Below are 55,092 nucleotides of genomic sequence, written 5' to 3'. Positions count from 1 at the left end.
CGGATCCTGGCGCAGCCAGACCACATCCATCTCAGAGAGATCCACCTCAACCTCAGGGCCGTAGCTGACGTGATCGCCTTTGACCCGACGCAGTTCAATCCAATGGCCGCGTGCGGTTACACGGCCCTCCTGATAGGCCAGTTTGTCGGGCGTGTAGTAAAACAGGCTATGCCCGCGCACCTGAGCTTCGAAGCCGATACGGAACGTGCTGTCCCCGTCAATGTTCACTGACCCGATCGGGTCCATCTGCAAGGCTACTTTCATCACCGACCTCCGCGCGATTTTTGCACGTTGATGCATCAGGCCGGGACAACTTGCAAGAAAACCTCAGGGCCCCTGCCTCAGGCGGCGAGGATATTGGGCATAACCTCGATCCGGCCATAGCGGTCGACCAGGGCCAGATCGAAGCGAATCTCTGTCATCAGCCCCCGGGGTTCACCGGCCAGGAATTCGTCAATGGTTTCGCGAATGCGCTGCAGCTGTGCCGGGCGTAAACGATGCAGCGCCGCTTCATGAGTCGGCGCGGCCTTCACCTCAACAAAGACAACAAGTTCCCCTTCCCGGGCGACCAGGTCCAGCTCTCCGCGCCGGCCCCGCCAGCGGCGGGCTGCGATCCTGGTGCCACCCGCCTCATAGAGACGGGCGACAGAAAATTCGGCAGCTTCTCCGTATAGAGTTCTGACCTGACCCTGCATCACGCCTCCGAAGGTGGCTCATCCTCCTGCAGTGTAAGGGCCAATTGGTAAACATCCCGTTTCGCCAGACCAAATTTCAACGCGATTTCGGCGGCCGCCTCTTTCACGCGCGCCCCGCCCCCCAAAGCGGCCCGCAGCGCAGCTTCCACATCGGCCGCCTCGACCACCACCTCATCGCTGCGATCGATCACCAGCACCACCTCGCCCCGCGGATCGCCCTGTGCGTAATGCGCGGCGAGTTCTGCCAGCGTGCCGCGGCGGGTTTCTTCAAAGCGCTTGGTCAGCTCGCGGCAGACGGCAGCCTGTCGGCTGGCACCGAAAATCTCCGCCAGATCACTCAGCGTCCGCGCCGTCCGTTTGGGGCTTTCATAAATCACCACCGTTGCACGCACCGCGCTCAGCTCACTCAGCCAGCTGCGCCGTGCAGTGGCCGTCGAGGGCGCAAAGCCTGCGAAGAAAAACCGGTCCGTCGGAAGCCCCGCCACCGTGAGAGCCGTCAGAACCGCCGAAGCTCCGGGTGCGGCGATAACTTTGTAGCCCGCATCCATGGCGACACGCGCCAGCTTCAGGCCCGGGTCCGCGATCAGCGGCGTCCCCGCCTCAGAGGCATAGGCCACCGATTTTCCTTCGGCCAGCACCCCGAGGATACGCGGCCGGGCGGCTTCGCCATTGTGGTCGTGATAGGGGATCATCAGGCGTCCGTTGACCGGTATCCCATGGATCTCCATCAGATGGCGCAGGGTGCGGGTGTCTTCGGCGGCCAGCACATCCGCGCCCGCAAGCGTATCGAGTGCGCGCAGCGTTATGTCGCGGGCAGAGCCGATCGGCGTGGCCACGAGATGCAGCCCCGGTTCGGGCCGCCGGCCCGCTGAATGGGGCATCGGCAGGATTGGGTCATTCATGGCAGATTCAGGCTCTGGAAAGTTTACACATGCAGGATAAAGGCATAGGGTCCGATGACCGACCGCCATCTCCGGGGAGTGATGATGATTGCCCTTTTGCACCGCGCCCGCAAGTCTGTGGCCGCATTTGGTCTTGCCGCAGCTGCCGGCATTCTCGCGGCCTGCCAGCCGGTTTCCATGGGCGGGACCGGCCCTGCGATCAATCCGAATGCTCCGGTTCCGGTAGCGCTGCTGGTTCCGGGAGCCTCGGGCCAGGCCAGCGATCAGCTGCTGGCGCGTTCGCTTGAAAATGCCGCCCGTCTGGCCATCGCCGATCTGGGCGGGGTGCAGATTGATCTGCGCGTTTATCAGACCAATGGTCAGGCCGGTGCCGCAGGCCCCATCGCCCAGCGGGCTGTGGCAGAGGGCGCACGCGTGATTCTCGGGCCGCTCTTTGCCCAAGAGGCCAATGCCGCAGGCGTGGCCGTCTCCGCGACCGGCGTCAATGTGATGAGCTTCTCAAACAATACCGATATCGCAGGCGGCAACGTCTTCGTGCTTGGCCCGACTTTTGAGAACACCGCCAACCGCCTGGTTCGCTATGCCGCAAGTCAGGGCCAGCGCCGCGTGATGATCATTCACGACAAAACCCCGGGTGGCGAAGCCGGGCGCAACGCGATTGCGCGGGCCGCGGCCGGCACCGGTTCGACCGTTGTGGCTCAGGCCGGATATGAGTTCTCGCAAAACGGCGTGACCCAGGCCGCGCCTTCGATTGCGGCCACTGCCCGCAGTGCGGGCGCTGATGCGCTGTTCTTCACCGCCGATACCGCCGGCTCGCTGCCGATGATGACGCAGATGCTGCGCGATCAGGGGCTGACGCCCGCACAGGCGCGCTATCTGGGCCTGACCCGTTGGGACATCCCCTCGGCCACGCTCTCGCACCCGGGCCTTCAGGGCGGCTGGTTTGCGCTGCCCGATCCGGCACTTTATAACGCATTCCAGGGTCGTTATCAGGCGGCCTATGGCGCGGCGCCGCATCCGGTGGCAAGCCTTGCGTATGATGGTATCGCCGCGGTTGGCGCCCTGATCAAATCCGGCCGCGCTGATGCGCTGTCGCGCAATTCGCTCACCCAGTCCTCGGGTTTCGCGGGCGTGGGCGGCGTGTTCCGGCTGCGTCCCGACGGCACCAATGAGCGGGCTCTCGCTGTGGCAGAGATCCGCAACAGACAGGTGGTGGTGATTGACCCTGCTCCGAGAAACTTCTCCGGCTCTCTCTTCTGAGGCTGAGGCACAACTGACCCTCCGGGATGACTTTCGTCACTCGGAGGAGACGGCAAAGCTCTTTGATCAGGCGGAACTGCGCCAGCGTATCTTCGCAGATCTGGACGGGGCTCCGGCGGATCTCGATCCGGCGGCCCGCCGCGCGCTGATCACGAAGCATCTGGCAGAGGCCAAAAAAGTTGCCACCGCCAGACTTTCGGCCGCCTATCTGGCAAGCCCCCGCGCCGTGCGGGGGCTTTTGTCGGCACAGACCTGGCTGACCGATGCCCTGGTCACCACGGCCTACGATGTGGCGCGCAGCCGCTTTCTGCCGCCCGGAACGCCCGAACCCACCCTCGCGGTCCTGGCCGTCGGCGGCTACGGCCGCGCCGAGATGGCCCCGCAGTCGGATGTGGATCTGCTGTTTCTTACCGATGACGACCCCTCTGCCGCCGCCAATCAGGTGGTGGAGACCATGCTTTATCTGCTGTGGGATCTGCGGCTGAAGGTCGGTCATGCCACCCGCTCGGTAAAAGAATGCCTGCGGCTGGGGCGGGAAGACATCACCATCCGCACCTCGCTGATCGAAAAGCGCCACATCACCGGCGATGCCAGCCTCAGCGAGACGCTGGGCAGCACCCTGCGTAAGCAGCTTTTTGCCTCGACCGTTCCGGAATTTATCGAAGCCAAACTGGCAGAGCGGGCCGAGCGGCACCGCAAACAGGGTGGCCAGCGCTATGTTCTTGAACCCAATGTCAAAGAGGGCAAAGGCGGGCTGCGCGATCTGCAGACGCTTTACTGGATCGGCAAATATATGACCGGCAAGCCGACCGCGGCCAGCATGGTCGAGGACGGGTTGTTCAGCCCCGATGAATATGCCCGTTTCCGCGCGGCCGAGACCTTCCTTTGGACCGCGCGGGCGCATCTGCATTACCTGACAGGCCGCGCCATGGACCAGCTGACCTTCGATCTGCAGGTCGAAGTGGCAGATCGCATGGGCTATCACGACCGCGAAGGCCGCCGCGCGGTTGAGCATTTCATGCAGGATTACTTCCGCTTCGCCACCCATGTGGGCGAACTCACCCGGGTCTTCCTGACCGCGCTGGAAGACCGCCACGTCAAAAAAGCGCCGCTTCTTGAGGGGCTGTTTTCACGCCGCCGCAAGGTGAAGCCGGGCTATAAAGTGCTTCACAACCGGCTGGGCATCTCAGATCCGGCGACCTTTCTCGCCGATAAACTGAACCTCCTGCGCCTCTTCGATGAGGGGCTGCGCACCGGGCTTCTGATCCATCCCGATGCAATGCGGCTGGTCACGGCCAATCTGCATCTGATCGATGACGACATGCGCTGCACGCCTGAAGCGCAGCGGATCTTCCTCGACCTGATGCTCAAGCATGGCAATCCGGAGCGGGCGTTGCGGCGGATGAACGAACTGGGTGTGCTCTCGGCCTTCATCCCCGAATTTGAACCCATCGTCGCCATGATGCAGTTCAACGTCTATCATCACTACACGGTGGATGAGCATACGATCCAGTGCATCTCGGTTCTCGATCAGCTGGAACGCGGCGATCTGAAAGACGAAACGCCCATCTCAACCGGAATTCTGAAGGCCGGGCTCAATCGCAAAGTCCTCTATGTGGCGCTTCTGCTCCATGACATCGGCAAGGGGCGGCCCGAAGATCACTCGATCCTCGGCGCGCAGATTGCGCGGCGCGTGGCTCCGCGTCTGGGCCTCAGCCCCGAGGAATGCGAGACCGTCGAATGGCTGATCCGTTATCACCTGCTGATGTCGGATACCGCGCAGAAACGCGATATTTCCGATCCGCGCACCGTGAAAGGCTTTGCCCGCCTTGTCGGCACCCGCAAACGGCTGGACCTGCTGACGGTTCTGACCGTCTGCGACATCCGCGGCGTCGGACCGGGCACCTGGAACAACTGGAAGAGCCAGCTTCTGCGCACGCTTTACCATGAGACCGTCCAGGCCCTGGAAAACGGCCTTGAGGGTGTCAGCCGCTCCATGCGCGAAGATGAGGCGAAAAAAGCGCTGCGCGAGGCGCTGAAAGACTGGTCGCGCGCCGATCTGAAGGCGGAGACCGACCGCCACTACGGCCCCTACTGGCAGGGCCTGCCCTCTGAGACCCATGCGATCTTTGCGCAGATGCTCCGCGGCATCGCCTCAGATGAGGTGCGGATTGACCTGCACCCCGATGAAGCCCGCGATGCCACCCGCGCGGCCTTTGTGCTCGAAGATCACCCCGGCATTTTCTCGCGCCTGGCGGGGGCTTTGGCGCTGGTGGGTGCGAATGTGGTCGATGCGCGGACCTATACCTCGAAAGACGGTTACGCCACGGCGGTGTTCTGGATCCAGGACGCAGATGGCCATCCCTATGAGGTCAGCCGCCTGCCGCGCCTTCGCATGATGATCGACAAGACCCTGCGCGGCGAAGTGGTCGCCCGTGAGGCGCTGAAGGACCGCGACAAGATCAAAAAGCGCGACCGCGCCTTCCGCTTTCCGACCAATATCACCTTCGACAACGAAGGCTCGGATATCTACACCATCATTGAGGTCGAAAGCCGCGACCGCCCGGGTCTGCTTTATGATCTGACGCGGACGCTGGCGGCCAATAACATCTATATCGCCTCGGCGGTGATTGCGACTTACGGGGCTCAGGTGGTCGACAGCTTTTACGTTAAAGATGCCTTCGGGCTGAAACTGCACAGCAAACCCAAGCTCGAGGCGCTGGAGAAAAAGCTGCGTCAGGCCATCATCGACGGTGCCGAGCGGGCGCATCAGGCATGAAACCGGTCCGACTGATCCGCTCGGCCCTGGTGGTCGGGTCCTGGACGCTGTTGTCGCGCGGCGCAGGCTTTGCCCGCGACATGATGATGGCGGCCTATTTAGGCGCGGGCCCGGCGGCAGAGGCCTTTCTGGTGGCCTTTTCGCTGCCCAATATGTTCCGCCGCTTCTTTGCCGAGGGCGCGTTCAACATGGCCTTCGTGCCGATGTTCGCCAAAAAGCTGCAATCGGGCGAAGATGCGAAGGGCTTTGCCGAGGATGCTTTCGGCGGCATGCTGGCGATCCTGACGCTCTTTTCGCTGATCGGCACAGCGCTGATGCCCTGGCTCGTCTGGGCCATGGCCGCAGGTTTTGCGGGGGATGAGCGGTTTGTTCTCGCGGTCCTCTACGGGCGGATCGGCTTTTGCTATATCCTCTTCATCTCGCTGGTGGCGCTGATCTCAGGTGTGCTCAACACCATGGGCCGCTTCACGGAAGCCTCCTTCGTGCCGGTGCTGATGAACCTTCTCTTCATCGCTGCCATGTGGCTTGCGGCGCAGTTCGGCTGGGATATGGGGCTGACGCTCGCCTGGACGGTGCCGGTGGCGGGGATTGCGCAGTTTGCCCTGACCTGGGCCTCTGCCGCACGGGTGGGCTATGTCCTTAAACCCCGCCGCCCGAAACTGACGCCGGAGTTAAAGCGCCTCTTTGTCATCGCAGCCCCCGCCGTTCTGGCCGGAGGCGTGGTGCAGGTGAACCTGCTCGTCGGCCGTCAGGTCGCAAGTTTCACCGAAGGCGCGGTGGCCTGGCTTGCCTATGCCGACCGCCTTTATCAGCTGCCGCTCGGCGTGGTGGGCATTGCCATCGGCACGGTGCTGCTGCCCGATCTCTCCCGCCGCCTCAGCGCCAATGATCTTGAGGGCAGCCGCAATTCGCTCAACCGCGCCACGGAACTCTCGCTCGCGCTGACCCTGCCTGCGGCTGTGGCGCTGATGGTCATGGCGACACCGCTGATCGCGGTGCTCTACGGGCGCGGTGAGTTTGGCGCGACGGATATCACCAATACCGCGCTGGCGCTGGCGATCTATGGCGCGGGGCTTCCGGCCTTCGTGCTCCAAAAGACCCTGCAGCCGCTTTACTACGCGCGCGAGGACACCCGCCGCCCCTTCCGCTTTGCACTCATCTCGATGTTTGTGAACCTCGGGATCGCCATCGGGCTGCAACCGCTCATCGGCTTTGCGGCAGCGGCTCTCGCCACCACGCTTGCGGGCTGGTTCATGGTGCTGCAGCTCTGGGCCGGCACCCGCGCCATGGGTGAGGCGGCCCGCGCCGATGCGCGGCTGCTCTCGCGGCTCTGGCGCATTCTGCTGGCCTGCCTGGTGATGGGCGCGGTGCTTTACGGCCTGCAGATCGCCCTTCAGGATCTGCTCTCGGCCCGGGGTCTGCGCTGGCCCGCCCTCGGCCTTCTCGTCATCTGCGGCATGCTCAGCTATTTCGCCGCCGGTTTCGCTCTGCGCGCCTTCCGGCTGTCGGATTTCAAAAGCGCCCTGCGCCGCCGGGGCTGACGCCGGGGGTTTTCAGGGGGCCTTACGGCCCCCTGAAGCCGGGGGTGCGGGGGCGGGCACGCCCCCGCTTTCCCCGCCCGTCTGTCAGCACTCCGGGATATTCACCGCAAGACCGCCCAGAGAGGTCTCTTTATAGCGGCTGTCCATATCGCGCCCGGTCTGGCGCATGGTCTCAATACAGGCATCGAGCGAGACCAGATGCTGCCCGTCGCCCCGCAAGGCCAGCGAGGCCGCTGAGACCGCCTTGATCGCCCCCAGCCCGTTGCGCTCAATGCAGGGCACCTGCACAAGGCCCGCCACCGGATCGCAGGTCATGCCGAGGTGATGCTCCAGCGCGATCTCGGCTGCATTCTCCACCTGCTCCGGCGTGCCGCCCAGCACCGCGCAAAGCCCCGCCGCCGCCATGGCCGCGGCCGAACCGACCTCCGCCTGGCAGCCGCATTCCGCCCCGGAGATTGAGGCATTGTGCTTGCAAAGCCCGCCGATCGCCGCCGCTGTCAGCAGAAATTCCCCGACCCGCGCCTCAGACGCCCCCGGCACATGATCAAGCCAATAGCGGATCACCGCCGGAACCACCCCGGCCGCCCCATTGGTGGGGGCCGTCACAACCTGGCCTCCGGCGGCGTTTTCCTCATTCACCGCCATGCCATAAAGGCTGATCCAGTCGTTGATGATATGCGGCGCGGTGACATTTAATCCCCGCTCGGCCAGCAGCGCCTGATGGATGCCCTTTGCGCGGCGGCGCACCTTCAGCCCGCCCGGAAGGATGCCCTCCCCCTCAAGGCCGCGGTCCATACAGTCGCGCATCACCTGCCAGATCCGCAAAAGACCCGCATCAAGCTCCGCAGCGCTGCGCAAAGCCAGCTCATTGGCACGCTTCAACTGCGCGATGCTCAGGCGCGAGGCCTTCGCCATCTCCAGCATCTGCGCAGCTTTTTCAAACGGATAGGGCACCTTCGGGCCCTTTGGCCCCTGCCCCGACTGCCCTGCCGCCAGTTCCGCCGCCGTCAGCACAAAGCCGCCACCGACGGAATAATAGGTCTCCTCAAACAGAAGATCGCCCTGAGCGTCCAGCGCCTGCAGCACCATGCCGTTGGCATGGCCCGGCAGCGCGGGGCCGAAATCCATCACCAGATCGCGCTCCGGGTCAAACCGCAGCGGGCCGATCCCTTCGACCTCAATCTGCGCAAGGCGTCTGATCTCAGACAGCGCCGCCTCTGCCGCCGCGGCATCGAAGGTCTCGGGCAGAAAGCCCGCAAGCCCCAGGATCACCGCCCGATCCGAGGCATGGCCCACACCGGTCAGCGCCAGAGATCCATGCAATCGCGCCCGCAGCGCTTTAGGGTGAAAGGGTGTGACGCGCAGCCGGTCCAGAAAGCGCCCGGCGGCCACCATCGGCCCCATGGTATGGCTCGAAGAGGGGCCGATACCAATTTTAAAAAGATCAAAAACCGACAGAAACATCCTGCGCCGCCTTACCAGCGACCGCCGAGCAGATTGTCGAGCACGCCGTTGATCTGATCGCCAAGGCTGGGGCCGGGGCCGATCGGGGTTTTCTCGATATAGCCGCCCTGGGCATTGGGATCATTGGGGTTATAGCCCGGCGTATAGCCCGGATTGTAATTCGGATCGCCATAGCCTTCTGACTGCGCGGTCGAGGTGTTGGAGGTATCGGGCCGCGCGCGCGGCTCGGGCACTTTCACCGGCAGCGGGCGGGCGGGAAGGCCCTCATGGACGCGCTTCATCACCTCCTGCCAGATCTCTGCCGGAAGGCCGCCGCCGGTCACCCCGGTCAGGGGCCGGTTGTCGTCATAGCCCATCCAGACCCCGGCCACGTAATCCGCCGTAAAGCCCAGGAACCAGGCATCGCGCGCGCCCTGTGTGGTGCCGGTTTTGCCCGCAGCTTCGCGGCCGGGCAGTTTGGCACGGCCACCGGTACCGCCGTCGATGACCTGTTTCATCATCCAGGTCAGATAGCGGGCAGCATCCTCCTGGATCACCCGCTCACCGATGCCGCCGCTTTGCGTCAGCAGCGGATTTTTCTCACCGCGCAGCGTCAGGTCGATCATGCCATAGGGCTTCACCGCCGAGCCGCCGTTCAGAATGCCCGCATAGGCCCCGGTCATCTCCACCAGCGTGGCCTCTGACACCCCAAGGGCCAGCGCCGGGCCATTGGCCAGATCGGAAACGATCCCGAAATCTTCAGCCACTTTGCGCACCGCCTCACGGCCCGCCGCTTCGGAGACCCGAACGGCCGGAATGTTCAGCGACTGCTTCAGCGCCTCTGCCAGGGTCACGATCCCGGAAAAGCGCCGGGTGTAGTTCTGCGGCGTCCAGGGGCCTGAGCCGGGAATATTGATGGTCAACGGGCTGTCATCAACGAAATCCATCGGCGAATAGCCCAGATCCAGCGCCGCCGCATAGACGAAGGGTTTGAAAGCCGAACCGGTCTGCCGCCGCGCCTGAGAGGCACGGTTAAAGCTGCCCGGAGCCGCCTTATTGCGCCCGCCGACCATGGCGCGCACGGCACCATCTGCCGACATCACCACCACAGCCGCCTGCGCGACCGAGCCCTCACGGACCTTGTTCTGGAAGATATAGCTGACCGCCTCTTCTGCGGCCTTTTGCAGATGCTGATCGAGGGTGGTGTGCAAAATCACATCTTCCGTGGTGCCCCGCGCCAGATAGGACGGCACCGAATCCATCACCCAATCGGCGAAATAGCCCCCCGCAGGCTGCGTCGCCTGGGGCGACAGCGTGGCCGGGGCCGCCCGGGCGGCATCGGCCTCAGCTTTGGTCAGATAGCCCTGCTCTTCCATCAGGCCGATCACCACATTGGCCCGCGCCTGCGAGCGCGCAAGATTGCTGGTCGGCGCATAGGTCGAAGGCGCGACCAGCAGACCGGCCAGCATGGCGGCTTCCTGCGGGTTCACCTGAGCTGCGGATTTCGCAAAATAGCGCTGCGCTGCCGCTTCAAAGCCGCGCGTGCCCGCGCCCAGATAGGCGCGGTTGAGATAGATGGTCAGAATATCATCTTTGGAGTACTTCCACTCCAGCGCCAGGGCATAGGGCATCTCTTTGAGCTTGCGCACCAGCGAGCCGCGGCGGCAGTCGGTCTCATACTCTGCCTCGTTCTTCCAGCGCGTCGGATCATACTCGACGCCAAGGCACAGAAGCTTGGCCACCTGCTGGGTGATGGTTGAGCCGCCATGCCCCTGAAAGGGTTTACGTCCCTCTGACATATTGATCCGGATCGCGCTGGCGATACCGCGCGGGCTGACGCCGAGGTGGCCGTAAAAGCGCTTATCTTCGGTCGCAATCACCGCATTGCGCAGATGCTTTGAGACTTTCTCCGCGCGGACATCGCCGCCATAGGTCTCGCCCCGCCAGGCAAAGACATCGCCTTCATTGTCCAAAAGCGTGACCGAGCCGCGCGCACGACCGTCGAGCAGGGCGTTCAGCTCAGGCAGTTGCGAATAGAAATAGAAGGTGACCGCGAAGATGCCGAGGGCCACCACCGCACCGACCCGCCAGATAAGCCCCCAGAAAACCCGAAAAATCGCACCGAAAATCGCGGCGAAAAAGCGGCCCACCGGACCGCCGCGCCGACCACCGCCGCCGGAACTGCCCCCCTTGCGCCGGGGCGCTGCGGCAGGTTTGCGCGGGGTCGCTGCGGCTGCAGGTTTCCGGGCGCTGACAGCGCGGCGCGGGGCCACCAGCGGGCTACGGTTACTCGGTCTGCTCGTCATTCGGCCTCTGCCCCCGGACGCGCCGGCGGCCCCTGATTGGTTTTGCTCATATTAAACCGGAAGAGGGCCAAGGCGAAGCTCAAAACCCATCACGATTCGCGTCACAACCCCGCTCAAGGATTAAGCACGCCCGCCCCGCTGTGCAAAAAATGTGCAATTTCACGGGATTCTGCCCCTTTTCCGGACCGCCGAAATCTGTGCATCGGCGGCTTTTTGCTTTGTCGTGAAGTCACACAACCGCGAGGGCCATTCAGGCAGCCCACAAAGGGGGAAGACGTGAAACTCATCATTGCGACAATCAAGCCATTCAAGCTCGAGGAAGTCCGCGAAGCACTGACCAAAATCGGTGTGCGCGGCATGATGGTCACTGAAATCAAGGGCTTCGGCACTCAATCCGGTCACACCGAAATCTACCGCGGCGCTGAATATGCCGTGAACTTCGTGCCGAAAGTGAAGCTTGAACTGGTGGTGCAGGACAGCATGGCCGACCAGGTCACCGAGACCATCCGGGCCGCCGCCATGACCGGCAAGATCGGCGATGGCAAGATTTTCACCCTCGACGTCGAAGCCGCGCTGCGCGTGCGCACCGGTGAGACCGACGACAACGCCCTCTGACCCGCCTGACCGCGAAGGATAAAGCAAAAATGCTGAAAGATCTCAAAATTTCCGGGCTGGTCGCCGCGAGCGCGCTGGTCCTGGGCGGCCTTCCCGCCCTTGCTCAGGAGGCCGCGCCCGCTGCTGTGGCCGTTGAGACCCCGACCGATATGGTCTTCATCATGAACTCGCTGATCATGATGCTGGGCGGTATCCTCGTCTTCTGGATGGCGGCGGGCTTTGCCATGCTGGAGGCCGGTCTGGTGCGCTCAAAGAACGTCACCATGCAGCTTCTGAAGAACGTCTCGATGTTCTCGCTGGCCTGCTTTGCCTATTACATCATCGGCTATTCGATCATGTATCCGGGCGATGACTGGACCATTGCCGGCATCTTCGGCAAATTCGGCACCGCAGCCCTGGAGGCCGTTGGCCTGACCCGTGATGCAGCCGATGCCTATGACTATGCCTCGACCTCGTCGGATTTCTTCTTCCAGGTGATGTTCTGCGCCACCGCTGCCTCGATCGTTTCGGGCACCGTGGCTGAGCGCATCAAACTCTGGCCCTTCCTCGTCTTCACCCTGGTGCTCGCGATCGCGATCTATCCGGTGCAGGGTTCGTGGAAATGGGGCGGTGGTTTCCTTGATGAGGCAGGCTTCCTTGATTTCGCAGGCTCGACCCTTGTTCACTCGGTCGGCGGCTGGGCCGCTCTGACGGGCGCGCTGATCGTCGGTCCGCGTCTGGGCAAATATAAAGACGGCCGCGTCACCGCGTTTCCGGGTTCGAACCTGCCGCTGGCGCTGCTGGGCACCTTCATCCTGTGGATGGGCTGGTTTGGCTTTAACGGCGCGTCGCAACTGGCGCTCTCGTCGGTGGGTGATGCTGCAGATGTCGGCCGCGTCATGGCCAATACCAATGCCGCTGCGGTCGGTGGTGCGATTGCCGCGCTGATCCTGACCCAGGTCATGTTCAAAAAGGTCGATCTGACCATGGTGCTGAACGGGGCGCTGGCCGGTCTTGTGTCGATCACCGCCGAGCCGCTGACCCCGGGTCTGGGTTCGGCCACGCTGATCGGTGCCGTGGGTGGTGCGCTGGTCGTCTTCCTGGTTCCGCTGCTCGACAAGTTCAAAATCGACGATGTGGTCGGTGCGATCCCGGTTCACCTTGGCGCCGGCATCTGGGGCACCCTTGCGGTGGTCTTCACCAACCCCGACGCCTCGCTTTTTGTGCAGCTGAAGGGCATCGTCATCATCGGTCTTTTCGTGATCGTCACCTCGGCCATTGCCTGGCTGATCATCAAAGCGGTCATGGGTCTGCGCCCGAGTGCGGAAGATGAGATCAACGGTCTGGATAAGTCGGAACTGGGCATGGAAGCCTATCCGGAATTTACCAACCGCTGATCTGAGAAGCGGCTGAGAGACCGGCCCCGGGGCGCTGTCATGGCGGCCCGGGGTTATCTTTGCGGGCGGGGAAAGATGAGTATTTAAGAAAAGCCAAAGAGAAAGGCGCGCCCCGGGGGAGGGGCGCGCCTTTTGTTCAGGATGAGGCCGGGATCAGCTGCGGGGTTTGACGCGGTTGATATGGGCCATTTTGCGGCCCGGGCGGGCCTCGGCTTTGCCGTAGAGGTGAATGGCCGTGCCAGGCTCACGCGCGTAGTCGGGGAGGCGGGTGATGTCGTCTCCGATCAGGTTTTCCATCACCACATCGGAATGGCGGCTGCCATCGCCCAGCGGCCAGCCGGTGACGGCGCGGATATGCTGCTCAAACTGATCGACCGCGCAGCCGTTCTGGGTCCAATGACCTGAGTTATGCACGCGTGGGGCGATTTCATTGACGAGAAGGCCCTGAGGCGTGACGAAAAGCTCAACGCCCATGACGCCGACATAGTCGAGCGCATTGAGGATGCGGGCTGCAAGCAGCACCGCGTCCTGACGCTGCGCCGGGCGCAGGGTCGCAGGCACGGTGGTGGTGTGGAGAATGCCCTCGCGGTGGATGTTTTCACCCGGATCATAGGCAGAGACCTGACCGTCGAGGCCGCGGGCGGCGATGACCGAGACCTCTGCGGTGAAGTTTACGAAGCCTTCGAGGATCGCGGGCGCGCCCTGCATGGCAGCAAAGGCGCTTTCGGCATCAGAGGCTTCGCGCAGGCGGGCCTGGCCTTTGCCGTCATAGCCGAGGCGGGTGGTTTTCAGGATCGCGGGTGCGCCGATCTTCTCAACGGCGGCGGTCATTTCTTCCGCCGTCTCAACCGAGGCCCAGGGGGCGGTGGTGAGGCCGAGATCATTGAGGAAGGTTTTCTCCGCCACCCGGTCCTGGCTGACCGCGAGGGCGCGGCGGCCCGGGCGGATCGGCTTCAGGCTTTCGAGAAGATCCAGCGCCGAGGTGGGGATGTTTTCGAACTCATAGGTGATGACATCCACGCTCTGAGCAAAGGCGCGCAGAGCCCCGGCGTCCTCATAGGAGGCCGTGGTCAGGGCATGGGCCACATCTGCGGCGGGGGGATTGGCGGCAGGCTCATAGATGTGGGCCTTATAGCCCAGACGTGCGGCAGCCACGGCGAGCATCCGCCCGAGCTGTCCCCCGCCGAGGATCCCGATCACGGCACCTGAAGGAAGCGGCTTGGTCATCTTAAGCACCTGCCCCCGAACGGCCCGAGGCGCGGCCCCCTGGGTCAGGGTCAGTCGTCGGAAGGCTCATCCGGGATGGAAGCGGAGAGGGCCTCGCGCCAGGCCTCGAGTTTATCGGCCAGAGCGGCATCGGAAATGGCGAGGATCCCGGCGGCCATCAGACCTGCGTTGGCCGCGCCCGCAGCACCAATCGCCATGGTGGCGACCGGGAAGCCTTTGGGCATCTGCAGGATCGAATAGAGGCTGTCGACCCCGGAGAGCGCTTTGGTCTGCACCGGCACGCCGATCACCGGCACACGGGTTTTGGAAGCCATCATGCCCGGCAGATGGGCGGCACCGCCCGCGCCTGCGATGATCACCTTCAGGCCGCGGCCTGCAGCCTCTTTGCCGTAGGTCCAGAGGCGGTCGGGCGTGCGATGCGCAGAGACGATCTTCGCCTCATAGGCAATGCCCAGCTCGTCAAGGATCTTTGCGGCTTCTTTCATGGTCGGCCAGTCAGACTGGCTGCCCATAATGATGCCCACTTCAACGGCTTTCGTCATTTCGCTCATCAGACCCTCCGCGGCGTCAGCGCCGCATAGCCTGCCACGTCCGTCAGGGCAAGGCGCGGCGCGCCCCGGCGGGGATTTCAGGCGATGATATCGGGTATCAGCCGGTCACTGAGCGCGGCGATCTGATCTTTTAAGCAGAGCTTTTGTTTTTTCAGGCGGCGCAGGGTCAGCTGATCGGCGCGGCCGGACTGTTCAAGCGCGAGGATCGCCTCATCCATATCGCGGTGCTCACGCTGCAGCTGTCCGAGGCGGATCTGCAAAACATCTTCCTGGCTCATCTCAGCGGGGATGCTCATCGGGGGCCTTCCAAAGTGAATCGCGCCTCTCGGTTGCAATCATAGTGGAAAGGGTCCCGGTCGGGAAGGCTGTGTGCCGGAGGTACCCCTTGCAGCAGGGGGTTGTTGCGCAGGGCAGCACATCCCATATTAACTTCTGACGGGTTGGCCGATGACCGGTGGCCCGCACTATGTCGCTTGCTTCAAGGGCATCGGAATGACGACGAAAAGTTTCGGGGGATATCCCTTCCTCCTCGGGTTTGAACAGCTGGAACGGCTGGTGGAGCGCACGGCAAAGAGTTCAGGGGACGGCTATCCGCCGTTCAACATTGAGCGGCTGGGCGAGCATGACTACCGCATCACTCTTGCCGTCGCAGGCTTTCGGGAAGCGGAGCTGCAGATCACGGTCGAAGAGCGCCAGCTGGTGATTCGCGGACGCCAGGATGAAGGTCCTGAGCAGCGGGTCTTTCTGCACCGTGGCATCGCTGCGCGGCAGTTCCAGCGCAGCTTTGTTCTGGCTGAGGGTGTGGAAGTTGCAGGCGCAAGGCTGGAGAACGGCCTTTTGCATGTCGATCTGAAACGGTCGATCCCCGATGTGGTGGTGCAGCAGATCCGGATCGTGACGGCCTGAGCCGTCCCGCAACCGGGGGAACTGTCACCCTCGCCGCCCGATAAGTGAGCGCCTGAAAGGAGACGATCATGAACCATCCCTATTCCTTCGGCCCGGAGAAAGGCGACAAGATCGTCTATATCCGTGAGGTTTCCGTTGCGGATCTTCCTGATGAGGTGCGCGAGCAGGTTCCCGGCGTCGATGTTCTTTACTCGGTGCACAGCCCTGATGGGGAACGGCTGGCCCTGGTGAAAGACCGCAGCCTGGCCTTCAGCCTTGCGCGCGAGCATGAATTCGCACCGGTCTCGGTGCACTGAGATCCTGCGGCCCCGGCACTGACGCCGGGGCCGCGCTTATTCCGGGCGCAGCGCCTCAATGCCCAGGGCGGCCAGGTGCCGCGAAGCCGCAAAGAAATCGATTTCCGGATCAAAGCGCCCGTCGTGCAGGAAGTTCAGCACCTGCAGGATGACCACGGGCGAATTCATCAGGAAGGTATGGGTCACCGGCAAAGTAAGATGCGCGGTCATGCCCGCCACCTTCGTGCTTTCGACGGAGACCTTACCGTCATTCTCTGAACCGATCAGTGCGGAATAGATCGGATTGAGCGAGCGGCTGCCTGCGATAACCCCGAGTGTAAAATCAACCGGCGGCAGACGGTTGGGCAGCGAGCGCGGCGAGGTGCCAAGTTCCATCCCCGCAGGGCCGTTCAGCCAGGAAAAACCCGGCACCGTGCCAAGCTTATCCACCAGTTCTGAGCCTTTGTTGGGCGGTGCCAGCATCACCACCCGGCCAAGGTTCTTCGGACGATGCTGGGTGAGCCAGAGCCGCAGCAGAATGCCGCCCATGGAATGGGTCACAAAATGCACCCTGCCCCGGCCTTCGCATTCTGCCACCGCCGGGCCGACCCAGCCCCCTGCCAGGGCCGAGACGCTGCCCTCAGTCGAGGGATAGCCCGAGTTCACGACGTGATAGCCGCTTGCCTCCAGAGCCGTCTGCATCACCAGCATCGATGCTTCCGTGCGCGCAAGGCCATGCAGCAGCACAACGCAGTCGCCGGGCTGCGCGGCAGTCTCTGCCAGGGCCCCGCTGGTCTGAGCGAGGGCAAGGGTCATGGCGGTCAAAAGCTTTTTCATAGCCGGAGATTGATCCTCTGAGTGGCAGGCCGCAAGTGACTTGCGCTGGACAGACCCCCGGGGGCCGGACAAACTGCGCCTATGATGCCACGTCCGCCCCGCCTTGCCGCCCGCGCTGTTATATTACAGCAGGACCGCCTGTTGGTCGTGAACGCCTATCCGCCCGGCGGAACCGAGCTGTGGTGCGCCCCGGGCGGCGGGGTTGAGCCGCACAGCTCTCTGCCCGAAAACCTGGCCCGTGAGGTCTTTGAAGAGACCGGGCTGCGGGTGAAGGCAGGCGCGCCCTGTCTCATCAATGAGTTTCACGACCCAGAGCGCGGCTTTCACCAGGTCGAACTTTATTTTCGCTGCGAGATCCTTGAGGGCGCGCTGGATGAGGCCTGGGTGGATCCGGAAGCCATTGTCACCCGCCGCCGCTTTGTCAGCCGCGAGGAACTGTCGCGCCTGCCGCACAAGCCTGACAGTCTCGCCGCCGTGGCCTGGGGTGGAGAGGGGATCTCTTACGATCCCCTCGAGCTTTTGATCCGCTAAGGCTCAGAGCAGCTCGCTCAGGCAAACCCCGAGAGCGACACCCGCAAGTGCAAGCGCTCCACCGCCGAGCATCTGCCTCAGCGCGGGCGTGCGCTCGCGGCGCGGGGGGGCAAAGCGGCGGTCTTCCTCTGCCGCCTGGCGGCGCAGAGCAGCATCGGCCATGGCCGGAAGCCGCGGCCCGAAGCGCGACAGGACCCGCGCGGTGCGCATCAGATCGCGGACCACCGCCTTCGGCCCGATGCTTGAGCGGATGTAATCTTCGACCACCGGTCGCGCGACATGCCAGATGTTGATATGCGGATCCAGCGTCCGGGCCACGCCTTCCACCACCACCATGGTACGCTGCAGAAGGATCAGCTCGGTCCGGGTTTCCATGCCGAACCGCTCGGTCACCTCAAAGAGATAGGCCAGAAGGCGTGCCATGGAGATCCGGGTCGCATCCATGCCGAAGATCGGCTCTCCGACCACCCGCAGGGCAGAGGCGAATTCGTCGATATCGCGGTCAGCGGGCACATAGCCCGCCTCAAAATGCACCTCGGCCACGCGGCGGTAGTCGCGCTTAATGAAGCCGTAAAGGATCTCGGCATAGACCCGGCGGGTATATTCATCGAGCCGCCCCATGATACCGAAGTCATAGGCGATGATATCGCCCTGCAGATCGACCTTCAGGTTGCCCTGGTGCATATCGGCGTGAAAATAGCCGTCGCGCAGCGCATGGCTGAGGAAAAGCTGCAGCACCCGCGCGGCCAGGGCTTCACGGTCCAGACCGGCAGCGTCAATCGAGGCGGTATCAGCAAGGCTCATGCCCTCGACCCAGTCGAGGGTCATGACCTGACGGGCGGAAAGCTCCCAGATCGGGCGCGGCACGCGGAAGCCTGCGTCTTTTTCGGTATTGGCGGCAAATTCGGCGGCGGCAGCGCTTTCAAGGCGCAGATCCAGTTCGGCCTGCACCACGCTGTCGAAATGCGCGACCACGTCGGTCGGGCGCAGACGACGCGAGAACGGCGCCAGACGCTCCATCCAGGTTGCGGCCAGATAAAAGGCGTCGATGTCTTTGCGAAAGGCCTTTGCGATGCCGGGGCGCAGCACTTTGACGGCCACTTCCTGCCCCCCCTCGCGCAGACGCGCGCGGTGGACCTGGGCGATCGAAGCGGCGGCCACCGGCTCAGAGAATTCCGAGAAGGTCGACTCGACCGAGACACCCAGATCTTCGGCCACAATCCGGCGGGCCTCTGCGGTTGAAAAGGCCGGCAGGCGGTCCTGCAGCATCTTAAGCTGCTCTGCCAGCTCCGGCCCGACCACATCCGGGCGCGTCGAGAGGATCTGACCGAATTTGATATAGGCCGGGCCCAGCGCGGTGATGGCGCGGGTGGCGGGCGGCAGGCTTTCATCACCCTTCAGCCCCAGCCACTTAAAAGGCCAGCCGAGCAGGCGGGCGGCCATGCGCAAAGCGGGCGGCGCATCCACCGCCTCCAGCACGACGGAGGCCGCGCCGGTGCGCTCCATGGTGGCCGCCGTGCGGATCAGCCGCCAGATATTATGGGGTCCGCGCATCGCTTAAATCTTCCAGCCCGAGTGCAGCGCCGCGATGCCCATGGTCATATTGCGGTATTTCACCTGCTCAAAGCCCGCGGTGCGGATCATGGCGGCGAAAGTCTCCTGATCCGGGAACTGACGGATCGATTCGACGAGATACTGATAGCTGTCGCGGTCGCCCGTCACCACTTTGCCCATGGGCGGGATGATGTTGAAGGAATACCAGTCGTAGACCTTCTGCATCAGATCATTGGGGATCTGGCTGAATTCCAGCACCATCAGACGGCCACCGGGGCGCAGCACGCGGTAGGCTTCCTTCAGCGCGTCCGGGATGCGGGTGACGTTGCGGATGCCGAAGCTGATCGTATAGGTGTCAAAGCTGTTGTCGGGGAAAGGCAGCGCCATGGCGTCGCCCACCACCCAGTCAAGACGCTCTGAGAGGTTCCCGGCTTCGGCGCGCTGACGGCCCGCGATCAGCATCGACTCGGTCATATCGCAGACCACCGCTGAGCTGCCCTCTGCCCGGCCAAGGAAGCGGAAGGCCACGTCGCCGGTGCCGCCTGCCACGTCCAGAAGACGCTGACCGGGGCGCGGGGCCAGCCAGTCCATCATGGCGTCTTTCCAGATCCGGTGGATCGAGAAGCTCATCAGATCGTTCATCACGTCATATTTCGACGCAACCGACGTAAAGACCTCATGGACCATTCCGGCCTTCTCGGACTCCTTAACGTCGCGAAATCCGAAATGCGTTGTTGCCTCGTGTTCGCCCGACATGCCGCGTCCTCGCCCGAAATCTGCCTTATCCGGCATATAGCCTCTGAGGGCCGCTTGGAAAACCGACTTTCTCAAACCGGGCGCTGACATGCGTGTTATACCCGGCCCATCGCGGTCCTTTCCGGGGCTGGCCATGCCGCTTGGAGGGAGGAGGCGTATGTGACAGCGGTCATTGCGCCCTGCCGCGCGGCGAGCCTGCGGCGGCATTTCACCAAAGGCGGCGCGGTTGTGATCCCCGATCATATTGAAGGCCCCGAGGAATTGCTGCAGATCGCAGAGCATTGGATTGCCGCTGCGCGAGGATCTGTCTCAGATGCCGGAACTTCCCGAAGTTGAAACCGTCCGCCGGGGCCTTCTGCCCCTGATGGAGGGACAGATCATCACCCGCGCCGAAGTGCGCCGCCCTGATCTGCGCTGGCCTTTGCCTGAAAATATGGCAGGGCGCCTGACCGGCGTGCGGATTGACCGGATGCGGCGGCGCTCAAAATATATCCTGGCGGATCTGAGCAGCGGTGAGACCCTGCTGATCCATCTGGGCATGTCCGGCCGGATGCTGATCACGCCCCCCGGAGAGGTACGACAGGACACGGCTGAATATCTTCACGCCCATGCTGCACCGGGCAAACACGACCATATTCTTCTGGAGATGGAGAACGGCGCAGTCGTGGCCTTTAACGACCCGCGCCGCTTTGGTATGTGGGATCTGCTGCCCACCGAGGGGGCTGAGGCCCATCCGCTGCTGGCGGTCATCGGGCCGGAGCCTTTTGGCAATGATTTCTCAGAAAGCTGGCTCATTGAGCGGTTTCGCGGGCGCAAAACCCCGGTGAAAGCAGCGCTTCTCGCTCAGGGCAATGTGGCGGGGCTTGGGAATATCTATGTCTGCGAGGTGCTTTACCGCGCGGGGATAAGCCCGTTGCGACAGGCGGGCGATCTGTCCGAAAGAGATGTCGCGGGACTTGTGCCGCTGATCCGGGAGGTTCTGGCAGAGGCGATTGAGGCCGGGGGCTCGTCGCTGAAGGATTACCGGCAGGCCGATGGGGAGCTTGGCTATTTTCAGCACAGCTTCCGCGTTTATGGCCGCGAAGGCGGGGACTGCGTGACCCCGGGCTGTGCAGGCGTGATACAGCGCGACGTGCAGTCGGGGCGGTCCAGTTTCTGGTGCCCGCAGTGTCAGCCCCTGCCCGGCCCGGCTGAAAAAGCCCCGGCTCTGGAGGCTCAGGTTAAGAAGGCGCGCGCGAAATCCGCCCGCACCCCTCGAAAAGCTTGATTGCAAAGCCCCGGCCTGCCAGAACTTTTCCGGACTTAGAGGGGGACTACCATGGCCTGGGATACTTTGATCGTCGAGGTTGAGGACAATGTTGCGCTGGTGCGGCTCAACCGTCCGGAGGCGCTGAACGCGCTGAATTCGCAGCTGATGTCGGAACTCGCACGGGCCCTGACCGAGCTTGACCGCGACGATCAGGTGCGCTGCATCGTGCTGACCGGCTCGGAAAAGGCATTTGCGGCCGGGGCGGACATTAAGGAAATGTCCACGAAGGGCTTCGTGGATATGTTCACCGAAGACTTCTTCACCGCTGATTCTGAGACCCTGCTGCGGGTGCGCAAGCCGATCATCGCAGCCGTGTCGGGCTATGCCCTGGGGGGCGGATGTGAACTGGCGATGATGTGCGATTTCATCATCTGCTCGGAGAGCGCGAAATTCGGCCAGCCGGAGATCAATCTGGGCGTCGTCGCCGGGATCGGCGGCACGCAGCGCCTGACCCGCTTTGTCGGCAAGTCGAAGTCCATGGATATGCATCTGACCGGACGCTTTATGGATGCCGCAGAGGCTGAGCGCTCGGGGCTGGTGTCGCGGGTGGTGCCGGTGGCGGATCTGATCCGGGAAGCCATGGATGCCGCGCGCAAAATTGCGGCGAAATCTCAGGTGGCCGTGAAGGTCGTCAAAGAGGCGGTCAACCGCAGCTATGAGACCAGCCTGCGCGAAGGCGTGCTTTATGAGCGCCGGATCTTCCACGCGCTCTTTGCGTCTGAGGATCAGAAAGAGGGCATGGCGGCCTTTGCTGAGAAGCGCCAGCCGCAGTTCCGCGACCGCTGAGGTCTGCGCAGGCCGCAAAAGCCGGGGGCTGCGCGCCCCCGGACCCTGCTGAGTATTTTTAAAAAGCCAAAACCACCGGGCTGCGGCAAGTCTGCCCATTCCAGGGTCTTCCCTTTCGGGGGAAGAGCGTGTAGGAGACGACCTACATGCGCGTGGGCCCGCTTAGGCAAGATTCGATCCGGACATCTTATGGTCCGGTGTCGGGGCTTTTGCGCAGATGACATTAACAGATTCTGAAAGCAGAAAAGCCCATGGCAAATACGAAACAGTCCGAAAAGCGCGCCCGTCAGTCGGAAGCCCGCTTCGCCGTCAACAAAGCCCGTCGCTCGCGCGTCCGCACCTATGTGCGCAAGCTCGAAGAAGCGCTGGCTTCGGGTGACGTTGAAGCCGTGAAAGTTGCTTTCGCCGCCGCGCAGACCGAACTGACCCGTGCTGTTTCGAAAGGCCTCGTGCATAAGAACACCGTGTCGCGCAAAATCTCGCGTCTGAACGCACGCGTGAAAGCTGTCGCGACCAAAGCCTGATCTGATTTCCTCAGACCGGTAACAGGTTACAGGCGGGCGTCGGATCGGCGCCCGTTTTGTTTCCGTCCGGGCCGGCAGGAGAGAATCCTGACAGGCGGGATTCCTGCCGCATTTGGGGGGTGTCAACAGAGAAGATCTGTTGCAGCTTCCGCTGCGGACTTGCTAGCTTCAGACCTGCGATTCACGTCGTCTCCCGGGGGGGATGTTTCAGACTGGCGAAGCCTGTTCGGAGGAACAGGATTCTGCTCTGCTGCACGTCAAGTGATGGCTCTGCAAGCTTTGGGTAAAGCCGAACACGGCTGCCCGGGCTGAGTGAGCTTTTGCATATCCCTGTCAGATGGTCGGATCGGCCCTTTTAATCAGTTCCCGGGCAGGCTCTGCCCGCGGGCGGAATAAGTATAATAAAACCAGAACTCGGAACGGGACAAATGACCGAAGAGACATGGGGGCAGGTGCGCGAAGGGCTTATCAGGCAGGTCGGTCGCAACAATTATCTGACCTGGATCGAACCCCTTCGGTTTCGTGACCTCACGGAAGGTGTCGCCCGCTTTGCGGTGCCGACCGGTTTTCATGGTGACTGGGTGAGCCGCAATTTTGCGGAAGCCATCCGCCGTGAGCTGGATGCGGCAGGCGTGCAGGTGGCACGGGTGGAATTCGCCGTCCTGAAAGATATGCCGAAGGCTGAGCCTGCGGCGAAAGAGGCTGCGCCCGCAGCCCGCAAGGCCCCGGCTGCTGCCGCTGCGGCCCCCTCGTCCGTGGCAACCCCGGCAGTGGTTTCCTCAGACGAGGCCGTCCTGGCCTCTGCGCCGCTGGACGCGCGTTTTACCTTTGACAGCTTCGTGGTCGGCAAGCCGAACCAGCTGGCCCATGCCGCTGCGCGTCGTGTGGCCGAGGGCGGTCCGGTGACCTTCAACCCGCTCTTTCTTTATGGCGGCGTAGGCCTTGGTAAAACGCACCTGATGCATGCGATTGCGCATGAGATCACCGCGCGCAACCCGGAAGCCCGCATCCTTTACCTCTCGGCTGAGCAGTTCATGTACCGCTTCGTGCAGGCCCTGCGCGACAAGCAGATCATGTCCTTCAAAGAGCTTTTCCGCTCGGTGGATGTGCTCATGGTGGATGATGTGCAGTTCATCGCCGGCAAGGACAGCACGCAGGAAGAATTTTTCCATACGTTCAACGCGCTGGTGGATCAGAACCGTCAGATCGTGATTTCGGCCGATCGTGCGCCGGGCGAAATCAAGGGGCTGGAAGAGCGGATTGCGAGCCGTCTGCAATGCGGGCTGATCGTCGATCTGCATCCGACGGATTATGAGCTGCGTCTGGGCATTCTGCAGCAGAAGGCGGATTTCTACCGTGGCCAGTATGAAGGTCTGAAGATTGCGCCGGGTGTGCTGGAGTTTCTGGCCCATCGCATCTCGACCAACGTGCGGGTGCTGGAAGGCGCGCTGACGCGGCTTTTCGCCTTTGCCTCGCTGGTCGGCCGTGAGATCTCGATGGAACTGGCGCAGGACTGTCTGGCGGATATTCTGCGTGCCTCGGACCGCAAGGTCACCATTGAGGAAATTCAGCGCAAGGTGGCGGAGCATTACAACATCCGTCTGGCCGATATGATCGGCCCGAAGCGTCTGCGCACCGTGGCGCGGCCGCGTCAGGTGGCCATGTATCTGGCCAAGCAGCTGACGCCGCGCTCGCTGCCGGAAATCGGGCGCCGCTTTGGCGGGCGCGATCACACCACCATCATGCATGGGGTGCGCAAGATCGAGGAGCTGATGTCGACCGACAGCCAGCTGGCCGATGATCTGCAGATGCTGCGCCGCCTGCTCGAGGGCTGAGATCTGAACTGATGGTTCAAAAGCCCGTGTCGGTGTGCCCCACCCACACGGGCTTTTTGCTTGTCAGGTGACAAGCCGGCGCTGCCGCCCTATAACGCCGGGAAAATTCTCTTCCCTGAGGGCTCCATGACCACGCTCGTTTTCGGCCATAAATCTCCCGATACCGATTCCACCGGCTCGCCGATCATCTGGGCCTGGTATCTGAATGAAGTGAAAGGCGTGCCAGCCAAAGCGATGCTGCTGGGTGAGCCGAATACCGAGGCCGCTTTCGTTCTGAAGCACTGGGATCTCGCGAAGCCTGAGATCATCGCAGATGTTGAGCCGGGCGCGAAGGTGGTAATCGTTGACACCAACAACCCCGCTGAATTGCCGGCTTCGGTCAATGAGGCCTCGATTGAGGGGATCATCGATCACCATATGCTGGTGGGCGGGCTGAAGACCCGCGCGCCGATTGAGATCACCATTCGTCCGCTGGCCTGCACCGCGACCATTATGCATGATCTGATGGGTGAGGATCTGGCGCGTGCCCCGCGCGGGATCAAAGGTGCGATGCTGTCGTGCATTCTGTCAGACACGCTGGAGTTCCGTTCGCCGACGACCACGACGCATGACCGGGCCGTTGCGGAAAAGCTGGCAACGGATCTGGGTGTTGAGATCAGTGAGCTTGCTGCGGCGATGTTTGAGGCGAAATCTGACGTCTCGGCCTTCTCGGATGCAGCCCTGCTGCGGATGGATTCGAAGGAATATACCGTGGCCGGAAAAGAGCTGCGGGTTTCTGTTCTGGAGACCACGGCGCCGAAAGTGGTGCTGGACCGCAAGGAGAGCCTGATGGCCTCGATGGTAGATGTAGCCAAAGAGGATGGCGCCGATCAGGTGCTGCTTTTTGTGGTGGATATTCTGCGCGAGGAAGCCACGCTGCTGGTGCCGAATAATCTGGTAAAGGACCTGGCAGAGGCCTCCTTCGGGGTGAGCGTGACCGGGGACACTGTGGTGCTGCCGGGCGTGATGAGCCGCAAGAAACAGATCCTTCCGGCGCTGAAGCTGTAAGCCGCGAAAGACGGGGGACTTTGCGTCCCCCCGACCCCCTGCAGAGTATTTCGGAAAAGCCAAACCCATGACCCGCATTCTTTCGTCGCTCGCTGAGATCCAGGACCAGTATGATGCGCTTTTCTGTGATCTCTGGGGCTGTGTGCATAATGGTGTGACGGCCTGGCCGGCCGCGGTGGCGGCACTGCAGGCTTATCGCGCGAAGGGCGGGCGGGTGATTTATCTGACCAATTCGCCGCGTCCGAAGCCCTCGGTGGAGCGTCAGCTCGATCATCTGCAGGTGCCGAAAGACACCTGGGATGATCTGGTCACCTCAGGAGATGCGGCGCAGTTTGCGCTGTTTTCGGGGGCGGTGGGCCACCGCGTTCTGCATATCGGGCCGCAGAAGGACCGGACATTTTTCACCGAGCGCGGGGCAGATATGCCCGATACGGAGATTGAACTGGTTTCCTTTGAGGAAGCTGAGGGGATCGTCTGTACGGATTTGAACGATTCCGTGAATGAGAACCCCGAGGAGTACCGCGGGCAGTTGATGCTGGCGAAAGAGCGCGGGCTGAAGCTGCTTTGTGCCAACCCGGATATCTCGGTCGATGTCGGCGAGCGGCGGCAGTGGTGCGCCGGGGCGCTGGCGAAGTTTTATGAAGACCTGGGCGGTGAGGCGCTGTATTTCGGCAAGCCGCATCCGCCGATTTATGATCTGGCGCGGCGGCGTCTGCAGGCGCTTGCGGGGGATGTGCCGGAGGCGCGGATCCTGTGCATCGGCGACGGCATTCTGACTGATGTGGCCGGGGGGGCGGGCGAATCGCTCGACACCATCTTCCTGACCGGCGGTCTGGCAGCAGCGGAATTCGGGCCGGATGTGGAGAATCCCGATGCGGCGATGCTGGAGCGCTGGCTTGCGGGGCATCAGATGGCGCCCGCCTATTCCATGGGCCGGCTTCGCTGATTTCGGCGTGAAATAAAGTTTCGACAGGCGCGAATCTTTCGAACAATAGTTGCGCTGCGGACTTGCGCCGCAACGCAGCATATGTCAGGCTCTGAGGGCTTTGGTCCTTCAGGAGTCTGAGATGCTTGATAACCTTCCGCGCGGAACGATCTGCATTGAGGATCTGGAAATCGGCATGCGCCGTGACCGGTCCAAAGTGATCAGCGATGCGGATATTGAGCTTTTTGCGGAGGTTTCGACCGACCGCAATCCGGTGCATCTGGATGAGGATTACGCCCGCGAGACGATGTTTCAGGGCCGTATTGCCCATGGCATGCTGACAGCCGGTCTGATTTCCGCGGTGATCGGTGAGCAGCTGCCGGGCTATGGCACCGTCTATCTGGGACAGAACCTGAAATTCATGGCCCCCGTGCGGCCTGGCGACCGGGTGACGGCGGAAGTGGCTGTCACGGCGATCGATCATGCGAGGCGTCGTGTCACCCTTGAAACCCTTGCCCGCGTGGGTGATACCCTTGTGCTCAAGGGCGAAGCGCTGGTTCTTGCGCCGAGCCGTAAGTTCGACTGAGCCGGCGGGCGGCCCGCCATCGGGGCAAGATGAAACGACTGACGCATTGGCAGAAGCTGAGCGCGCCCGAGCGCGGCGCCTCGGTGGCCATGGGCAATTTCGATGGTGTGCACCGCGGACATTGCTCGCTTCTGGATCTGGCGAAGGCTGAGGGCGGTCTGACCGGCGTTGTGACCTTTGAACCCCATCCGCGGCAGTATTTCAGCGCCGGGGGCGAGAGCTTCCGGCTGATGGATGCCGGGACCCGTGCGCGGGCGCTTGCCGGTCAGGGCGTTGATCTGGTTTATGAATTGCCCTTCGGGGAACTGGCCGGGCTTTCGGCGGAGGACTTCGTGCGCGAGGTTCTGGTCGCGGGCCTTGGGATACGCCATGTCGTTGTGGGTGAGGATTTCACTTTCGGGGCAAAGCGCAGCGGCACCACGGAGGTGCTGAAGGCGCTTGGCGCGCAGCATGGCTTTGGTGTCACCGTGGCACGCAAGCTCTGTGACGTTGACGGGGTGATCTCATCGACCGCGATCCGTGAGGCGCTGACGGCGGGTGATCCGCGTAAGGCGGCGCGGCTGCTGGGCCATTGGCACCGCTTTGAGGGGCCGGTCATCCATGGCGAGAAGCGCGGGCGTGAACTGGGGTTTCCGACCGCAAATATGGCGGTGGACGGTCTGCATCTGCCAAAGCTTGGCGTTTATGCCGTGCGGGTTGAGGTCCTTGAGGGGCCGCATCAGGGCATCTACAGCGGGGCGGCCAGCCTTGGTGTGCGGCCGATGTTTGGTGAAAACACTCCGAACCTTGAAACCTATCTCATGGATTTCAAAGGCGATCTTTACGGCACGCGGCTGGCGGTCTCGCTGGTGGACTATCTGCGCGGCGAGGTGAAATTCACCACGCTTCCGGCGCTGATTGAGCAGATGACGCGCGACTGTGAGGACGCGCGCCGTATTCTCTCAGCCGCCTGAGCCTTACCCCTGACGGCGGATGATCTGGCGCAGCATGCCGTGCAGCGTCTGCACATCCGCCCGGGTCAGCGCGAGGCGCGACCACATGGAGCGCAGGTTCAGCTTCATATTGGCGGCTTTGGTCTCGGGGAAGAAGAAGCCCGCTTTATCAAGCACCTCTTCGTAGTGATCGCCGAGTTTTTCGACCTCAATGCCGGTGGCAAGATCGATCTCGGGCACCGGGATCGCGCCATCGGTCTGGCGGCGCCATTCGTAAGCGGTCAGCAACGTGCATTGCGCCAGGTTCAGCGAGGCAAATTCCGGGTTCACGGGCACGGTGATGATCGCATTGGCCAGCGCCACATCGTCGTTTTCAAGGCCCGTGCGTTCGGGGCCGAAGAGAACGCCAACTTTCATGCCTTTGGCGATCATGGCGCGGGCCTGGGCCATGGCCTCTTCCGGGGTCAGCACCGGCTTGGTCAGCTCGCGCGGGCGGGCGGTGGTGGCAAAGACATACTGACAGTCCGCCACGGCTGCGGCGACATCGGGGAAGACTCCGGCGCGGTCCAGAAGCCGCCCCGCGCCCGAGGCCATGGCCACGGCTTTGGGGTTCGGCCAGCCGTCACGGGGATCGACGATGCGCATGCCTTCAAGGCCGAAGTTCAGCATGGCGCGCGCCGCGGCCCCGATATTCTCGCCCATTTGCGGACGGACAAGGATCATCATGGGCTGGCTCATTGCATTTCCTTCGTGGCGTAAACTGGCGCGGGTGATAGGGCCGCACCGCCCTCTTCGCAAGTAAAACCGGGGCCGCGCGGTCCCTGTGACGCAGGCCGCGTCCCGCCTGCCCCCCGTAGCCAAGGCGCGGGGGATGCGTTAAAGGGAGGCCAAACGGAAAGGACGTCTCATGACCGAAGCCGATCGCCCGCAGCTTTACCTGATCACCCCGCCGACTTTCGACGCCGAGGTGTTCCCCGCCAAACTCGCCTCAGTGCTCGACAGCGCTGAAATTGCCTGCCTGCGCCTGTCGCTTTCCAGCCGCGATGAGGATGAAATCGCCCGCGCCGCCGATGCGCTGCGCGAGGTGGCTCATGCCCGTGATGTGGCTCTGGTGATCGAGAAACACGTTCAGCTCGTGGAGCGTCTGGGCCTTGATGGCGTGCATCTGACCGATGGCGCGCGCAATGTCCGCAAGATCCGCAAAGATCTCGGCCAGGATGCCATCATCGGCAGCTTCTGCGGCAATACCCGTCACGAAGGCATCAGCGCCGCGGAAGCCGGTGCCGATTACGTGGCCTTCGGCCCCGTGGGTGAGACCGCCCTTGGCGACGGCACCCGTGCTGAGAATGATCTCTTTGCCTGGTGGTCGGATATGATCGAAGTGCCGGTCGTGGCTGAAGGCGCGCTGACCGAAGATCTGGTGCGCAGCCTGACCCCGGTGACCGACTTCTTTGCCTTTGGGGAAGAGATCTGGCGCCATGAGGATCCGGCCGCCGCTCTGGCCGTTCTTCTGAAAGCCATGGGCTGAGGCCCCCGCCGGGGGCCATCGGCCCCTGGCCCCATCCGGTCAGTGCGAGAGGCCCCCGATGCAGTTTGACAACAGCTACGCCCGCCTGCCCGACCGGATGTTTGCCCGTGTCGCGCCCACCCCGGTGGCAGAACCCGGTCTGATCGCCGTCAATGCGCCCCTGGCTCGTGAACTGGGTCTGGACCCGGAGTGGCTGCAAAGCCCTGAGGGGCTGGCCGTTCTGGCCGGAAACGCGCTGCCCGAAGGTGCCGACCCGCTTACCCAGGCCTATGCCGGGCAGCAGTTTGGCAATTGGGTGCCGCAACTGGGCGATGGCCGGGCGGTCCTTCTGGGCGAGCTGATCGCCAGGGATGGCAGCCACCAGGACTGGCAGCTGAAAGGCGCAGGCCGCACGCCCTTTTCGCGGGGCGGCGATGGCCGCGCCTGGATGGGGCCGGTGATCCGGGAATATCTGATCTCTGAGGCCATGCATGCGCTTGGCGTGCCGACCACAAGGGCGCTGGCGGCCGTGACCACCGGAGAGCCGGTCTGGCGCGAGGGGGCGCTGCCCGGTGCGATCCTGTCGCGCATCGCGCCGAGCCATATCCGCGTTGGCACTTTCCAGTATTTCTCGGCCCGCGAAGACCTTGAGGCTTTGCGCCTGCTGACCGATCTGGCCTGTGCGCGTCACTACCCGGGCGTGAGCGGGGCTGAGGGGCTTCTGGAGGCCGCCACCCGCGCTCAGGCCGAACTGATCGCGCAATGGATGGGTCTTGGCTTCATTCACGGTGTGATGAACACCGATAATGCCCATGTCGGCGGGATCACCATCGATTACGGCCCCTGCGCCTATATGGACGGCTATCACCCCGATAAGGTCTTTTCCTCGATCGACCGCAACGGACGCTATGCTTATTCCAACCAGCCGCAGATCGCGGTCTGGAATATCGCGCAGCTGGCCTCTGCCCTGCTGCCGCTGATTGACCCCGATGAGGCAAAGGCCGTGGAGCGGGCGACCGCCATCGTGCACCGCTATGCCGATCTCTATCAGGCCGCCTGGGGCCGTCGTTTCCGCGCCAAGCTGGGTCTGCTGACCGAGGAAGAGGGCGACATCGCCCTGATCCACCGGCTTCTCGACCGTATGGCAAAGCTGAACGCCGATTTCACCCGCACCTTCCGCGGCCTTGCCGAGGGCACCGCCCGCGATGAATTCATCGAACGCGAAGCTTTTGACACCTGGGAGGCAGAGTGGCTGGCCCGCCTTGCCCGCGAGGGCAGCACGGTCGAGGAAGCCCGCGCCCGTATCGCGACCGTCAGTCCGGCGATCATCCCGCGCAACCACCGCATTGAAGGCGCCATTGCCTCAGCCGTGGCGGGAGATATGGCGCCGTTCCACCGTCTTGAGACGGCCCTGAAGACCCCGTTTGCCGCCGCGCCCGATGATCCGCTGCGCCATGCGCCTGTGCAAAATGAGATCGTTCGCCAGACCTTCTGCGGGACCTGACCCCTTTGCTGTGGCAAGTCCCCGCCCGCCCCTGTGGCAGCAGTCTTGACCGGCAGCCCTGAAACACCGTCAAATGCGCGTCAGACCGGAGCATCCGGTGGCCGCTCTCAAATGGAGAACCCTTCATGTTCAGCAAGTCCCAGGACGATCGCAGCCCCGCCGCCACCCGCGGTCAGGTTTCGGTTCTGGCCTCTGACCTTATCATCACCGGCGTGGTTGCCTCTGAGGGCAGCATCGAACTGCACGGTCAGGTGGACGGCGAGATGGCGGCTTCGGTGCTGACCGTCGGGGCGGATGGCCACATGAAAGGCCGCATTCAGGCGGGCCTCGTGGATGTGCTGGGCCATGTGGAAGGCGGGATCACCTGCTCGGCTCTGACGCTGCGCCAGTCGGCCAAAGTGAAATCCGATGTCCAGAGCCCGCGCCTGATCATCGAATCCGGTGCAGAGGTCGAAGGCCGCTTCTCGCGCCCGGCCCCGGTCGCGCCCGCAGAGCCTGCGCCCCCCGCCGCCGCGCCCGCGCCCGCGCCCTCAGAGCCTGAGGCCGACGGCGCTGAGGATGACAGCCTCGACACCCCGGCGGAATAATCTGCCCGCGCAAAGATCCGGAGAGAGCGCAAAGCCCTCTCCGGCCCGGCGCGTCAGCGTGGCGGGATGGAATAGGTCATCGTGGCCCGCGCCACGACCTCCTCACGCCCCTCTGAGCGGATCAGCACATCGCCGACCGCCAGGATTCGCCCCAGTTTCAACAGCGTCACATCGGCGATCAGATCGCGCCCGGCTTCGGGTTTGCGCATGAAATCCATGCTTGATGAGGTGGTCACCGCCAGGGTCACCGGGCCCAGACGCGCCAGAATCGCCAGATAGACCCCCACATCCGCCAGCGCGAACATCGAGGGGCCGGAGATCGTGCCCCCCGGGCGCAGATGTTCATCGGTTGTGACAAGGCGCACCCGCACGCCCGTCCGGGTCACCTCCTCAATCACGAAACCCTTTGAGACCTGTGGAAAGACCTCATCCATCAGTCTGGTCAGATCCTCCGGCCCCAGCGTCACCGCCATCATTTTCTGTCTCCTCCCGCGTCCCTCTGCTGTAGAGTTTTGCACAGACGCAGGGAGGCGCAATATGACTGAGAGCATTCTGACCGAAAGCCGCAGCGGTGACGTAACGACACTCACCCTCAACAGCCCCGGCACGTTGAACGCGCTGTCAGAAGCGATGATCGGCGCGCTGCAGGAGACTCTCTTGCGGATCGCGGAAAGCTCTGCCCGCGTGGTGATCCTGAAGGGTGAGGGGCGCGCCTTCTGCGCCGGTCATGATCTGCGCGAGATGCAGGGCTATCGCGCCCATGCGGATGGCGGCCGCGCCGCCTATCAGGCGCTGCTGTCACGCTGCACGCAGATGATGGAAAGCATCCGCCGCCTGCCGCAGCCCGTGATCGCCCAGGTTCATGGCATTGCCACGGCTGCGGGCTGTCAGCTGGTCGCCACCTGCGATCTGGCCATCGCTGCCGAGGAGACGAAATTCGGCGTCAATGGCGTCAATATCGGCCTCTTCTGCTCGACCCCCATGGTGGCGCTGAGCCGCAATATCCCGCGCAAACAGGCCTTTGAGATGCTGGCCACCGGCAGTTTCATCCCCGCCGCGCGCGCGGCCGAACTGGGGCTGATCAACCGCGCCGTTCCCGCCGCCACCCTGGAGGCAGAGGTTCAGACCATGGCGGCAACTCTTGCGGCAAAACTTCCCGCAGCCCTTCGGATCGGCAAAGCGGCCTTTTATACCCAGATCGAACAGCCCATCGCTGAGGCCTGGGCCACCGGCAGCGCCGCAATCACCGAAAATCTGATGGAGCCGCAGACGGCAGAGGGCATGCAGGCTTTTCTTGAAAAGCGCGCCATGCCCTGGGATCAGTCCTGAGCCTTCGCAATCGCCTCTGCCCGGCGGCGCACCAGCGCCTCGCGCAGATCCTGCATGGCATAGAGCAGCCGGTCGGTCACGGCCTCTGCCTCTGTCTCTGTGGCGCGGCTCTGCACCCAATGGGCGGTCGCATTCAGCGCATCCGCCAGCCGCAGCGCATCCTCGCAGTCGCGCTGCGCAAGCTCCGCCCGCCGCTCTGAGAGCCAGGCCGCGATGGCCGCGTGATCTTCCTGCGTCAGTTCAGCCCCGCCATGGGGGCGGATATTGCCGTTTTTGACATTCACAAAGGCAATCTCGACCAGCTCCACCCGCCGAAGCCGGTTCTCCGGCGCGATGCGAAAGACCGAGGCCCCGTTGTCGCGGTGGCGGAAGTAATGCGTGACGGCAGTTTCTGACATGTCGGCCTCCCCTGAGCCTGCAACCTGAGCGGCAGAGGGCTGCGGGTCAAGAAAAAGGGCGACCCCGAAGGGCCGCCCTGATCCGTGCAGTCTCTGAAAGGCTTACTTCAGGCCTTTGCAGAAGTTCTGGATGCGGGTGCAGGCATCAACCAGGATCTCATCCGAGGTCGCATAGGACACGCGGAACGCCGGGCTCAGGCCAAAGGCCGCGCCGAAGACCACGGCCACGCCGGTTTCTTCCAGCAGAGCATTTGCGAAGTCTTCGTCGTTTTCGATCTTCACGCCCGAAGCCGAGGTCTTGCCGATGCAGTCATTGATGGTCGGATAGACGTAGAAAGCACCCTCGGGAACCGGGCAGCGCACGCCGGGGGCCTCGTTGAGCATTTTCACGACCAGATCGCGGCGGCGCTGGAAGACCTTGCGCGATTCGACGATGTAATCCTGCGGGCCGTTCAGCGCCTCAGTGGCGGCTTCCTGACTGATTGACGAGGGGTTCGACGTCGACTGCGACTGGATCTTGCCCATGGCTTTGATCAGCTCTTCCGGACCGGCAGCATAGCCGATGCGCCAGCCGGTCATGGCATAGGCTTTGGAGACGCCGTTGCAGGTCAGAGTGCGGTCGTAAAGGCCGGGCTCAACCTGAGCCGGAGTGACGAATTCGAAATCGTCAAACACCAGATGCTCATACATGTCATCGGTCATGACCCAGACATGCGGGTGACGCATCAGAACATCGGTCAGGGCTTTCAGCTCGGCGCGGGTGTAGCCTGCGCCCGTCGGGTTCGACGGCGAGTTGAAGATGAACCATTTGGTTTTCGGCGTGATCGCGGCTTCCAGCTGCTCAGGGGTCAGCTTGTAGCCGGTCTGCGCCGGGCATTCGACAGAGACCGGCGTGCCGCCTGCGAGCAGAACCATATCCGGGTAGGACACCCAGTAAGGCGCCGGGATGATGACCTCATCGCCGGGGTTCATGGTCGCCATCAGCGCGTTGTAAAGGATCTGTTTGCCGCCGGTGCCGACGGTGACCTGCGACGGCTTATACTTCAGACCGTTCTCGCGCTCAAATTTCGCGCAGATCGCGGCTTTCAGCGCCGGGGTGCCGTCAACGGCGGTGTATTTGGTTTTGCCTGCGTCGATCGCGCGTTTCGCAGCATCCTTGATGTTCTGCGGCGTATCGAAGTCAGGCTCGCCTGCCGACAGCGCGATCACGTCGCGCCCCTGGGCAGTCAGCTCGCGCGCCTTGTTCGAAATCGCGATGGTGGCAGACGGTTTCACGCGGGCAAGCGTCTCGGAGAGGAAGGACATGATCGGCCTCGGTTTGAACTTTCCGAGACGATCTCTTAGGACCACGGGGGGTGCGGTTCAAGGCTTATCGCCCCTGGACCGCCCGCAGAGCCCCCGGCCTCTTGCGCGCTGCCTGCTTTGACGCCATTCAGGACGCCACCGCCAATCCGAGGGTATCTCATGTCCGAACTTCACGAAAACCGCCTCAAGCGCCTCTCGATGCGCTCCTGGCGTCGCGGCACCAAAGAGATGGATCTGGTGCTCGGCCCCTGGTCGGATGTGCATCTCAAAGACCTCACCGGCGCAAAGCTCGACACCTATGAGCAGCTGCTCAATGAGAATGATCAGGACCTTCTGCCCTGGGTTCTGGGTCAGGCCGAGGCCCCCGAGGCCCTGCGCGATCTGATTGCGGAGATTGGTGATTTCGCCCGGGCGCGGCTTCGCGCGCATCACTGACGCGCGGTTTACTCTATCCTGGACATTTGCAGCGATTCTGCGGGGAATTTCGCGTTCAGCCGGAGTCTCCCATGTCCTTCCAAAGCCGCGTTCCCGATCCCTCCCTGCGCGGGCTGATGCCCGGATACCTCGAAAATCTCGCTCTGGTGGAGCGGCTTCACCGCCTTCTGCTTGATGTCATTAAAGATGAATTTGAACGGCTGGGCCTGCTGGAGATTAATTCCGTTCAGGCCCTGCTGCTGTTCAACATCGGTGAGAATGAGGTCACGGCCGGCGAGTTGAAAACCCGCGGCTATTACCAGGGCTCGAACGTCAGCTACAATCTGAAGAAGCTGGTGGAGCTTGGCTATATGCACCACCAGCGCTCTGAAATCGACCGCAGGTCAGTGCGCGTGCGCCTGACCGACAAAGGCCGCGATGTGCGCGGGGTGATGCATGATCTGTTTACGCGCCATGCAGAGAGCCTGAGCGCCCGCAATCTCGTCAATCCCGAATCGATGGAAACGGTCAACTCTGCCCTGCGCCGGATGGAGCGCTATTGGACAGAGCAGATCCGCTATATTTACTGACCCTGCGAGGGCGTGGCAGCACGGCTCAGAATGCGCAAAGGCGCGGTCAGCGGATTTTTCCGCAGATCCGCTTTTGCCTGCTCAAACCGCATGACCGAAGCGATCCGGCGTTCCAGAAAGCCCCGCGTCTCTGAGGCACCTTCGCTGTCATCGCCCAGCCAGTAAAGCACCGTGCTGCCGTAAACCGCCGAAAGCGTGGCGCGCTTCGAGTAGTGGCTGAAGCCGGTGGAGCTGTCGCCCGCAAGCGTCCAGATCAGGTCAGCTGTCCGCCATATGGCTGCCGCACCCTCCGCCGCAAGATGCGGCAGCGCCAGAAGAGAACTGGCGGCGCGGACAACTTCACGGTCGCCCGCGGCCTCAAGGCGCATCATCACCAGTTCAGTGATTCGCTGGCGAAAGCGCAGGGCGGTCAGATCCATCAGCGCGGCCCTCCGGCGCAGCGCCTCATCGCCCAGAAGATACGCGGTCAGCGCCAGATCCACCCCGCCACGCGGCATATGCACCTTCGCCAGCGCCAGATCGATGCCGATATCGTGCGCCGCCGCTGCCAGTGTCACATCAGACCAGCCGTCGAAAGGAACATGTGCCAATGCCGCCTGCGCCAGTTTTGCTTTCAGCCCGGTCATCTCAGCCTCCGTCTCGCAGACCCACAGGGTAGACAACTTCCCCGCCTTTTGCTATAGGCGCCAGGCCTGCACATTCAGTGCAACTCAAACCTAGAAAGGTGGTGAAAACCACATGCAGGTCAGCGTTCGCGACAACAACGTCGATCAGGCCCTCCGGGCTCTGAAGAAAAAGCTCCAGCGCGAAGGCGTCTTCCGCGAAATGAAGCTCAAGCAGCATTTCGAGAAACCGTCCGTCAAAAAAGCCCGTGAGCAAGCCGAAGCGATCCGCCGTGCGCGTAAACTCGCGCGCAAGAAGGCGCAGCGCGAAGGCGCTCTCTGAGCGATTTCGAACTCTGGGTGACCTCGGTCACCGATGGTGAACCCCCAGGGCCTGGCCTTCGGGGGTTTTTCATTGACCAGGCCTCAAACGCACCCCGGCTGCACAAACCCCGCCCCCTTTCCGGCGCAGCGCCTCCTGTATCGAAATCACTCCCCTCTGAGGCGGACCATCCCCCCACCGCTGACACGTCCCTCGTCGCAAAAACCCGCCCGGTTAAGATCATCCACAGACAGCACAACCCCGCGACGTCTCATAAGCCACACATCAGAGCCGAAGATCTGAAAAACTTTGCCGGTCAAAATATAACATTCGGTCTTTTCAACTGCGACAGCCTGAGTATAGTTGCGACCATGACACGGGACCAACATATCGCGCATACCGGCACTTTCGCCGCGCAAAGCCTCTCCCGGGGTCTGCTTCTTCTTACGCTCCTCTGAGCGTGCCCACGGGCGCGACCGCTCAGAGGTGACCAGCGCCCGAAGACAGCAGCAAAACCCGAAGGAGTTCAGGCAATGACCGATCAGCCCCGCGTAATCATTTTCGACACCACCCTGCGTGACGGCGAGCAATCGCCCGGCGCCACCATGACCCACGAAGAGAAGCTGGAAATCGCCGGCCTGCTCGACGAAATGGGCGTAGATGTCATCGAAGCCGGCTTCCCGATTGCCTCGGAAGGCGATTTCGCCGCCGTTGCCGAAATCGCAAAACGCAGCAAAAATTCGACAATCTGCGGCCTCTCGCGCGCCAATATCAAAGACATTGATCGCTGCTGGGAAGCTGTGCGCCACGCCGGCAAGCCGCGCATCCACACCTTCATCGGCACCTCGCCGCTGCACCGCGCCATCCCCAATCTGTCCATGGACCAGATGGCGGAACTCATCCACCAGACGGTCACCCACGCCCGCAACCTCTGCGAGGACGTGCAGTGGTCAGCCATGGATGCGACCCGCACCGAGCGCGATTATCTCTGCCGCGTGGTAGAGATCGCCATCAAAGCCGGTGCCACCACCATCAATATCCCCGATACCGTCGGGTATACCTACCCCTTCGAATCGGCAGAGATCATCCGCATGCTGCTGGAGAAAGTTCCGGGTGCCGATGAGGTGATTTTCGCCACCCACTGCCACAACGACCTCGGCATGGCGACCGCCAATTCGCTGGCCGCCGTTGAGGCCGGGGCACGCCAGATCGAATGCACGATCAACGGCCTCGGCGAACGTGCCGGCAATACGGCGCTGGAAGAAGTCGTCATGGCGCTGCGCGTGCGCAACGACATCCTGCCCTACCGCACCGGCATCGATACCACTAAAATCATGAACCTGAGCCGCCGTGTCTCGGCCGTTTCGGGCTTCCCGGTCCAGTTCAACAAAGCAGTGGTCGGTAAAAACGCCTTCCTGCACGAATCCGGTATCCACCAGGACGGCGTTCTGAAAAACGTCGAAACCTTCGAGATCATGAAGCCCGAAGACATCGGCCTGAACGCGAAGAACATTGCGATGGGCAAGCATTCGGGCCGCGCCGCTCTGCGCTCGAAGATGAAAGAGCTGGGCTTTGATCTGGCCGACAACCAGCTCAACGATGTCTTCGTGCGCTTCAAGGCCCTGGCCGACCGTAAAAAAGAGGTCTATGACGACGATCTGGTCGCCCTGGTCGCCGATCAGGCCGCCAATACCGAAAGCGACACGCTGAAGCTGAAGCGTCTGCGCGTCATCTCCGGCACCGAGGGCCCGCAGGAGGCTGAGATTACCCTGGTGATCGAAGGTGTTGAAAAAAGCACCGATGCGACCGGCGACGGCTCCGTCGATGCCACCTTCAATGCCATCAAAGCGCTCTGGCCGCATAAGGCCAATCTGCAACTCTATCAGGTCGGCGCCGTCACTGAGGGGACCGACGCTCAGGCGACTGTCTCGGTACGCCTCGAAGAGGATGGCTTCATCTCAATGGGCCATGGCTCAGATACCGACACCATTGTGGCCTCTGCCAAAGCCTATCTGAACGCGCTGAACCGCCTCGCAACGCGCCGCGCGAAAGGCACGCCCGGCGAAGACGTGAAGATCATCGCCTATCACGACAAGGTCTGACGACCCTTTCAACAGGAAAGCCGCGCCCGGCTCAGGCGCGGCTTCTGTTTTGGCTTTTCTGAAATACTCTCGGGTGGAGTCCGGGGAGGGCAGACAGCCCTCCCCGGCCTCTCCGCTCAAAGCCAATCGCGCAGAATGGGGATCAGCGGAATATCCGCCGGCGGCATGGGATATTCCTTCAGCGCCGTCGGAGCGACCCACTTTAAGACCTGCCCCTCGCGAGGCTGCGGCGTCCCCTGCCAGCGCCGGCACACAAAAAGCGGCATCAGCAGGTGAAAATTTTCATAGGCATGCGAAGCAAAGGTCAGCGGCGCAAGGCAGGATGACCAGGTGTCGATGCCCAACTCTTCTTTCAGTTCGCGGATCAAAGCGGCTTCCGGTGTCTCACCGGCTTCGACTTTCCCGCCGGGAAATTCCCAAAGACCTGCAAGAGATTTTCCTTCCGGACGCTGCGCCAGCAGGACACGGCCGTCAGCGTCGACCAGAGCGACGGCAGAGACGAGAACGATTTTCATGACGCGGGGCCTTTCATACGGAAAGGCCGGGGGCGCTGCCCCCGGACCCCCGGAGTATTTTCAAAAACCCAAAGCCGACCTGACGGCTCAGGAGCGATAATCCGCGTTGATATCGATGTAGCCATGGGTCAGATCGCAGGTCCAGACCGTACGGGACGCGCTGCCAAGCCCGAGATCGACGCTGAGCACCAGCTCATCTTTCTTCATATAGGCTGACGTTTCTGCCTCGGAATAATCCGGGTTTCGCCAGCCCTTTTCTGCCACGAGGATATCGCCGAAGCGGATCGAGAGAAGATCCCGCTCGGCCCTGGCCCCGGATTTGCCAACCGCCATTACCACCCGGCCCCAGTTCGCATCTTCGCCTGCAATCGCGGTTTTCACGAGGGGCGAATTCGCGATGGCCATGGCAACGCGATGGGCATCCTGCGCATCCGCAGCGCCCGTCACCCGGACCTCGATGAATTTTGAAGCGCCCTCGCCGTCGCGCACAACCTGCTTGGCCAGGTCGAGCATGACGGTTTTCAATGCGGCATCAAAATCTTTCGCGACTTTCGAGCGCAGATCCGTAATCGGCGCGGCCGGGGACTGACCGGTCGCCGCAAGGATCAAGGCATCAGAGGTCGAGGTATCGCTGTCGACGGTGATACAGTTGAAAGTCTCATCCACCTGGCGGCTGAGCATCTTCTGCAGCATCGCGGGCGAGATTTTTGCGTCGGTGAAAATATAGACCAGCATGGTGGCCATATCCGGGGCGATCATGCCCGAACCTTTGGCAATGCCGGAGATCCGGATCTCACCACCCTCGCCTGCGATGACGGCCGATGCCCCTTTCGGGAAGGTATCGGTGGTCATAATGGCGCGGGCCGCAGCCGAGATGCCTTTGGCATCCAGTGAGGCGCTGAGACCGTCGAGTGCTTCGACAATCTTTTCATGGGGCAGCGGCTCACCGATGACCCCGGTCGAAGAGGTGAAGACGCGGCTTGCCGGAAGGCCCAGCTTTTCGCCGACAGCTTTGGTGATCGCATCGACGGAAGCCTGGCCTGCAGCGCCGGTGAAGGCGTTGGCATTGCCGGAGTTCACGAGGATCGCAGCCCCCTCGGTGCTTTGTTTCCCCGAGAGTTTGGCCTGAGCGTCAAGGACGCAGGCCGCGCGGGTTGACGAGCGGGTGAAGGCGCCTGCGATCGCCGTGCCAGGGGCAAGTCGCGCCAGCATGACATCGGTGCGGCCTTTATAGCGCACGCCCGCAGCCGCAGAGGCGAATTCCACACCGGCGATCTCGGGGAGATCCGGGAAAGCTGCGGGCGCGAGCGGCGAAACCGGATGGGCCTTTTTCGCAGCCGGCGCCGGGGCGGGCGCGGGCGGCTCAGGCGCTGCGGCCGGGGGTGTCGCCCCGAGCTGCGCCTTGAGCTTTTTAACTTTTTTCTTCAGAGCCTTCGCCCGCAGTTTCCAATCTTTGCCGGCCATGGCGCCCTCAGTTCTTAAAGAGGTCAGATTTCAGGATCGCCGGATCGATCCCATCGGCTTTGCGCTCAATCTTTGCAGCCGCTTCGGCCGCTTTGATTTTCTCTTCGACCGCGGTCTGCTCCAGCTCCATGGTGAGCTCAGCCTTCACGTCTTCGAGCTTCGGCGTCTCAGCCTGACGGGTCTCGTTGAGTTTGACGATATGCCAGCCGAACTGGGTCTGAGCCGGGGCCGAAACCTCACCGGCTTTCAGCGCGACGACAGCCTCTTCAAAGGGCTTTACCATCATCCCAAGGCCGAACCAGCCCAGCGAGCCGCCGCCCTGGGCAGAACCGTCGGTCGAATGGGCGCGGGCAAGCTCTGCGAAATCGGCACCATTGTCGATTTCAGCCTTCAGCTTTTTCGCCTCTTCTTCTTCGGCCACAAGAATATGTGACGCGTTATATTCGGTTGCGGGCGCTGCATCTTTGTAGCGCGCATCCCAGGCCTTCTGCAGCGCCTCATCGGTCACGGCTGCTTTGACCGCGGTTTGCAGCGCGAGGCCCGCCATATAGGCGCGGCGATCATTCTCAAGGGTCAGTTCATCGCGTTTGGCCACGAGGCTTTCACCCTCGGTTGCGAGCGCGGTCTGCTGAATCACCTGATCGAGAAGGCCTTTGAACAGAACATCATCGGGCAGCTGGCGATACTGCTCGGACAGCTGGTCGCGAAGCACCGAGAGGTGACCCAGCGTAATCTCTTTGCCGTTGACGGTGGCAACCACGGTCGAGGCGTCCTGCGCCAGAGCCGGAAGGGCGGCTGTGGCCCCCAGAAGTGCCAGTGCGAAGCCGCATGCGCGCATTTTCATCGGTCTTTTCTCCCCAAACCGCACAGGTCGGCGGCGTTGACACCTTGCAGACGGCCACTTACATCGCGAAGGTCGCAATGCCGGACCGCGTGCCCTTTGTGCTTCTTCTAGGCAAGGGCGGGAAGCGGAGCAAGTCCGGCAAAGAGGCGGACGCATCACGAACGGCTCAGCCGTTCAGAGGAGACGAGATAATATGCTGGGATTCGGAGCACTGGCGCGAAAAATATTCGGCTCGCCGAATGACCGCCTGGTGAAGTCAATTCGCCCGCTGGTCGCACAGATCAACGCGCTTGAGCCCGAGTTTAAGGCGTTGTCCGATCAGGGCCTGATCGACAGAACCGAAGAATTGAAGGCGCGTGTGGCCAAGGGTGCCACGCTGGATGAAATTCTGCCGGAAGCCTTTGCAAACTGCCGTGAAGGCGCACGCCGGGCCATTGGTCTGCGCGCCTTTGACACTCAGCTGATGGGCGGCATTTTCCTGCATAAGGGCAATATCGCTGAGATGAAGACCGGCGAGGGCAAGACCCTTGTTGCGACCTTCCCGGCCTATCTGAACGCGCTTGCGGGCAAGGGCGTTCACGTCGTCACGGTCAACGATTATCTGGCAAAGCGTGACGCAGAATGGATGAGCAAGGTTTATGGCGCGCTTGGTCTGACGACCGGTGTGGTCGTGCCCTGGCAGCCCGAGGATGAGAAGCGCGCGGCCTATGCCTGCGATATCACCTATGCCACCAACAACGAACTCGGCTTCGATTATCTGCGCGATAATATGAAGGGCCGCGTGGAAGAGATGGCCCAGCGTGGTCACTTCTTTGCGATTGTGGACGAGGTCGATTCGATCCTGATCGATGAGGCACGCACGCCGCTGATCATCTCGGGACCCTCCCAGGATCGTTCAGATCTTTACAAGGCCGTGGATGTTCTGATCCCGCTGGTCTCGGAAGAGCATTACAAACTTGATGAAAAACAGCGCTCGGTCACCTGGACCGAAGAGGGCAACGAATTCATCGAGCAAAAGCTGAGCGAAGTCGGTCTGCTGCCGGAAGGCCAGTCGCTTTACGATCCCGAAAGCACCTCGCTGGTTCACCATATGACCCAGGCGCTGCGGGCCCATAAGCTTTACCTGAAAGATCAGCATTACATCGTCCGCGACGGTGAGGTCATGCTGATTGACGAATTCACCGGCCGGATGATGAAGGGCCGCCGCCTCTCAGAGGGTCTGCACCAGGCCATCGAGGCGAAAGAGGGCGTGCAGATCCAGCCGGAGAACACCACCCTCGCTTCGGTGACCTTCCAGAACTACTTCCGCCTTTACGATAAACTGGCGGGCATGACCGGCACGGCGGCGACCGAGGCGGAAGAATTCGCCGAGATCTATAAGCTCGGCGTGGTCGAAGTGCCCACCAACCGTCCCGTGCAGCGCAAAGACGAGCATGATGCCGTCTACCGCACCGCCGGCGAGAAATACAAAGCCATCGTCGAGGAAATCAAAAAGGTCCATAAGACCGGTCAGCCCATTCTGGTCGGCACCACCTCGATCGAGAAATCTGAGATGCTGTCTCAGATGCTCACGGCTGCAAAAGTCCCGCATAACGTTCTGAACGCGCGCCAGCACGAGCAGGAAGCCCAGATCGTCGCCGATGCCGGCAAGCTGGGTGCGGTGACCATCGCCACCAATATGGCCGGTCGCGGCACGGATATTAAGCTCGGCGGCAATGTCGAGTTTAAGGTGATGGAAGCGATTGCGGCCAACCCTGAAGCCGACCCTGACGTGATTCGCGCACAGATTGAAGCCGAACATGAGGCCGCTGAGGCCGAGGTGAAGGCCGCTGGCGGTCTTTTCGTTCTGGCGACCGAGCGGCACGAATCGCGCCGCATCGACAACCAGCTGCGCGGCCGCTCGGGTCGTCAGGGCGACCCGGGCCGTTCGGCCTTCTATCTGTCGCTCGACGACGACCTGATGCGGATCTTCGGCTCAGAGCGTCTTGATAAGATGCTCTCGACGCTGGGCATGAAAGAGGGCGAGGCGATCGTTCACCCCTGGGTCAACAAATCGCTCGAAAAGGCCCAGGCCAAGGTTGAGGCCCGCAACTTCGACATTCGTAAGCAGCTGCTGAAATATGACGATGTGATGAACGATCAGCGTAAGGCGATCTTCAGCCAGCGTCTCGACATCATGCAGGCCGAAGATCTGAGCGAGATTGTCGAGGATATGCGCATTCAGGTCATCGAAGACCTGGTCGATCAGTATATGCCGCCGAAGTCTTTCCCCGATCAGTGGAACACCGAAGGTCTGGCAGAGGCGCTGCGCGAAAAGCTGACGATGGATCTGCCGGTCTCTGACTGGGCGAAAGAAGATGGCGTCGATCAGCAGGCCATGACGGACCGCCTGATTGAAACGGCAGAGGCGATGATGGCTGAAAAAGCCGCAGCCTTTGGCGAAGCGACCATGCGCGATATCCAGAAGCAGGTTCTGCTGCAGGCGATTGATGCAAAGTGGCGCGAGCATATCCTGCGTCTCGATCATCTGCGCTCGGTCATTCACTTCCGCGGCTATGCGCAGCGCGATCCGCTGAACGAATATAAGACCGAAGCCTTTGCGCTGTTCGAATCGATGCTCGAAGCGCTGCGCGGGGATGTCACTCAGCACCTCTCGCGCATCCGCCCGCTCTCGGATGAAGAGCGTGAGCAGATGATGCGTCAGATGCTGGCGCAGCAGCAGGGCCTTATGGCCCCGGCTGCCGAGCCTGAGGCCCCTGCCGCGCTTCCGGGCTTTGATGAGGCGGATCCCGCGACCTGGGGCAACCCGAGCCGCAATGATCCCTGCCCCTGCGGGTCGGGCGAGAAGTTCAAGCACTGCCACGGCCGCCTCGACTGAGGCGCCCCCGGGGCTGCAGGATTAAGCTTTCAGGCGGGCCGGGCGGAATCTTTCCCCCGGCCCGCCATTGTCTTGCCGCTTTCGCGGCCGAGAAGGCTTAAGGATTGGAAAGGAAGCCGGGAGGGCACGGGCCATGACGAAGCAACAGATGATCCGCCTGGGGGCCATTGTCGCCGTATCGGCGGTCTCCGTCGTCGCGCTGCAGATGTCAGGGGGCAAACCGGCACCTGCCGCTCCGGTTCAGATGGCCGTCGCGGCGGCCCCCGCCACCGAGCCCCCCGCCACGCCCGCCCCTGCGAAACCCGCGGCCTCTGTGGCTGAGGCCCCGGTCATTACCCCGGCCCCGGTTGTCAGCACACCCGCCGCGCCAGGCACCGCAGAGGCGGCCGGCCTCTCTGAGTGCCACGCGGATATGGCCCTCATCCCCCAGGCGGGCGCCATGCTCGATCTGGGGCTCCTGGCCCCCTGCCGCCCGGATGAACGGGTTGTGATCCGTCACGGCGGGCTGGTCATCACCGGTCAGACCTCTCCGGCCGGGACACTGATTGCCTCGCTTCCCGCCCTTGTCAGCCCCGCGGAGGTTCGGATGGAGTTCGCTGACGGCACCTCCGTTTCGCAAACGGTTGAGATCGAGGGCCTTGAAGACTTTGAGCGTTTCGCCGTGCAGTGGATGGAGGGCGATGCCTTCTCGCTGCATGCGCTGACGCCGGGGGCGGAGTACGACAGCCCCGGGCATCTCTCGGCAGCCAATCCGGGCCGCCCATCCGCAGAGGGGCATTTCCTTTCTGTGATCGGAAATCCCGCTGCCGAGCGCGCGCTGATGGCCGAGGTCTATACCTGGCCGAAAGGCCAGACCGCCGCTGACAGCCCGATCGGATTTTCGCTCGAGGCGGCCGTCACCGCGCAGAGCTGCGGCCGCGAGATGCCCGCAGAAACGCTGCACCTCTCGGGCGGCAGGCTTCTGGTGCGCGAGTTGTCGATCTCGATGCCCGACTGCACGGCGACCGGGGAATTCCTGGTCTTGCCAAATCCGGTCAGCCCGGAGAAACTTGCCGCGAACTGACCCGGCGTGCTGGATATCTTATGACTTCTCTGTTTCGCGCGGCGGTAATTTCCGCCGCGTTTTTCGTATCCTGTCCCGGGCCTGCCCTTGCTGATGACGTGACCCTGCGGGCGCGTTCAGGGGCGATGGAAGTCTCGGGCACGCTGGTGTCATTCGACGGCGAGACCTATCGCCTCGACAGCCGCTGGGGCCGTCTGACGCTGGAGGCCTCTGCCGTGGAGTGTGAGGGGCCGGGCTGCCCTGAGCTGCAGAGCTTTGCGCCTGAACTGCGCCTGATGGCGGATGACGCCACTGCAGATCACGTGCTGCTCCCCCTGCTCACCGCCTGGGCGGAACAGGAGGGGCTGACCCTCACCTCGACAGAGAGGCGTCACAGCCTCAGCACGCCGGAGGGAACACCCCGCCTGCATCTGCGCCGCCTGGAGCCCATGGGGGATGTCAGTGCTGCTCTCGCTGCGGGCGATGCCGATGCGGCCCTGGTGCTGCCTCCGGCAGATGGCGGACGCGGCCCGGGGCGCCCGGTGGCGCGGCTGCCCCTGGTCCTGGCCTCAGCCCCGGATGCGCCTCAGGGCGTGCTGAGCCGCCGCGCCCTGCGCGAGGCCCGCAGCACCGGGACCGGCTGGAAAGGCCTGACGGGCACGGATCGCCCGCTGGTCTGGCACAGCGCAGGCCGCCTCATCGATCTCGCTGCAATCGACCGCTTCGGCCCGACCCGCTTTGCCCCGGTCGCCGCAGGGGACAGCCGCGCCCTGGTTGAAGCGCTGAAGCGTGACCCCTGGGGCCTGGCCCTCCTGCCCGCCCCGCTGCCCGAGGGGCTGATGGAGCGCAGCCTGGCCGACAGCTGCGGCCTGATCCGCGATGCCTCGCCCTTCGCCCTTGCCGCCGGAGAGCACCCGCTGGCCGTCACGCTCCTGTGGCAGGGCTCCGGCCGCCGCCTGCCCGCAGAGGCCCGCCGCTTCGCGGAGTTCGCCACCAGCCGCGCGGCGCTGGCGCTTTCCCCCGCCATGGCCGCACCGCTCACCTCCCAGGGGACCCGGCTCAGCAATGCGCTGCTTGCCCGCAACCCCGACGTCAGCCTCGCCGATCTGCAGGAAGCCGTGACGCAGCTCGCAGCCGGTCGTCGCCTGCCCCTGACCATCCGCTATGACCGCAGCGGCGCCCCGGACGCCGAGGGCCGCGCCGCCATTGAGGCGCTGATCGCCCTGAGTGACGCCGGCGCCTTCGAGGGTCACAGCCTGCTCTTTGCCGGCTTCACCCCCTCCGCCGGCAAAGGCCCGGCCAACCGCAGGGCCTCGGCCGCCATGGCCGCCGCACAGCGCCGCCTCTTTGAGGCGGGCCTGCCGGCGGGCCGCCCCCGCCCCTCTACGGCAGAGGCGGGCTTTGGCGAGGCCCTGCCCATCGCCTGCGACGACAGCCCGGACGGTCAGAGGCTGAACCGGCGCGTTGAGATCTGGCTGCTGCCCGCGCCGTAAAGTTATCCCCGTTTTCCCCAGGGGATCACTTTCCTGGGGACAGTTCTCACCTTCGACTCTGCGCCCCGCGCCACACGCGGTACAAGCGGCTCCGGCCTCGGATTCGCCCCAAAATGGGCGATTTTCGGGGTTCGGGACCGCTTTTTTTCAGTCCCGGGGTTATCCGAAGTCTTGTCCACAGAATTCTGGAAACTGTCCCCCGATGTTTTACTTTACAGGGTTCCCCCAGGCTGCCACCATATCTAGTAATATCCCACATGATATTGCGGAGCGCGGCGTCCAAGTGCCTGGTAGTATGGGTGGTCGGCGCGATTCTTTTCAGGGGAAGGACCTCCCGTGGCGATTGCCGAAGACTTCGAATTCCACGATGACCTGCACCCGATCGATATGGTCGAGTCGCTGGCCGCGCATCACGCCTGGGATTTCGACCGGGTGACGGATGATCAGATCGCCATGACGGTGGATGGCCAGTGGCGCAGCTACGCCCTGACCCTTGCCTGGTCAGAGCGCGATGAAACCCTGCGGCTTCTGTGCACCTTTGAGATGGAGCCCCCCGAGGGCCGCGAGGCGGAACTCCTCAACATGCTCAACCGTGTGAACGATGACTGCTGGACGGGCTCGTTCAACTGGTGGCCGGATCAGAAGATGATGGTCTGGCGCTATGGCCTGATCCTCAGCCCCGGCCACGGCGCCAGCATGGATCAGCTGGACCGCATGATCCGCTCGGCGGTGGGCGCAGCAGAGCGGTTCTACCCGGCCTTCCAGCTCGTCTCCTGGGGCGGCCAGTCGCCGGATGACGCGCTCAAGATCGCCATGGCCGACGCCTGGGGCCGCGCCTGAGCCCTTGCCCCTCCCCGGTCGCGCGCTTAGGCTGAGCCCATGCGACCAGAGGGGCAAGAGATGGATTTCTCAGAGATTTCGCAACGCGGCCTTGTGCTGCTTGGCGCGGGCAAAATGGGCTCAGCCCTGCTGCAGGGCTGGCTGTCCGGGGGGCTCAGCCCTGCTGCGGTTTACGCCGTGGACCCCAATCCCTCCGACTGGCTGAAGGCACAGGGCGTGCAGATCAACGCGCCGCTGCCTGCCAATCCCGCCGTGGTCCTGGTGGCCGTCAAGCCGCAGATGATGGGCGCGGCACTTCCGCAACTTCAAAGCTACGGCGGCGGACGCACGCTCTTTGTCTCCGTGGCCGCAGGCACCACCATCGCCGCCTATGAGGCTGTGCTGGGCGCTGCCACCCCCATCGTGCGCTCGATGCCCAATACCCCCGCCGCCGTGGGCCGTGGCATCACCGCCATCATCGGCAATGCCCATGCCACCGCCGCCCATGTCAACACCGCGGAAGCCCTTCTCAGCGCCGTGGGCCAGGTGGTCCGCCTTGAGACCGAAGCCCAGATCGATGCCGTGACCGCCGTCTCCGGCTCCGGCCCGGCCTATGTTTTCCACCTCATCGAGGCACTCGCCGCCGCAGGCGAAGCTGAGGGCCTGCCCGCTGAGATGGCGATGCAACTGGCCCGCGCCACCATCATCGGCGCCGGCGAACTGGCCCGCCAGGCCCCGGAAAGCGCCTCGCAGCTCCGCATCAATGTCACCTCCCCCGGCGGCACCACCGCCGCCGCGCTTGAGGTGCTGATGGAGCCGGAAACGGGCTTTCCGCCGCTTCTCAGACGCGCCGTCAAAGCCGCCGCCGACCGCGGAAGGGCGCTTGGCAAATGACCATCTCATGGGAGGAGTTTGAGAAGGTCGACACCCGCTCCGGCCGCATCATCGCGGCCGAGCCCTATCCTGAGGCCCGCAAACCCGCGATCAAACTTCAGATCGATTTCGGCCCCGAGATCGGCATCAAACGCTCCTCCGCACAGCTGACGGTGCATTACAGCCCCGAAAGCCTGATCGGCCGCCAGGTGATCGCCGTCGTCAACTTTCCACCGCGCCGGATCGGCAAATTCCTCTCCGAGGTCCTGGTCCTCGGCCTGCCCGATGCTGACGGCAATGTGGTCCTGCTCGGCCCCGATCAACCGGTCCCCGAGGGAGTAAAACTCTTCTGATGCTGAACATCCTCATCACCCGCCAGATGCCCGAGAGCATCGAAGCAGAGGCCCGCAGCCTCGGCGACATCACTCTCCGGCATGAAACCACCCCTCTGACCGAGGCTGAGGTCACAAAAGCTCTGCAGAGCTTCGACGTCATTCTCTGCACCCTCGGCGACCGCTTCACCTCCTCCGCCATCGCCGCCGCAGGCCCCGCCCCGCGCTGCCGGCTGATTGCCAATTTCGGCGTCGGCTATAACCATATCGCCGCCGATACCGCCAAAGCCGCAGGCATCGCCGTCACCAATACCCCCGGCGCAGTGACTGAGGCCACGGCAGATATCGCCATGACCCTGCTCCTGATGACCGCCCGCCGCGCAGCTGAGGGCGAACGCCTCGCCCGCTCCGGCAGCTGGACCGGATGGCAGCCCACACAGATGCTCGGCCGGCAGGTCAGCGGCAAAACCATCAGCATCATCGGCATGGGCCGCATCGGCAAAGCCATCGCAAAACGCGCGCATTACGGCTTCGGCATGCAGGTGCGCTTCTTCAACCGCTCCCCGGTCGCAGATCCGGGCCTGCCCGCCACCCAGCTCGCCACGCTCACAGAGGCGATGACCTCCGACTTCACCGTGATCGCAGTCCCGGCCACCCCGGCCACCCACCACCTGATCGGCGCCGACGCCCTCGCCGCCATGCCGCGCCACGGCATCCTCATCAATATCGCACGGGGCGATATCATCGATGAAACCGCCCTCATTGACGCCCTGACCCGCAGAACCATCGCGGGCGCCGGTCTCGACGTCTATGAGTTTGAACCGCAGATCCCTGCCGCCCTGCGCAGCCTCGACACTGTCGTCCTGCTGCCCCACCTCGGCACCTCGGTGCTGGAGGTGCGGGAGGAAATGGGCCGCCTCGCGCTGCAAAACATCGCCGATTTCTCGGCGGGCCGCCCCCTCTCAACCCCGGTCTGAAAAAAGGGGCCCGGCTCCCGCCCGGCCCCTTTTCTTTGGCTTTTCTTAAATACTCATTCTTCTCTGCCCCCCGCCACAAGCGGGCGTTCAGAGGATCAGAGCGGCCCCGCCCTCAGTGGTTGCCACGCCGCACAAAGAGCCCCGCATCCTGCGCCGCACGCCGCAGCGCGCCGGATTTGTTCACGGTCTCCTCAAACTCAGCTTCGGGATCGCTGTCATAGACCACGCCGCCACCGGCCTGAATATACATGGTCTCATCTTTGACCACCGCCGTGCGCAAAGCGATGCAGAAGTCCATCTCGCCATTGGCGGCGAAATAACCCACACCGCCGCCATACACCCCGCGCTTTTCCGGCTCCAGCTCGTCAATGATCTCCATGGCGCGCACCTTCGGCGCACCGGAGACCGTCCCCGCCGGAAGCCCCGCCAGCAGCGCGGAAAGCGCATCCTCGCCCTCAGCAATCTCGCCCACGACGTTGGAGACGATGTGCATCACGTGGGAATAGCGCTCGATGATGAATTTCTCGGTCGGCCGCACGGTGCCGATCTTCGCCACCCGACCCACATCATTGCGCCCCAGATCGAGCAGCATCAGATGCTCGGCCAGCTCTTTCGGATCCGCCAGCAGATCGGCCTCAAGCGCCTTATCTTCGGCCTCAGTCGCGCCGCGCTTGCGGGTGCCTGCGATCGGACGGATCGTCACTTCACCTTCGCGCAGACGCACCAGGATCTCCGGGCTTGCCCCCACAACCTGGAAGCCGCCGAAATTAAAGAAGAACATGAAAGGCGAAGGGTTGGTCCGGCGCAGCGAGCGGTAAAGCGCGAAGGGCGGCAGCGGAAACTCCAGCGACCAGCGCTGGCTCGGCACACATTGGAAGATGTCGCCCGCTTTGATATACTCTTTGGCCTTCAGCACCGCAGCCTTATAGCCCTCAGGCGTGAAGTTGGAGCGCAGCTCGCCCACCTGGGCCACCTCGCCCAGATCCCGCGGCGCCGCCGGCGCACGGTCGAGATCCTTCAGCGCATCCATCACCCGCTCTGCCGCCTGGGCATAGGCCGCCCGGGCGGAAAGCCCCGAGGACACCCAGGCCGGTGCGACCAGCGTCACCTCACCCTTCACCCCGTCCAGCACCGCGATCACCGAAGGACGCATCAGCACCGCATCGGGCAGACCGAGGGTATCCTCCGGCACATTCGGCAGATGCTCGACAAGGCGGATCATGTCATAGCCCAGATAGCCAAACAGCCCCGCCGCAATCGCCGGAAGCTCGGACGGCATATCAATCGCGCATTCCGCGATCAGCGCGCGCAGGGTCTCCAGGGGATGGCCCTCAAGATCCTCAAAGGCATTGGCCTCATAGCGGGCCTGACGGTTGATACGGCTTTGCTCGCCGTGGCACTGCCAGATCAGATCGGGCTTCATGCCCACCACCGAATAGCGCCCCCGCACTTCCCCGCCGGTCACCGATTCCAGCATGAAGGTGTCCGAGCGCGCCTCTGCCAGCTTCAGCATCAGCGAGACCGGCGTGTCGAGATCCGCCGCAAGCCGGGTCCAGACGACCTGGTTCCTGCCCTCATTCCAGCCCTTCTCAAAAGCGTCGAAACCAGGAACCAGTGTCATATCGGTCAGCCTTCTTCAGTCAGTACTCAGCGCATCTGCGCGTGGACGGCTTCAATCGCCGCCTGATCGAGGGAGATATCCGCCCCCGTTTCCAGTGCTGCAGCCAGCAGCGCAAAGGCATCCTGCCCCATGTCCTGCCCAAGCTGCGTCGAGACGGTCGAGACCAGCAGACGGGCCTCTTCGCTGTCGGGATCGGCCTTACGGATGGAGTCGAGGCGCAGAACGGCGGTGAACTCGGGCGCGCTGACGGTGGTCAGATCGCCCTCTGCCTGCAGCGCAAAGACATCCGCCAGCAGGCTGGCCGGAGCCGCATCGATGCGGCCGCCGCGCGGCATATCCGCATGGGTTTCAACCGTCCCCAGCGTGGCGGCATCCGCCCCCTCCGCCAGAGCCTTCTCCACCTCAGCCGCACGCGCTTTCAAAGCATCGCGCTCTGCCCCTTCAAAGGCTGCGGCTCTGGCCTGCTCACGCACCTCTTCAAAGGGCAGCAGCGCCGGAGCGTCGATCCCGTCCAGGCGCAGCGCCACAAGGCTGCCATCCTCAAGAAGGAAGCCATGGGCAAAATCGCGCTCGCCTGCAGCCAGGGCTTTGGTGCGGAAGGCCGGATAGGCCGCAAGGCCCTCATCGCTGTCGGCATTCAGCTCAATGGTGCCAAGGGTCATGCCTGCCTCTTTGGCAGCTTCCTCAAGGGTCGCCCCACCGGCCAGGATGTCTTCGAGGTCATTGACGCGGGTCGCAATCGAGCGACGGGCCGCATCCTGTGCAAATTCCGACACCAGATCGGCTTTTGCCTGCTCAAAGGTCACTTCTTCGGCGGCAAAAACCGCATTCATCCGAAAGAGGGCCGGGCCAAGCGGGGTCGGCAGCGGACCGGCCACACCGGGCGCGCCGAGAGCAAAGACGCCCTCTGCGGCTTCGCCAAGATCTTCGCGGCTCAGATCGCCCAGATCGATATCGCTCAGGGTCAGACCGCGCTCTGTGACGAGTTCCTCGAAGGTGACGGTCCCGGCATCAAGGCGCGCTTTGGCGGCATCGGCGGCAGCCTGATCAGGGAAGATCAGCCGCTCAACCAGACGACGCTCCGGCTGGACGTAATCCGACAGACGCTGCTCATAGAGCTTGCGCAGTTCGGCCTCATCCACCTCGGTGGTTTTGGCGACATCATCGGTCATCAGCGCGATATAGGTGATGCGACGGGTCTCGGGCCGGGTGAAATCTGCGGGATTTGCGTCATACCATGCTTTGACAGCAGCCTCATCAGGCGCGGCCACCGGTTCCGGCAGGTTTTCAGCGGTCAGACGCACAAGGGTAAAGCTGCGGCGCTCTTCGATATAATCAAGGAAGGTCGTCGCCGCGACGTCAGAGCCGGGCATCCCCGCAACCACCGCCGTCTGCAAAAGACCACGCGCCAGATCGCGGCGCATCCGCGCCTCAAACTCTGCCTCGGTCCAGCCGTTGTCGCGCAGCATGCCGCTATAGGCCCCGCGGTCAAACTGACCATTGGCCCCAGAGAACGAAGGGTTGGAGCGAATCTCGGTCGCCAGACGCTGATCGCCGGTGGAAATACCGATACGCTTAGCCTCGGCATCCAGAACCGCCTGGGTCACCAGACGCTGGCGCACCGCACCATCAAGACCAAAGGCCGCAGCTTCGTTGAAGCTCAGCGGTTTGCCGGCCTGCGCCGAAAGCGCATTCAGATCGGTGCGCAGAGCGCGGAAATACTCGGTCGTCGAGATATCCTCACCCGACACCGAGCCGATCTTACGCACATTGCCGCCGAAATTGCTGACGCCAAACCCGCTGAGGCCGATGATGAGCAATGCCATCAGAACCCAGACGAACAGCTGTCCCGCCTTGCCACCCTTCGCCATCAACCCCTCCGGTCGTGAAAACTTTCCGTTTGTCTAAGGGTTGCTGCCCTCCGGAGCAATCCCTTAGCATAGTCCCCCGGATCAGCGGCGGGGCAGCGTCAGCCGGTCAAGCCGCGCCGCCATTTCACGCAGACCATCGGCGTCACAGTTTGCAAAAGCGATGCGCATCTGGCCATGCGCCCCGGCCGAGCCTTCGGGCATAAACATCGTGCCCGGCAGCATCAGAACACCCTGTTCAGAAAGGATGGCCTTTGCCACTTCCGGGCCGCTGCCCGCAAAAGGATGGCGCGCATAGGCGAAAAACGCCCCCGCCCCCATCAGCTCCCAGCCCGGCAGATCGGCGATGGCGGCCTCAACGGCACGGCGGCGGGCCAGGATTTCCTGGCGCTCCCCCTCAACCCAGCGGCCCAGATTCCGCATACCCCAAAGCGCTGCGATCTGACCGAGCTGGCCCGGGCAGATCGCCACGGTGTCGAGGAATTTCTCCACCTCTGCCAGACGCGCTTCAGAGGCGACAATGGCCCCGACGCGGTGGCCGGTCAGCCGGTAAGCCTTGGAGAAACTGTAAAGCTGCACCAGCACATCCGACCAGTCAGGGTCCATGAACAGATCATGCACACGGCCATCACGGCTGTCGAAATCACGATAGGTCTCATCAACGATCAGCGCGAGGCCGCGGGCGCGGCAGAGATCGCGGAAGGCCGCCATGGTCTCTGCCGGATATTCCGCGCCGCCCGGGTTGTTGGGCGAGACCAGAACAATCGCCTTTGTGCGGTCGGTGATCAGTCGCGCCGCTGCCTCTGCCTCAGGGATCAGCCCTGCGCCCGGCGTCAGCGGAACGGCCTTAACACCCTGCATATCAAGCCACATTTTGTGGTTAAAATACCATGGCACCGTCAGAATGATCTCATCGCCAGGCGCGGCAAGGGTTGCCAGAACGGCACAGAAGGCCTGATTGCACCCTTGGGTGATGGCCACCTGCGAGGCCCGCACCCGGCCCGCATAGGCCCGCGACCACTGCGCCGCGATTTCCTCGCGCAGCTCATCCATCCCCAGCACCGCGCCATAAAGATGCGCCGCCGGCTGATGAAGTGCGGCCTCTGCAATGGCTTCCCGCAGCGGCAGCGGCGGCACCTCCGTCGGCGCGGCCTGCGAGACATTGATCAGCGACAGCCCCGCAGGCAGCGCCGTCGAGGCGCGCCAGCGGTGCGCCTCCATCACCGGCGGTGCAAAAGTCGTGGCCATGGCGGGATTAAGCGGGCGGATCATAGGGCAGTCTCCTGTAACGCGGAAAGGTTGCCTCCCTCTGCGGGCCGCCGCAAGGGCCAACTGTCCCCGGAACCGCGCGGCGGCTCTGCGGTTGTGGCAGGAGGCGGATTTCGCCCGGCCTTTGCGCAACTTCGTTGCCCGAAGCGCGCCCATCCGCTATCCAAAGCTGTCTGCCGGAGAGATCTATGACCCGTTTTCGTCTGCCCGCCGCCCTGATGATCGCAGCCCTGGCCCTCTCGGCCTGCGAAACCCGCACCGGGCTGACCCCGCCGCCGGCCATGCTCACCCAGCACTTCAAACTCGGCCATGCCGTGGTGGTGGCTGACACGGCAACCAAAGCGCCGATCTCGCGCGATGCCACCAAAGAGCAGCTGGAAACCGCCGTCACCAAAGCGGTGAAAGACCGTTTCTCCCGTCTCGACGGCAATGCTTTCTACCACCTTGGCATCAATGTCGACGGCTATGCCCTGGCCCCCCCCGGTGTGCCGCTGGTGGTCTCGCCCAAATCGGTGATGATCGTCTCCGTGACGCTGATGTCGGACACCGAAGGCGGCAAAAAACTCAATGAGAAGCCCGAACAGCTGACCGTCTTTGAAACGCTCTCAGCGGGCACGGCCATCGGCTCGGGCCTGACGAAATCGGCTGAGGAGCAGCTTGAGAATCTCGCCTTCAACACGGCCCTGGCGATTGAGGACTGGCTCGGGAAAAACCCGCAATTCTTCGATCCGCGTGCAAAACCGCTGGTCCGTGCCCCCGGCGCTGCGGCTCAATAAGCATAACACGGCTGAATCGCGGCAGAATTCGTCATAGCGCCTTGAAAAACCGGGGCGTGAAGGATAAATGCGCCGTGGTATTGAATCGGGCCGTCCGTTTCTTGCGGCGGCCCCCTTGCATGGGGATGGCCGCGATATGGCGAAGTCCAAGTTCGAACGCAAT

The 55,092-nt window shown here is 63.2% G+C and carries 55 protein-coding genes (1 of these 55 only partly in view); 33 read left to right on the top strand and 22 right to left on the bottom strand.

Translation table 11 applies throughout. The annotated features are described in order from the left end of the window. The 3 genes from gshB to rsmI form a co-directional block, all read right to left on the bottom strand. A protein-coding gene (gshB, locus tag EP867_RS04040; RefSeq protein ID WP_128486919.1) for a glutathione synthase crosses the window boundary here: on the bottom strand, positions 1-264 show its 5' end (the start). 672 nt of this gene lie to the left of the window's left edge; the window shows 264 of its 936 coding nt (coding positions 1-264); it begins with the start codon at positions 262-264; the stop codon falls past the left edge of the window. Between the two features lie 77 nt (positions 265-341). Beyond that, a complete protein-coding gene (locus tag EP867_RS04035) occupies positions 342-695 on the bottom strand; it encodes a YraN family protein (protein ID WP_128486918.1) in 354 nt (117 codons plus the stop codon). Continuing rightward, the gene (gene rsmI, locus EP867_RS04030) at positions 695-1,597 is read right to left on the bottom strand and encodes a 16S rRNA (cytidine(1402)-2'-O)-methyltransferase (RefSeq protein WP_128486917.1); all 903 of its coding nucleotides are present in this window, start codon (positions 1,595-1,597) and stop codon (positions 695-697) included. The genes EP867_RS04035 and rsmI overlap by 1 nt, the downstream gene beginning before the upstream one ends. Positions 1,598-1,681: 84 nt before the next feature. Here rsmI and EP867_RS04025 point away from each other — a divergent pair, with 84 nt between their 5' ends. From EP867_RS04025 to murJ, 3 genes are read left to right on the top strand one after another with little or no spacing between them, the layout of a single operon-like run. Then, on the top strand, positions 1,682-2,857 hold the full coding sequence (locus tag EP867_RS04025; RefSeq protein ID WP_128486916.1) for a penicillin-binding protein activator: 1,176 nt from the start codon (positions 1,682-1,684) through the stop codon (positions 2,855-2,857). After that, positions 2,817-5,636, top strand: coding sequence for a [protein-PII] uridylyltransferase (locus EP867_RS04020; protein WP_128486915.1), 2,820 nt, complete (start codon positions 2,817-2,819; stop codon positions 5,634-5,636). Before EP867_RS04025 ends, EP867_RS04020 begins: the two co-directional genes overlap by 41 nt. Further along, complete coding sequence (murJ, locus tag EP867_RS04015; protein WP_128486914.1) at positions 5,633-7,177, top strand: murein biosynthesis integral membrane protein MurJ; 1,545 nt, start codon at positions 5,633-5,635, stop codon at positions 7,175-7,177. The genes EP867_RS04020 and murJ overlap by 4 nt, the downstream gene beginning before the upstream one ends. 84 nt (positions 7,178-7,261) lie before the next feature. On the opposite strand, the gene EP867_RS04010 is transcribed toward murJ, so the two are convergent. Together EP867_RS04010 and EP867_RS04005 are read right to left on the bottom strand one after the other, a co-directional pair. Next, on the bottom strand, positions 7,262-8,641 hold the full coding sequence (locus EP867_RS04010) for an L-serine ammonia-lyase (protein ID WP_128486913.1): 1,380 nt from the start codon (positions 8,639-8,641) through the stop codon (positions 7,262-7,264). An 11-nt stretch (positions 8,642-8,652) separates the two neighbouring features. Beyond that, complete coding sequence (locus EP867_RS04005; protein ID WP_128486912.1) at positions 8,653-10,926, bottom strand: transglycosylase domain-containing protein; 2,274 nt, start codon at positions 10,924-10,926, stop codon at positions 8,653-8,655. A 276-nt stretch (positions 10,927-11,202) separates the two neighbouring features. On the opposite strand from EP867_RS04005, the gene EP867_RS04000 reads away from it, so the two are divergent. Next, positions 11,203-11,541 carry a P-II family nitrogen regulator gene (locus EP867_RS04000; RefSeq protein WP_124964047.1) on the top strand — a complete coding sequence of 113 codons (339 nt, stop codon included), beginning with the start codon at positions 11,203-11,205 and terminating at the stop codon, positions 11,539-11,541. A 29-nt stretch (positions 11,542-11,570) separates the two neighbouring features. Next, entirely contained in the window at positions 11,571-12,917 is a 1,347-nt protein-coding gene (locus EP867_RS03995; protein ID WP_128486911.1) for an ammonium transporter, read from the top strand. Between the two features lie 153 nt (positions 12,918-13,070). Here the strand turns inward: EP867_RS03995 and EP867_RS03990 are convergent, their stop codons facing one another. From EP867_RS03990 to EP867_RS03980, 3 genes are all read right to left on the bottom strand, one after another. Then, the gene (locus tag EP867_RS03990) at positions 13,071-14,144 is read right to left on the bottom strand and encodes a 5-(carboxyamino)imidazole ribonucleotide synthase (RefSeq protein ID WP_128486910.1); all 1,074 of its coding nucleotides are present in this window, start codon (positions 14,142-14,144) and stop codon (positions 13,071-13,073) included. A gap of 50 nt (positions 14,145-14,194) precedes the next feature. Continuing rightward, positions 14,195-14,695, bottom strand: a complete 501-nt coding sequence (gene purE, locus EP867_RS03985) for a 5-(carboxyamino)imidazole ribonucleotide mutase (protein ID WP_174722295.1) — start codon at positions 14,693-14,695, stop codon at positions 14,195-14,197. A gap of 77 nt (positions 14,696-14,772) precedes the next feature. Further along, positions 14,773-14,973: a YdcH family protein gene (locus tag EP867_RS03980; protein ID WP_380049778.1), complete on the bottom strand. Its 201-nt coding sequence runs from the start codon at positions 14,971-14,973 to the stop codon at positions 14,773-14,775. Between the two features lie 214 nt (positions 14,974-15,187). Between EP867_RS03980 and EP867_RS03975 the strand changes: the two genes are divergently transcribed. Both EP867_RS03975 and EP867_RS03970 read left to right on the top strand, forming a co-directional pair. Further along, positions 15,188-15,601 carry an Hsp20 family protein gene (locus EP867_RS03975; protein WP_128486908.1) on the top strand — a complete coding sequence of 138 codons (414 nt, stop codon included), beginning with the start codon at positions 15,188-15,190 and terminating at the stop codon, positions 15,599-15,601. Positions 15,602-15,669: 68 nt separating this feature from the next. After that, positions 15,670-15,897, top strand: coding sequence for a DUF1150 family protein (locus EP867_RS03970; RefSeq protein WP_128486907.1), 228 nt, complete (start codon positions 15,670-15,672; stop codon positions 15,895-15,897). 36 nt (positions 15,898-15,933) lie between these two features. Here EP867_RS03970 and EP867_RS03965 read toward each other — a convergent pair whose 3' ends face one another. Next, positions 15,934-16,713, bottom strand: coding sequence for an esterase/lipase family protein (locus EP867_RS03965; RefSeq protein ID WP_380049775.1), 780 nt, complete (start codon positions 16,711-16,713; stop codon positions 15,934-15,936). An 84-nt stretch (positions 16,714-16,797) separates the two neighbouring features. Here EP867_RS03965 and EP867_RS03960 point away from each other — a divergent pair, with 84 nt between their 5' ends. Further along, on the top strand, positions 16,798-17,244 hold the full coding sequence (locus EP867_RS03960; protein ID WP_128486906.1) for an NUDIX domain-containing protein: 447 nt from the start codon (positions 16,798-16,800) through the stop codon (positions 17,242-17,244). A 3-nt stretch (positions 17,245-17,247) separates the two neighbouring features. Here the strand turns inward: EP867_RS03960 and ubiB are convergent, their stop codons facing one another. Both ubiB and ubiE read right to left on the bottom strand, forming a co-directional pair. Further along, complete coding sequence (gene ubiB, locus EP867_RS03955; RefSeq protein ID WP_128486905.1) at positions 17,248-18,798, bottom strand: 2-polyprenylphenol 6-hydroxylase; 1,551 nt, start codon at positions 18,796-18,798, stop codon at positions 17,248-17,250. 3 nt (positions 18,799-18,801) lie between these two features. Further along, entirely contained in the window at positions 18,802-19,554 is a 753-nt protein-coding gene (gene ubiE / locus EP867_RS03950) for a bifunctional demethylmenaquinone methyltransferase/2-methoxy-6-polyprenyl-1,4-benzoquinol methylase UbiE (protein ID WP_128486995.1), read from the bottom strand. Between the two features lie 159 nt (positions 19,555-19,713). Between ubiE and EP867_RS19760 the strand changes: the two genes are divergently transcribed. The 9 genes from EP867_RS19760 (at position 19,714) to EP867_RS03910 (ending at position 27,519) form a co-directional block, all read left to right on the top strand. Continuing rightward, positions 19,714-19,890, top strand: a complete 177-nt coding sequence (locus EP867_RS19760) for a hypothetical protein (protein ID WP_164888755.1) — start codon at positions 19,714-19,716, stop codon at positions 19,888-19,890. After that, positions 19,868-20,821 (top strand): bifunctional DNA-formamidopyrimidine glycosylase/DNA-(apurinic or apyrimidinic site) lyase, encoded by a 954-nt coding sequence (mutM, locus tag EP867_RS03945; RefSeq protein ID WP_128486904.1) that lies wholly within the window; start codon positions 19,868-19,870, stop codon positions 20,819-20,821. The genes EP867_RS19760 and mutM overlap by 23 nt, the downstream gene beginning before the upstream one ends. 51 nt (positions 20,822-20,872) lie before the next feature. Continuing rightward, positions 20,873-21,649: an enoyl-CoA hydratase gene (locus EP867_RS03940; protein ID WP_128486903.1), complete on the top strand. Its 777-nt coding sequence runs from the start codon at positions 20,873-20,875 to the stop codon at positions 21,647-21,649. 251 nt (positions 21,650-21,900) lie between these two features. Next, positions 21,901-22,173 (top strand): 30S ribosomal protein S20, encoded by a 273-nt coding sequence (gene rpsT, locus EP867_RS03935; RefSeq protein ID WP_128486902.1) that lies wholly within the window; start codon positions 21,901-21,903, stop codon positions 22,171-22,173. A 428-nt stretch (positions 22,174-22,601) separates the two neighbouring features. Then, positions 22,602-24,008, top strand: coding sequence for a chromosomal replication initiator protein DnaA (gene dnaA, locus EP867_RS03930; RefSeq protein ID WP_128486901.1), 1,407 nt, complete (start codon positions 22,602-22,604; stop codon positions 24,006-24,008). Between the two features lie 126 nt (positions 24,009-24,134). Beyond that, positions 24,135-25,055, top strand: coding sequence for a manganese-dependent inorganic pyrophosphatase (locus tag EP867_RS03925; protein WP_128486900.1), 921 nt, complete (start codon positions 24,135-24,137; stop codon positions 25,053-25,055). Between the two features lie 67 nt (positions 25,056-25,122). Continuing rightward, positions 25,123-26,001, top strand: a complete 879-nt coding sequence (locus EP867_RS03920) for a TIGR01459 family HAD-type hydrolase (protein ID WP_128486899.1) — start codon at positions 25,123-25,125, stop codon at positions 25,999-26,001. Positions 26,002-26,122: 121 nt separating this feature from the next. Beyond that, positions 26,123-26,566: a MaoC family dehydratase gene (locus tag EP867_RS03915; RefSeq protein ID WP_128486898.1), complete on the top strand. Its 444-nt coding sequence runs from the start codon at positions 26,123-26,125 to the stop codon at positions 26,564-26,566. Between the two features lie 29 nt (positions 26,567-26,595). Next, positions 26,596-27,519 carry a bifunctional riboflavin kinase/FAD synthetase gene (locus EP867_RS03910; protein ID WP_128486897.1) on the top strand — a complete coding sequence of 308 codons (924 nt, stop codon included), beginning with the start codon at positions 26,596-26,598 and terminating at the stop codon, positions 27,517-27,519. Positions 27,520-27,522: 3 nt separating this feature from the next. Here the strand turns inward: EP867_RS03910 and EP867_RS03905 are convergent, their stop codons facing one another. Beyond that, positions 27,523-28,236, bottom strand: a complete 714-nt coding sequence (locus EP867_RS03905; RefSeq protein ID WP_128486896.1) for an RNA methyltransferase — start codon at positions 28,234-28,236, stop codon at positions 27,523-27,525. A 169-nt stretch (positions 28,237-28,405) separates the two neighbouring features. Between EP867_RS03905 and EP867_RS03900 the strand changes: the two genes are divergently transcribed. The 3 genes from EP867_RS03900 (at position 28,406) to EP867_RS03890 (ending at position 31,096) form a co-directional block, all read left to right on the top strand. Further along, complete coding sequence (locus tag EP867_RS03900) at positions 28,406-29,026, top strand: thiamine phosphate synthase (RefSeq protein ID WP_128486895.1); 621 nt, start codon at positions 28,406-28,408, stop codon at positions 29,024-29,026. 58 nt (positions 29,027-29,084) lie between these two features. Further along, entirely contained in the window at positions 29,085-30,509 is a 1,425-nt protein-coding gene (locus EP867_RS03895) for a protein adenylyltransferase SelO (protein WP_128486894.1), read from the top strand. A gap of 125 nt (positions 30,510-30,634) precedes the next feature. Then, complete coding sequence (locus EP867_RS03890) at positions 30,635-31,096, top strand: bactofilin family protein (protein WP_128486893.1); 462 nt, start codon at positions 30,635-30,637, stop codon at positions 31,094-31,096. Between the two features lie 53 nt (positions 31,097-31,149). On the opposite strand, the gene EP867_RS03885 is transcribed toward EP867_RS03890, so the two are convergent. Next, positions 31,150-31,569 (bottom strand): PaaI family thioesterase, encoded by a 420-nt coding sequence (locus EP867_RS03885; protein WP_128486994.1) that lies wholly within the window; start codon positions 31,567-31,569, stop codon positions 31,150-31,152. Positions 31,570-31,633: 64 nt separating this feature from the next. Here EP867_RS03885 and EP867_RS03880 point away from each other — a divergent pair, with 64 nt between their 5' ends. Continuing rightward, positions 31,634-32,425: an enoyl-CoA hydratase gene (locus tag EP867_RS03880; protein ID WP_128486892.1), complete on the top strand. Its 792-nt coding sequence runs from the start codon at positions 31,634-31,636 to the stop codon at positions 32,423-32,425. On the opposite strand, the gene EP867_RS03875 is transcribed toward EP867_RS03880, so the two are convergent. Continuing rightward, complete coding sequence (locus tag EP867_RS03875) at positions 32,416-32,823, bottom strand: hypothetical protein (protein ID WP_128486891.1); 408 nt, start codon at positions 32,821-32,823, stop codon at positions 32,416-32,418. The genes EP867_RS03880 and EP867_RS03875 overlap by 10 nt on opposite strands. Positions 32,824-32,925: 102 nt before the next feature. Further along, the gene (locus EP867_RS03870; protein WP_128486890.1) at positions 32,926-34,128 is read right to left on the bottom strand and encodes a pyridoxal phosphate-dependent aminotransferase; all 1,203 of its coding nucleotides are present in this window, start codon (positions 34,126-34,128) and stop codon (positions 32,926-32,928) included. Positions 34,129-34,287: 159 nt separating this feature from the next. On the opposite strand from EP867_RS03870, the gene EP867_RS03865 reads away from it, so the two are divergent. Together EP867_RS03865 and EP867_RS03860 are read left to right on the top strand one after the other, a co-directional pair. Beyond that, complete coding sequence (locus tag EP867_RS03865; RefSeq protein ID WP_128486889.1) at positions 34,288-34,563, top strand: succinate dehydrogenase assembly factor 2; 276 nt, start codon at positions 34,288-34,290, stop codon at positions 34,561-34,563. Positions 34,564-34,634: 71 nt separating this feature from the next. Next, entirely contained in the window at positions 34,635-35,132 is a 498-nt protein-coding gene (locus EP867_RS03860; RefSeq protein ID WP_128486888.1) for a MarR family winged helix-turn-helix transcriptional regulator, read from the top strand. Here EP867_RS03860 and EP867_RS03855 read toward each other — a convergent pair. Then, positions 35,126-35,758: a COQ9 family protein gene (locus EP867_RS03855; protein ID WP_128486887.1), complete on the bottom strand. Its 633-nt coding sequence runs from the start codon at positions 35,756-35,758 to the stop codon at positions 35,126-35,128. The genes EP867_RS03860 and EP867_RS03855 overlap by 7 nt on opposite strands. Before the next feature lie 112 nt (positions 35,759-35,870). Between EP867_RS03855 and rpsU the strand changes: the two genes are divergently transcribed. Both rpsU and EP867_RS03845 read left to right on the top strand, forming a co-directional pair. Then, positions 35,871-36,077 carry a 30S ribosomal protein S21 gene (gene rpsU, locus EP867_RS03850; protein ID WP_124964075.1) on the top strand — a complete coding sequence of 69 codons (207 nt, stop codon included), beginning with the start codon at positions 35,871-35,873 and terminating at the stop codon, positions 36,075-36,077. Positions 36,078-36,589: 512 nt separating this feature from the next. Then, positions 36,590-38,158, top strand: a complete 1,569-nt coding sequence (locus tag EP867_RS03845) for a 2-isopropylmalate synthase (RefSeq protein WP_128486886.1) — start codon at positions 36,590-36,592, stop codon at positions 38,156-38,158. A gap of 116 nt (positions 38,159-38,274) precedes the next feature. On the opposite strand, the gene mutT is transcribed toward EP867_RS03845, so the two are convergent. The 3 genes from mutT to EP867_RS03830 all read right to left on the bottom strand — a co-directional run bounded on the left by mutT (position 38,275) and on the right by EP867_RS03830 (position 40,981). Continuing rightward, positions 38,275-38,673, bottom strand: coding sequence for an 8-oxo-dGTP diphosphatase MutT (gene mutT, locus EP867_RS03840; RefSeq protein WP_128486885.1), 399 nt, complete (start codon positions 38,671-38,673; stop codon positions 38,275-38,277). A gap of 87 nt (positions 38,674-38,760) precedes the next feature. Next, the gene (argJ, locus tag EP867_RS03835) at positions 38,761-40,137 is read right to left on the bottom strand and encodes a bifunctional glutamate N-acetyltransferase/amino-acid acetyltransferase ArgJ (RefSeq protein ID WP_128486884.1); all 1,377 of its coding nucleotides are present in this window, start codon (positions 40,135-40,137) and stop codon (positions 38,761-38,763) included. A gap of 7 nt (positions 40,138-40,144) precedes the next feature. Next, positions 40,145-40,981 carry a peptidylprolyl isomerase gene (locus tag EP867_RS03830; protein ID WP_128486883.1) on the bottom strand — a complete coding sequence of 279 codons (837 nt, stop codon included), beginning with the start codon at positions 40,979-40,981 and terminating at the stop codon, positions 40,145-40,147. A 193-nt stretch (positions 40,982-41,174) separates the two neighbouring features. Between EP867_RS03830 and secA the strand changes: the two genes are divergently transcribed. The 7 genes from secA to EP867_RS03795 all read left to right on the top strand — a co-directional run bounded on the left by secA (position 41,175) and on the right by EP867_RS03795 (position 49,395). Beyond that, positions 41,175-43,859, top strand: a complete 2,685-nt coding sequence (secA, locus tag EP867_RS03825) for a preprotein translocase subunit SecA (RefSeq protein ID WP_128486882.1) — start codon at positions 41,175-41,177, stop codon at positions 43,857-43,859. A gap of 133 nt (positions 43,860-43,992) precedes the next feature. After that, positions 43,993-44,922 carry a hypothetical protein gene (locus EP867_RS03820; protein WP_128486881.1) on the top strand — a complete coding sequence of 310 codons (930 nt, stop codon included), beginning with the start codon at positions 43,993-43,995 and terminating at the stop codon, positions 44,920-44,922. A 20-nt stretch (positions 44,923-44,942) separates the two neighbouring features. Continuing rightward, positions 44,943-46,394: an OmpA family protein gene (locus tag EP867_RS03815; RefSeq protein WP_128486880.1), complete on the top strand. Its 1,452-nt coding sequence runs from the start codon at positions 44,943-44,945 to the stop codon at positions 46,392-46,394. Positions 46,395-46,730: 336 nt separating this feature from the next. Continuing rightward, the gene (locus EP867_RS03810) at positions 46,731-47,234 is read left to right on the top strand and encodes a type III secretion system chaperone family protein (RefSeq protein WP_128486879.1); all 504 of its coding nucleotides are present in this window, start codon (positions 46,731-46,733) and stop codon (positions 47,232-47,234) included. Positions 47,235-47,294: 60 nt separating this feature from the next. Beyond that, the gene (proC, locus tag EP867_RS03805) at positions 47,295-48,107 is read left to right on the top strand and encodes a pyrroline-5-carboxylate reductase (protein ID WP_128486878.1); all 813 of its coding nucleotides are present in this window, start codon (positions 47,295-47,297) and stop codon (positions 48,105-48,107) included. After that, on the top strand, positions 48,104-48,439 hold the full coding sequence (locus EP867_RS03800; protein WP_128486877.1) for a tRNA-binding protein: 336 nt from the start codon (positions 48,104-48,106) through the stop codon (positions 48,437-48,439). The genes proC and EP867_RS03800 overlap by 4 nt, the downstream gene beginning before the upstream one ends. A gap of 2 nt (positions 48,440-48,441) precedes the next feature. Continuing rightward, on the top strand, positions 48,442-49,395 hold the full coding sequence (locus EP867_RS03795; RefSeq protein WP_128486993.1) for a 2-hydroxyacid dehydrogenase: 954 nt from the start codon (positions 48,442-48,444) through the stop codon (positions 49,393-49,395). 112 nt (positions 49,396-49,507) lie between these two features. Here the strand turns inward: EP867_RS03795 and trpE are convergent, their stop codons facing one another. From trpE to EP867_RS03780, 3 genes are all read right to left on the bottom strand, one after another. Continuing rightward, positions 49,508-51,016 (bottom strand): anthranilate synthase component I, encoded by a 1,509-nt coding sequence (gene trpE / locus EP867_RS03790; RefSeq protein ID WP_128486876.1) that lies wholly within the window; start codon positions 51,014-51,016, stop codon positions 49,508-49,510. Between the two features lie 26 nt (positions 51,017-51,042). Beyond that, complete coding sequence (locus tag EP867_RS03785) at positions 51,043-52,887, bottom strand: peptidylprolyl isomerase (protein ID WP_128486875.1); 1,845 nt, start codon at positions 52,885-52,887, stop codon at positions 51,043-51,045. An 81-nt stretch (positions 52,888-52,968) separates the two neighbouring features. Then, the gene (locus EP867_RS03780) at positions 52,969-54,156 is read right to left on the bottom strand and encodes an aminotransferase (protein WP_128486874.1); all 1,188 of its coding nucleotides are present in this window, start codon (positions 54,154-54,156) and stop codon (positions 52,969-52,971) included. A 185-nt stretch (positions 54,157-54,341) separates the two neighbouring features. Here EP867_RS03780 and EP867_RS03775 point away from each other — a divergent pair, with 185 nt between their 5' ends. Continuing rightward, the gene (locus EP867_RS03775; protein ID WP_128486873.1) at positions 54,342-54,929 is read left to right on the top strand and encodes a hypothetical protein; all 588 of its coding nucleotides are present in this window, start codon (positions 54,342-54,344) and stop codon (positions 54,927-54,929) included. The last annotated feature ends 163 nt before the right edge of the window (positions 54,930-55,092 follow it).

Source organism: Falsigemmobacter intermedius, from assembly GCF_004054105.1.
GTDB lineage: Bacteria > Pseudomonadota > Alphaproteobacteria > Rhodobacterales > Rhodobacteraceae > Wagnerdoeblera > Wagnerdoeblera intermedia.
This window is presented reverse-complemented; position numbering and strand designations above follow the sequence as displayed.

Excerpts from the sequence above, each read along its gene's own strand:
- EP867_RS04005 (WP_128486912.1), bottom strand. The coding sequence starts at position 10,926 with ATGACGAGCAGACCGAGTAACCGTAGCCCGCTGGTGGCCCCGCGCCGC.
- EP867_RS03975 (WP_128486908.1), top strand. The coding sequence starts at position 15,188 with ATGACGACGAAAAGTTTCGGGGGATATCCCTTCCTCCTCGGGTTTGAA.
- EP867_RS03895 (WP_128486894.1), top strand. The coding sequence starts at position 29,085 with ATGCAGTTTGACAACAGCTACGCCCGCCTGCCCGACCGGATGTTTGCC.
- EP867_RS03885 (WP_128486994.1), bottom strand. The coding sequence starts at position 31,569 with ATGGCGGTGACGCTGGGGCCGGAGGATCTGACCAGACTGATGGATGAG.
- proC (WP_128486878.1), top strand. The coding sequence starts at position 47,295 with ATGGATTTCTCAGAGATTTCGCAACGCGGCCTTGTGCTGCTTGGCGCG.
- EP867_RS03865 (WP_128486889.1), top strand. The coding sequence starts at position 34,288 with ATGTCCGAACTTCACGAAAACCGCCTCAAGCGCCTCTCGATGCGCTCC.
- EP867_RS03910 (WP_128486897.1), top strand. The coding sequence starts at position 26,596 with ATGAAACGACTGACGCATTGGCAGAAGCTGAGCGCGCCCGAGCGCGGC.
- EP867_RS03875 (WP_128486891.1), bottom strand. The coding sequence starts at position 32,823 with ATGTCAGAAACTGCCGTCACGCATTACTTCCGCCACCGCGACAACGGG.
- EP867_RS03800 (WP_128486877.1), top strand. The coding sequence starts at position 48,104 with ATGACCATCTCATGGGAGGAGTTTGAGAAGGTCGACACCCGCTCCGGC.
- EP867_RS03785 (WP_128486875.1), bottom strand. The coding sequence starts at position 52,887 with ATGGCGAAGGGTGGCAAGGCGGGACAGCTGTTCGTCTGGGTTCTGATG.
- argJ (WP_128486884.1), bottom strand. The coding sequence starts at position 40,137 with ATGGCCGGCAAAGATTGGAAACTGCGGGCGAAGGCTCTGAAGAAAAAA.
- EP867_RS03970 (WP_128486907.1), top strand. The coding sequence starts at position 15,670 with ATGAACCATCCCTATTCCTTCGGCCCGGAGAAAGGCGACAAGATCGTC.
- secA (WP_128486882.1), top strand. The coding sequence starts at position 41,175 with ATGCTGGGATTCGGAGCACTGGCGCGAAAAATATTCGGCTCGCCGAAT.
- EP867_RS04010 (WP_128486913.1), bottom strand. The coding sequence starts at position 8,641 with ATGTTTCTGTCGGTTTTTGATCTTTTTAAAATTGGTATCGGCCCCTCT.
- EP867_RS03855 (WP_128486887.1), bottom strand. The coding sequence starts at position 35,758 with ATGACCGGGCTGAAAGCAAAACTGGCGCAGGCGGCATTGGCACATGTT.
- EP867_RS03860 (WP_128486888.1), top strand. The coding sequence starts at position 34,635 with ATGTCCTTCCAAAGCCGCGTTCCCGATCCCTCCCTGCGCGGGCTGATG.
- murJ (WP_128486914.1), top strand. The coding sequence starts at position 5,633 with ATGAAACCGGTCCGACTGATCCGCTCGGCCCTGGTGGTCGGGTCCTGG.
- ubiB (WP_128486905.1), bottom strand. The coding sequence starts at position 18,798 with ATGCGCGGACCCCATAATATCTGGCGGCTGATCCGCACGGCGGCCACC.
- EP867_RS03940 (WP_128486903.1), top strand. The coding sequence starts at position 20,873 with ATGGCCTGGGATACTTTGATCGTCGAGGTTGAGGACAATGTTGCGCTG.
- EP867_RS03890 (WP_128486893.1), top strand. The coding sequence starts at position 30,635 with ATGTTCAGCAAGTCCCAGGACGATCGCAGCCCCGCCGCCACCCGCGGT.
- EP867_RS03880 (WP_128486892.1), top strand. The coding sequence starts at position 31,634 with ATGACTGAGAGCATTCTGACCGAAAGCCGCAGCGGTGACGTAACGACA.
- EP867_RS03870 (WP_128486890.1), bottom strand. The coding sequence starts at position 34,128 with ATGTCCTTCCTCTCCGAGACGCTTGCCCGCGTGAAACCGTCTGCCACC.
- EP867_RS03830 (WP_128486883.1), bottom strand. The coding sequence starts at position 40,981 with ATGAAAATGCGCGCATGCGGCTTCGCACTGGCACTTCTGGGGGCCACA.
- EP867_RS03820 (WP_128486881.1), top strand. The coding sequence starts at position 43,993 with ATGACGAAGCAACAGATGATCCGCCTGGGGGCCATTGTCGCCGTATCG.
- mutT (WP_128486885.1), bottom strand. The coding sequence starts at position 38,673 with ATGAAAATCGTTCTCGTCTCTGCCGTCGCTCTGGTCGACGCTGACGGC.
- EP867_RS03965 (WP_380049775.1), bottom strand. The coding sequence starts at position 16,713 with ATGAAAAAGCTTTTGACCGCCATGACCCTTGCCCTCGCTCAGACCAGC.
- EP867_RS03915 (WP_128486898.1), top strand. The coding sequence starts at position 26,123 with ATGCTTGATAACCTTCCGCGCGGAACGATCTGCATTGAGGATCTGGAA.
- EP867_RS04025 (WP_128486916.1), top strand. The coding sequence starts at position 1,682 with ATGATTGCCCTTTTGCACCGCGCCCGCAAGTCTGTGGCCGCATTTGGT.
- EP867_RS03775 (WP_128486873.1), top strand. The coding sequence starts at position 54,342 with ATGACCCGTTTTCGTCTGCCCGCCGCCCTGATGATCGCAGCCCTGGCC.
- ubiE (WP_128486995.1), bottom strand. The coding sequence starts at position 19,554 with ATGTCGGGCGAACACGAGGCAACAACGCATTTCGGATTTCGCGACGTT.
- dnaA (WP_128486901.1), top strand. The coding sequence starts at position 22,602 with ATGACCGAAGAGACATGGGGGCAGGTGCGCGAAGGGCTTATCAGGCAG.
- EP867_RS03960 (WP_128486906.1), top strand. The coding sequence starts at position 16,798 with ATGCCACGTCCGCCCCGCCTTGCCGCCCGCGCTGTTATATTACAGCAG.
- rpsT (WP_128486902.1), top strand. The coding sequence starts at position 21,901 with ATGGCAAATACGAAACAGTCCGAAAAGCGCGCCCGTCAGTCGGAAGCC.
- EP867_RS03995 (WP_128486911.1), top strand. The coding sequence starts at position 11,571 with ATGCTGAAAGATCTCAAAATTTCCGGGCTGGTCGCCGCGAGCGCGCTG.
- EP867_RS03815 (WP_128486880.1), top strand. The coding sequence starts at position 44,943 with ATGACTTCTCTGTTTCGCGCGGCGGTAATTTCCGCCGCGTTTTTCGTA.
- EP867_RS03905 (WP_128486896.1), bottom strand. The coding sequence starts at position 28,236 with ATGAGCCAGCCCATGATGATCCTTGTCCGTCCGCAAATGGGCGAGAAT.
- EP867_RS03990 (WP_128486910.1), bottom strand. The coding sequence starts at position 14,144 with ATGACCAAGCCGCTTCCTTCAGGTGCCGTGATCGGGATCCTCGGCGGG.
- mutM (WP_128486904.1), top strand. The coding sequence starts at position 19,868 with ATGCCGGAACTTCCCGAAGTTGAAACCGTCCGCCGGGGCCTTCTGCCC.
- EP867_RS04035 (WP_128486918.1), bottom strand. The coding sequence starts at position 695 with ATGCAGGGTCAGGTCAGAACTCTATACGGAGAAGCTGCCGAATTTTCT.
- EP867_RS03925 (WP_128486900.1), top strand. The coding sequence starts at position 24,135 with ATGACCACGCTCGTTTTCGGCCATAAATCTCCCGATACCGATTCCACC.
- EP867_RS03900 (WP_128486895.1), top strand. The coding sequence starts at position 28,406 with ATGACCGAAGCCGATCGCCCGCAGCTTTACCTGATCACCCCGCCGACT.
- rsmI (WP_128486917.1), bottom strand. The coding sequence starts at position 1,597 with ATGAATGACCCAATCCTGCCGATGCCCCATTCAGCGGGCCGGCGGCCC.
- EP867_RS03780 (WP_128486874.1), bottom strand. The coding sequence starts at position 54,156 with ATGATCCGCCCGCTTAATCCCGCCATGGCCACGACTTTTGCACCGCCG.
- purE (WP_174722295.1), bottom strand. The coding sequence starts at position 14,695 with ATGAGCGAAATGACGAAAGCCGTTGAAGTGGGCATCATTATGGGCAGC.
- rpsU (WP_124964075.1), top strand. The coding sequence starts at position 35,871 with ATGCAGGTCAGCGTTCGCGACAACAACGTCGATCAGGCCCTCCGGGCT.
- EP867_RS03920 (WP_128486899.1), top strand. The coding sequence starts at position 25,123 with ATGACCCGCATTCTTTCGTCGCTCGCTGAGATCCAGGACCAGTATGAT.
- trpE (WP_128486876.1), bottom strand. The coding sequence starts at position 51,016 with ATGACACTGGTTCCTGGTTTCGACGCTTTTGAGAAGGGCTGGAATGAG.
- EP867_RS03845 (WP_128486886.1), top strand. The coding sequence starts at position 36,590 with ATGACCGATCAGCCCCGCGTAATCATTTTCGACACCACCCTGCGTGAC.
- EP867_RS03980 (WP_380049778.1), bottom strand. The coding sequence starts at position 14,973 with ATGAGCCAGGAAGATGTTTTGCAGATCCGCCTCGGACAGCTGCAGCGT.